59 protein-coding genes (2 of these 59 cut by a window edge) are annotated in these 54,685 nt (G+C 72.5%); 28 read left to right on the top strand and 31 right to left on the bottom strand.

All coding sequences use genetic code 11. The features are described from left to right. From IG05_RS0113135 to IG05_RS0113125, 3 genes are all read right to left on the bottom strand, one after another. A protein-coding gene (locus tag IG05_RS0113135) for a hypothetical protein (protein WP_030342182.1) crosses the window boundary here: on the bottom strand, window positions 1-495 show its 5' portion. 333 nt of this gene lie to the left of the window's left edge; only the first 495 of its 828 coding nucleotides appear in the window; it begins with the start codon at window positions 493-495; its stop codon lies beyond the left edge, outside the window. A gap of 141 nt (window positions 496-636) precedes the next feature. Continuing rightward, window positions 637-945, bottom strand: a complete 309-nt coding sequence (locus IG05_RS0113130; RefSeq protein WP_014673544.1) for a hypothetical protein — start codon at window positions 943-945, stop codon at window positions 637-639. A 306-nt stretch (window positions 946-1,251) separates the two neighbouring features. Continuing rightward, entirely contained in the window at window positions 1,252-1,857 is a 606-nt protein-coding gene (locus IG05_RS0113125; protein ID WP_030342181.1) for a TetR/AcrR family transcriptional regulator, read from the bottom strand. A gap of 53 nt (window positions 1,858-1,910) precedes the next feature. On the opposite strand from IG05_RS0113125, the gene IG05_RS0113120 reads away from it, so the two are divergent. From IG05_RS0113120 to IG05_RS43645, 6 genes are all read left to right on the top strand, one after another. Continuing rightward, entirely contained in the window at window positions 1,911-2,837 is a 927-nt protein-coding gene (locus IG05_RS0113120; protein WP_030342180.1) for an oxidoreductase, read from the top strand. A 177-nt stretch (window positions 2,838-3,014) separates the two neighbouring features. Continuing rightward, window positions 3,015-3,296, top strand: a complete 282-nt coding sequence (locus IG05_RS0113110) for a hypothetical protein (protein ID WP_324605007.1) — start codon at window positions 3,015-3,017, stop codon at window positions 3,294-3,296. A gap of 178 nt (window positions 3,297-3,474) precedes the next feature. Then, entirely contained in the window at window positions 3,475-4,233 is a 759-nt protein-coding gene (locus IG05_RS0113105) for a trypsin-like peptidase domain-containing protein (RefSeq protein ID WP_030342178.1), read from the top strand. Between the two features lie 104 nt (window positions 4,234-4,337). Then, complete coding sequence (locus tag IG05_RS0113100) at window positions 4,338-5,339, top strand: NlpC/P60 family protein (protein WP_037813584.1); 1,002 nt, start codon at window positions 4,338-4,340, stop codon at window positions 5,337-5,339. 230 nt (window positions 5,340-5,569) lie between these two features. Next, window positions 5,570-6,274, top strand: coding sequence for a phosphatase PAP2 family protein (locus IG05_RS0113095; RefSeq protein WP_030342176.1), 705 nt, complete (start codon window positions 5,570-5,572; stop codon window positions 6,272-6,274). Window positions 6,275-6,387: 113 nt separating this feature from the next. Continuing rightward, window positions 6,388-7,119, top strand: a complete 732-nt coding sequence (locus IG05_RS43645) for a hypothetical protein (RefSeq protein ID WP_158838855.1) — start codon at window positions 6,388-6,390, stop codon at window positions 7,117-7,119. A 19-nt stretch (window positions 7,120-7,138) separates the two neighbouring features. Here IG05_RS43645 and IG05_RS0113085 read toward each other — a convergent pair whose 3' ends face one another. Further along, window positions 7,139-8,707 (bottom strand): FAD-binding oxidoreductase, encoded by a 1,569-nt coding sequence (locus IG05_RS0113085; protein ID WP_030342174.1) that lies wholly within the window; start codon window positions 8,705-8,707, stop codon window positions 7,139-7,141. 323 nt (window positions 8,708-9,030) lie between these two features. On the opposite strand from IG05_RS0113085, the gene pstS reads away from it, so the two are divergent. The 4 genes from pstS to pstB all read left to right on the top strand — a co-directional run bounded on the left by pstS (window position 9,031) and on the right by pstB (window position 13,156). Next, window positions 9,031-10,155 carry a phosphate ABC transporter substrate-binding protein PstS gene (gene pstS, locus IG05_RS0113080; protein WP_030342172.1) on the top strand — a complete coding sequence of 375 codons (1,125 nt, stop codon included), beginning with the start codon at window positions 9,031-9,033 and terminating at the stop codon, window positions 10,153-10,155. 113 nt (window positions 10,156-10,268) lie between these two features. Further along, the gene (gene pstC / locus IG05_RS0113075; protein ID WP_030342170.1) at window positions 10,269-11,273 is read left to right on the top strand and encodes a phosphate ABC transporter permease subunit PstC; all 1,005 of its coding nucleotides are present in this window, start codon (window positions 10,269-10,271) and stop codon (window positions 11,271-11,273) included. Continuing rightward, complete coding sequence (gene pstA, locus IG05_RS0113070; protein WP_030342168.1) at window positions 11,270-12,331, top strand: phosphate ABC transporter permease PstA; 1,062 nt, start codon at window positions 11,270-11,272, stop codon at window positions 12,329-12,331. The genes pstC and pstA overlap by 4 nt, the downstream gene beginning before the upstream one ends. Before the next feature lie 48 nt (window positions 12,332-12,379). Next, complete coding sequence (gene pstB / locus IG05_RS0113065; RefSeq protein ID WP_030342166.1) at window positions 12,380-13,156, top strand: phosphate ABC transporter ATP-binding protein PstB; 777 nt, start codon at window positions 12,380-12,382, stop codon at window positions 13,154-13,156. Window positions 13,157-13,274: 118 nt separating this feature from the next. Here the strand turns inward: pstB and IG05_RS0113060 are convergent, their stop codons facing one another. Both IG05_RS0113060 and IG05_RS0113055 read right to left on the bottom strand, forming a co-directional pair. Then, window positions 13,275-14,273, bottom strand: a complete 999-nt coding sequence (locus IG05_RS0113060; protein ID WP_030342164.1) for an inorganic phosphate transporter — start codon at window positions 14,271-14,273, stop codon at window positions 13,275-13,277. Between the two features lie 7 nt (window positions 14,274-14,280). Then, entirely contained in the window at window positions 14,281-14,901 is a 621-nt protein-coding gene (locus IG05_RS0113055) for a DUF47 domain-containing protein (RefSeq protein WP_015493282.1), read from the bottom strand. 218 nt (window positions 14,902-15,119) lie between these two features. On the opposite strand from IG05_RS0113055, the gene IG05_RS0113050 reads away from it, so the two are divergent. Continuing rightward, window positions 15,120-15,428, top strand: a complete 309-nt coding sequence (locus IG05_RS0113050) for a metal-sensitive transcriptional regulator (RefSeq protein WP_030342159.1) — start codon at window positions 15,120-15,122, stop codon at window positions 15,426-15,428. Window positions 15,429-15,467: 39 nt separating this feature from the next. On the opposite strand, the gene IG05_RS48330 is transcribed toward IG05_RS0113050, so the two are convergent. After that, entirely contained in the window at window positions 15,468-15,629 is a 162-nt protein-coding gene (locus IG05_RS48330) for a hypothetical protein (protein ID WP_199808307.1), read from the bottom strand. Between the two features lie 117 nt (window positions 15,630-15,746). Continuing rightward, window positions 15,747-16,607, bottom strand: coding sequence for a hypothetical protein (locus IG05_RS0113040; protein WP_030342157.1), 861 nt, complete (start codon window positions 16,605-16,607; stop codon window positions 15,747-15,749). A gap of 142 nt (window positions 16,608-16,749) precedes the next feature. On the opposite strand from IG05_RS0113040, the gene IG05_RS44980 reads away from it, so the two are divergent. Beyond that, the gene (locus tag IG05_RS44980) at window positions 16,750-16,935 is read left to right on the top strand and encodes a hypothetical protein (RefSeq protein ID WP_078894106.1); all 186 of its coding nucleotides are present in this window, start codon (window positions 16,750-16,752) and stop codon (window positions 16,933-16,935) included. Here the strand turns inward: IG05_RS44980 and IG05_RS0113035 are convergent. The 8 genes from IG05_RS0113035 to mshD form a co-directional block, all read right to left on the bottom strand. Continuing rightward, a complete protein-coding gene (locus IG05_RS0113035) occupies window positions 16,932-17,372 on the bottom strand; it encodes an NUDIX hydrolase (protein ID WP_030342155.1) in 441 nt (146 codons plus the stop codon). The two genes, IG05_RS44980 and IG05_RS0113035, sit on opposite strands and share 4 nt — an antisense overlap. A 17-nt stretch (window positions 17,373-17,389) precedes the next feature. After that, entirely contained in the window at window positions 17,390-18,478 is a 1,089-nt protein-coding gene (locus tag IG05_RS0113030; protein ID WP_030342153.1) for a CHAD domain-containing protein, read from the bottom strand. Next, window positions 18,459-20,873: an RNA degradosome polyphosphate kinase gene (locus IG05_RS0113025; protein WP_078894088.1), complete on the bottom strand. Its 2,415-nt coding sequence runs from the start codon at window positions 20,871-20,873 to the stop codon at window positions 18,459-18,461. Before IG05_RS0113025 ends, IG05_RS0113030 begins: the two co-directional genes overlap by 20 nt. 138 nt (window positions 20,874-21,011) lie before the next feature. Beyond that, on the bottom strand, window positions 21,012-21,875 hold the full coding sequence (locus IG05_RS0113020) for a hypothetical protein (RefSeq protein ID WP_030342149.1): 864 nt from the start codon (window positions 21,873-21,875) through the stop codon (window positions 21,012-21,014). Next, window positions 21,872-22,897, bottom strand: coding sequence for a hypothetical protein (locus IG05_RS0113015; protein WP_037813579.1), 1,026 nt, complete (start codon window positions 22,895-22,897; stop codon window positions 21,872-21,874). The genes IG05_RS0113020 and IG05_RS0113015 overlap by 4 nt, the downstream gene beginning before the upstream one ends. Continuing rightward, window positions 22,894-23,796 (bottom strand): ABC transporter ATP-binding protein, encoded by a 903-nt coding sequence (locus IG05_RS0113010; protein ID WP_030342142.1) that lies wholly within the window; start codon window positions 23,794-23,796, stop codon window positions 22,894-22,896. Before IG05_RS0113010 ends, IG05_RS0113015 begins: the two co-directional genes overlap by 4 nt. Continuing rightward, window positions 23,793-24,179: a GntR family transcriptional regulator gene (locus tag IG05_RS0113005; protein ID WP_030342141.1), complete on the bottom strand. Its 387-nt coding sequence runs from the start codon at window positions 24,177-24,179 to the stop codon at window positions 23,793-23,795. The genes IG05_RS0113010 and IG05_RS0113005 overlap by 4 nt, the downstream gene beginning before the upstream one ends. Window positions 24,180-24,280: 101 nt before the next feature. Beyond that, window positions 24,281-25,207 (bottom strand): mycothiol synthase, encoded by a 927-nt coding sequence (mshD, locus tag IG05_RS0113000; protein WP_030342139.1) that lies wholly within the window; start codon window positions 25,205-25,207, stop codon window positions 24,281-24,283. Between the two features lie 182 nt (window positions 25,208-25,389). On the opposite strand from mshD, the gene IG05_RS0112995 reads away from it, so the two are divergent. Beyond that, a complete protein-coding gene (locus tag IG05_RS0112995) occupies window positions 25,390-27,174 on the top strand; it encodes a bifunctional metallophosphatase/5'-nucleotidase (RefSeq protein ID WP_030342138.1) in 1,785 nt (594 codons plus the stop codon). Window positions 27,175-27,268: 94 nt separating this feature from the next. On the opposite strand, the gene IG05_RS0112990 is transcribed toward IG05_RS0112995, so the two are convergent. Together IG05_RS0112990 and IG05_RS0112985 are read right to left on the bottom strand one after the other, a co-directional pair. Further along, window positions 27,269-29,335, bottom strand: coding sequence for a pectinesterase family protein (locus IG05_RS0112990; RefSeq protein WP_030342136.1), 2,067 nt, complete (start codon window positions 29,333-29,335; stop codon window positions 27,269-27,271). A gap of 81 nt (window positions 29,336-29,416) precedes the next feature. Continuing rightward, window positions 29,417-30,283, bottom strand: a complete 867-nt coding sequence (locus IG05_RS0112985; RefSeq protein WP_037813578.1) for an NmrA family NAD(P)-binding protein — start codon at window positions 30,281-30,283, stop codon at window positions 29,417-29,419. 110 nt (window positions 30,284-30,393) lie between these two features. Here IG05_RS0112985 and IG05_RS0112980 point away from each other — a divergent pair, with 110 nt between their 5' ends. Beyond that, on the top strand, window positions 30,394-30,903 hold the full coding sequence (locus IG05_RS0112980) for a MarR family winged helix-turn-helix transcriptional regulator (protein WP_030342133.1): 510 nt from the start codon (window positions 30,394-30,396) through the stop codon (window positions 30,901-30,903). A gap of 7 nt (window positions 30,904-30,910) precedes the next feature. On the opposite strand, the gene IG05_RS0112975 is transcribed toward IG05_RS0112980, so the two are convergent. From IG05_RS0112975 to IG05_RS0112950, 6 genes are all read right to left on the bottom strand, one after another. Continuing rightward, window positions 30,911-32,395 (bottom strand): sensor histidine kinase, encoded by a 1,485-nt coding sequence (locus IG05_RS0112975; RefSeq protein WP_030342131.1) that lies wholly within the window; start codon window positions 32,393-32,395, stop codon window positions 30,911-30,913. Further along, window positions 32,392-33,126, bottom strand: a complete 735-nt coding sequence (locus IG05_RS0112970) for a response regulator transcription factor (RefSeq protein ID WP_030342130.1) — start codon at window positions 33,124-33,126, stop codon at window positions 32,392-32,394. Before IG05_RS0112970 ends, IG05_RS0112975 begins: the two co-directional genes overlap by 4 nt. Window positions 33,127-33,246: 120 nt before the next feature. After that, entirely contained in the window at window positions 33,247-33,468 is a 222-nt protein-coding gene (locus tag IG05_RS0112965) for a hypothetical protein (RefSeq protein ID WP_030342128.1), read from the bottom strand. 24 nt (window positions 33,469-33,492) lie between these two features. Beyond that, on the bottom strand, window positions 33,493-34,479 hold the full coding sequence (locus IG05_RS0112960) for a S1C family serine protease (protein WP_030342126.1): 987 nt from the start codon (window positions 34,477-34,479) through the stop codon (window positions 33,493-33,495). 110 nt (window positions 34,480-34,589) lie between these two features. Next, the gene (locus IG05_RS0112955) at window positions 34,590-35,612 is read right to left on the bottom strand and encodes a LacI family DNA-binding transcriptional regulator (protein ID WP_078894086.1); all 1,023 of its coding nucleotides are present in this window, start codon (window positions 35,610-35,612) and stop codon (window positions 34,590-34,592) included. A gap of 104 nt (window positions 35,613-35,716) precedes the next feature. Then, entirely contained in the window at window positions 35,717-36,496 is a 780-nt protein-coding gene (locus tag IG05_RS0112950) for a winged helix-turn-helix transcriptional regulator (RefSeq protein ID WP_030342123.1), read from the bottom strand. A gap of 180 nt (window positions 36,497-36,676) precedes the next feature. Here IG05_RS0112950 and IG05_RS0112945 point away from each other — a divergent pair, with 180 nt between their 5' ends. Genes IG05_RS0112945 through IG05_RS0112935 form a run of 3 tightly spaced genes read left to right on the top strand, consistent with a single transcriptional unit; the run spans window position 36,677 to window position 39,063 of the window. After that, window positions 36,677-37,546, top strand: a complete 870-nt coding sequence (locus IG05_RS0112945) for an alpha/beta hydrolase (protein ID WP_199808299.1) — start codon at window positions 36,677-36,679, stop codon at window positions 37,544-37,546. A gap of 56 nt (window positions 37,547-37,602) precedes the next feature. Then, window positions 37,603-37,857 (top strand): MoaD/ThiS family protein, encoded by a 255-nt coding sequence (locus IG05_RS0112940; RefSeq protein ID WP_030342120.1) that lies wholly within the window; start codon window positions 37,603-37,605, stop codon window positions 37,855-37,857. Between the two features lie 3 nt (window positions 37,858-37,860). Continuing rightward, on the top strand, window positions 37,861-39,063 hold the full coding sequence (locus tag IG05_RS0112935; protein WP_030342118.1) for a hypothetical protein: 1,203 nt from the start codon (window positions 37,861-37,863) through the stop codon (window positions 39,061-39,063). A 107-nt stretch (window positions 39,064-39,170) separates the two neighbouring features. Here IG05_RS0112935 and IG05_RS0112930 read toward each other — a convergent pair whose 3' ends face one another. The 4 genes from IG05_RS0112930 to IG05_RS0112920 all read right to left on the bottom strand — a co-directional run bounded on the left by IG05_RS0112930 (window position 39,171) and on the right by IG05_RS0112920 (window position 41,479). Continuing rightward, on the bottom strand, window positions 39,171-39,458 hold the full coding sequence (locus IG05_RS0112930) for a DUF1416 domain-containing protein (RefSeq protein ID WP_030342116.1): 288 nt from the start codon (window positions 39,456-39,458) through the stop codon (window positions 39,171-39,173). Between the two features lie 32 nt (window positions 39,459-39,490). Next, complete coding sequence (locus tag IG05_RS0112925; RefSeq protein ID WP_030342114.1) at window positions 39,491-40,336, bottom strand: sulfurtransferase; 846 nt, start codon at window positions 40,334-40,336, stop codon at window positions 39,491-39,493. 127 nt (window positions 40,337-40,463) lie between these two features. Beyond that, a complete protein-coding gene (locus IG05_RS50555; protein ID WP_350751515.1) occupies window positions 40,464-40,544 on the bottom strand; it encodes an Ms5788A family Cys-rich leader peptide in 81 nt (26 codons plus the stop codon). 197 nt (window positions 40,545-40,741) lie between these two features. Further along, window positions 40,742-41,479, bottom strand: a complete 738-nt coding sequence (locus IG05_RS0112920) for a DUF2993 domain-containing protein (protein WP_030342113.1) — start codon at window positions 41,477-41,479, stop codon at window positions 40,742-40,744. A 133-nt stretch (window positions 41,480-41,612) separates the two neighbouring features. Between IG05_RS0112920 and IG05_RS0112915 the strand changes: the two genes are divergently transcribed. Beyond that, a complete protein-coding gene (locus IG05_RS0112915; RefSeq protein WP_030342111.1) occupies window positions 41,613-41,876 on the top strand; it encodes a DUF3099 domain-containing protein in 264 nt (87 codons plus the stop codon). 1 nt (window position 41,877) lies between these two features. Here IG05_RS0112915 and IG05_RS0112910 read toward each other — a convergent pair whose 3' ends face one another. Then, window positions 41,878-42,240 carry a DsrE family protein gene (locus tag IG05_RS0112910; RefSeq protein WP_030342109.1) on the bottom strand — a complete coding sequence of 121 codons (363 nt, stop codon included), beginning with the start codon at window positions 42,238-42,240 and terminating at the stop codon, window positions 41,878-41,880. 258 nt (window positions 42,241-42,498) lie between these two features. Here IG05_RS0112910 and IG05_RS0112900 point away from each other — a divergent pair, with 258 nt between their 5' ends. The 3 genes from IG05_RS0112900 to IG05_RS0112890 are packed head-to-tail and all read left to right on the top strand — an operon-like array spanning window position 42,499 to window position 44,539. Continuing rightward, window positions 42,499-43,074, top strand: a complete 576-nt coding sequence (locus tag IG05_RS0112900; protein WP_030342107.1) for an FABP family protein — start codon at window positions 42,499-42,501, stop codon at window positions 43,072-43,074. Window positions 43,075-43,126: 52 nt separating this feature from the next. After that, entirely contained in the window at window positions 43,127-43,564 is a 438-nt protein-coding gene (locus tag IG05_RS0112895) for a Fur family transcriptional regulator (RefSeq protein WP_030342106.1), read from the top strand. A 9-nt stretch (window positions 43,565-43,573) separates the two neighbouring features. Next, a complete protein-coding gene (locus IG05_RS0112890; RefSeq protein ID WP_030342104.1) occupies window positions 43,574-44,539 on the top strand; it encodes a YgfZ/GcvT domain-containing protein in 966 nt (321 codons plus the stop codon). A gap of 34 nt (window positions 44,540-44,573) precedes the next feature. Here the strand turns inward: IG05_RS0112890 and dtd are convergent, their stop codons facing one another. Next, on the bottom strand, window positions 44,574-44,999 hold the full coding sequence (dtd, locus tag IG05_RS0112885) for a D-aminoacyl-tRNA deacylase (RefSeq protein ID WP_030342103.1): 426 nt from the start codon (window positions 44,997-44,999) through the stop codon (window positions 44,574-44,576). Window positions 45,000-45,158: 159 nt separating this feature from the next. On the opposite strand from dtd, the gene IG05_RS0112880 reads away from it, so the two are divergent. From IG05_RS0112880 to IG05_RS0112850, 7 genes are all read left to right on the top strand, one after another. Then, window positions 45,159-45,761, top strand: coding sequence for a hypothetical protein (locus IG05_RS0112880; protein ID WP_030342101.1), 603 nt, complete (start codon window positions 45,159-45,161; stop codon window positions 45,759-45,761). Between the two features lie 341 nt (window positions 45,762-46,102). Further along, window positions 46,103-47,011 (top strand): winged helix-turn-helix domain-containing protein, encoded by a 909-nt coding sequence (locus IG05_RS0112875; RefSeq protein WP_030342099.1) that lies wholly within the window; start codon window positions 46,103-46,105, stop codon window positions 47,009-47,011. A gap of 137 nt (window positions 47,012-47,148) precedes the next feature. Further along, the gene (locus tag IG05_RS0112870) at window positions 47,149-48,018 is read left to right on the top strand and encodes a GntR family transcriptional regulator (protein ID WP_420707593.1); all 870 of its coding nucleotides are present in this window, start codon (window positions 47,149-47,151) and stop codon (window positions 48,016-48,018) included. 83 nt (window positions 48,019-48,101) lie between these two features. Next, window positions 48,102-48,767, top strand: a complete 666-nt coding sequence (locus IG05_RS0112865; protein ID WP_030342096.1) for an HAD family hydrolase — start codon at window positions 48,102-48,104, stop codon at window positions 48,765-48,767. Window positions 48,768-48,958: 191 nt separating this feature from the next. Continuing rightward, entirely contained in the window at window positions 48,959-51,193 is a 2,235-nt protein-coding gene (locus IG05_RS0112860) for an aminoglycoside phosphotransferase family protein (RefSeq protein ID WP_063760081.1), read from the top strand. 9 nt (window positions 51,194-51,202) lie between these two features. Continuing rightward, on the top strand, window positions 51,203-51,814 hold the full coding sequence (locus IG05_RS0112855) for a TetR family transcriptional regulator (protein WP_030342093.1): 612 nt from the start codon (window positions 51,203-51,205) through the stop codon (window positions 51,812-51,814). Between the two features lie 66 nt (window positions 51,815-51,880). Continuing rightward, window positions 51,881-53,911 (top strand): HelD family protein, encoded by a 2,031-nt coding sequence (locus IG05_RS0112850; protein ID WP_030342091.1) that lies wholly within the window; start codon window positions 51,881-51,883, stop codon window positions 53,909-53,911. Between the two features lie 31 nt (window positions 53,912-53,942). On the opposite strand, the gene IG05_RS0112845 is transcribed toward IG05_RS0112850, so the two are convergent. Continuing rightward, window positions 53,943-54,685, bottom strand: partial view of an ATP-binding cassette domain-containing protein gene (locus IG05_RS0112845; RefSeq protein WP_030342089.1) — the end only. It continues 1,624 nt past the right edge of the window; the window shows 743 of its 2,367 coding nt (coding positions 1,625-2,367); its start codon lies beyond the right edge, outside the window; it ends in the stop codon at window positions 53,943-53,945.

Here is a 54,685-nt window from a genome sequence, read left to right as displayed (position 1 = left end):
CAGGCCGAGGCTCTTGCTGAGGGCGGGGGTGTACGCCTTGTCGAACGCCGCCTCGGAACTCATCACCCCGGAAGGAGTCATGACGGCCTGCAGGATGGCATCGCGACCGGCCTTGGTGAACATGTCGGCCGATCCCAACGCCACCGCGTAGTTCGCCGCTGCGCTCTGGGCTCCCTGGTCCGTGTGCGGGAAGCCGTTGGGGATGCTGCCGGTTTTCGTGTCGACCGGCTTGGCCCCGCTGGCCGCGGTCGAGGCCGCTCGCGGCTGGGCGCCCTTGGCGGTCGTGTCGTCCCCGGCCGAATCGTCCCCTCTGTTGGCGAAGGCGATGGCGGCGATGAGGAGGACTACTACGCCTACCACCGTGACCAGGCTGCGGGAGGAGGTGCGGTGGGGGCGGCGGGGGGCGCCGCCGTAGGGGTCGGGGTCGGGGAGGCGGGTGCGGGTGTGGCCCGTCTCGGGGTAGTCGGTGTAGGCCTGTTCGTCTCCGGGACTCATGCCGTCTGCGCTCCCTCACCCTCGTAGGCGTACGACGGTAGCCGTGCTGGTTCCCGCGGGGGCGCGGTGTGGTGACTCGACATCAGGGAAACGCAACCTCAGCCGGTGGGCACGACGGGTGGGTGGGGTGGAGGGGACGGGCTAGACCGCCATGCCGTACACGATGGTGAACAGCGTGCCGAGGGACCCGATGATGAACACCCCGGTGAGGCCGGCGATGATGAGGCCCTTGCCCTGTTCCGCGCTGAAGGTGTCCCGGAGGGCCGTGGCGCCGATGCGCTGCTTCGCCGCGCCCCACACCGCGATGCCGAGGCAGAGGAGGATGGCCACGGCCATGACCACCTCGATCATCACCTTGGCCTCGTTGCCCAGGCTGCCGAAGGGGCCCCAGTCCGGAGCGATCCCGCCGATGATGGTGTTGATGTCTCCCTTGTCGGCCGCAAAGAGCATGTAAGTCACCGCCCCTGGTGGGTAGTTCCGTGTGTGCCCCTGCGGTGTGCAGAGGTCAGGCCTCATTGTCGCCGACAACGCCGCCAACGTATGTCGACTTGACGTCATTGACTGGCGGGTTTCGTACGAATAGCCCGTGCGGTCACTCTGTGTATCACGGCAGGTCACGCCGGGCAACGATGACCTTCTTTTCGGCCCGGCACGGTTTCTGACGGCTGGTCGGGTGAGGCGTCGCGTCGATGTTCTCACGCAACGACGGGAAGGCGGGTCGTGGCCCGTCTTCCCGTGTGCCCGCTGGCGTGCGGGTCAGCGTGGGCGCAGGCCGTGCAGCAGCAGGTGGACGTGTTCCTCCAGGCCGGCCAGGGCCTCCGCCGCGTCGAGGGCGCAGCCGGCGATCAGGGCGGCCAGGCCGTGCATGCTCGCGGCGGCGACGGTGGTGATGCGCTCGGGGTCGCCCTGGACTATCTCGCCCCGCTCCTGGGCGTCCGCGATCAGCCGGGTGAAGGTGCCCAGGGAGCGGTCCACGGCCGCCGCGAGCTGGGCGGTCCGGTCGGGCTCGTGCTTGCGCGCGAACATCAGCTCCAGCAGTACGGGGTTCTCGACGGCGAAGCCCAGGTAGGCGCGGGCGAGGGCGGTCAGCCGCTGTTCGAGGGACGCGTCCGCGCGGTCGGCGGCGGTGGTCAGGGCCTGGTTGAGGCGTTCGTACCCGTCCAGGGCCAGGGCGTCGAGCAGGGTCTGCTTGTCCTTGAAGTGCCGGCCGGGGGCGGCGTGGCTGACGCCGAGGTCCCGGGCGAGTTCGCGCAGCGAGAGCGCGCCGGTCCCCTTCTCGCGCAGCGTGCGCTCGGCGCTCCTGAGCAGGGCGGCGCGCAGGTCTCCGTGGTGGTAGGGGCGGCTCGCGGGCATGTACGTCATCGTATCCCGATGTTGTCGTTGACAGCATTGTTGTCACTGCCTACATTGAGGCCATGACGGATACGACCGGCTCGCGCGGCAAGCGCGGCAAGTGGAACGCGACCCTCCTCCCCGACCTGACCGGCCGCACGGCCCTGGTCACCGGTGCCAACAGCGGCATCGGCCTCGTCACCGCCCGGGCGCTGGCCGGGGCCGGGGCGCACGTGGTGTTCGCGGTACGGGACCTCGCCCGGGGCGGCGCCGCCGCGGCGCGGGTGCACGGCAGCACCGAGGTGCGCCGGCTGGACCTGGCGGACCTCGACTCTGTGCGCGAGTTCGCCGCCGGCTGGGACCGCCCGCTGGATGTGCTGATCAACAACGCCGGCGTGATGATGCTGCCCGAGCGGCGCACCGAGCAGGGCTTCGAGATGCAGTTCGGCACCAACCACCTGGGGCACTTCGCGCTGACCGGCCTGCTGCTGCCGCACGTGACCGACCGGGTGGTGACCGTGTCCTCCGGCGCGCACCGCTGGGGCGACAACGTGATCCACTTCGAGGACGTCAACCTGCGCGGGAACTACAGCCCCACCCGCGCCTACGCCCAGTCCAAGCTGGCGAACCTGCTGTTCACCCTGGAACTCCAGCGGCGCCTGACCGAGGCCGGGTCCGCCGTACGGGCCCTGGCGGCCCACCCCGGCTGGGCGGCCACCAACCTCCAGAGCCACGCCGCGAACCCCGTGACGAGGGCGGTCATGGTGGTCGGCAACAAGTTCCTCGCCCAGGACGACACGGCCGGCGCCCTCCCCACCCTCTACGCCGCCACCCAGGACCTGCCCGGCGCGGCCTACGTCGGTCCCGACGGCCCCGCCGAGATGCGCGGCGCCCCGGCCCTGGTCGGCCGCAGCGCCGCGGCGAGCGACCCGGCGGCGGCCAGGCGGCTGTGGACGCTGTCCGAGGAGCTGACGGGCGTGCGGTGGCCGCTGACGGCGACGGCACGGTGACGGCGGGGCCGCTGCCGGCGGTCCCACGTCAGGAGACGGCGGACCCGGACCGCCCACCGCGCCGTCCCGCCGACCGCACCGGCCCGCGGGAGGGCGAGGGCTGACCGGCACCGGCCCCTTGAGCTTCCGCTGACCGGCACCGGCCCTTTGGGCTTCCGGCTGACCGGCCGTACCGCCGTGGTGACCGGCTCGGTGCGGGGACCCGGGCCGGAGATGGCACGCGGGCCAGACGCGGCCGGGGCGCACGTCGTGCTGGACGGCCGTCACCCGGTCACGCTCGCGCGGGCCGCGGCGCGGCTGTGGGTCGAGGGCGGCCACGACGGCACGGCCGCCGCCTTCGACGTCACCGACCGGGACGCGGCCGAGCAGGCGCCGGCGGGACCGGACGGTGTCGGCATCCTCGTCGGCGACGTCGGCGACCGCGACCGGCGGGCCCGGCCGAGCCCGCGCCCGAGCTGACCGCGCTGCTCGGCACCCATCCGGCGACGACGACGTTCCGAGGGCCGCGGACCGGGGGCGGCCGGTCCGGTTTCGTACTGGTTTTCGGCACTCCGGCGGCGGTGTGCCGGAGGTTCACAGGAAAATCTCAGCGAAGTCGGGGCAGGTTTCTCACCTTCCTGGGCAAGAGTGTGAACTGATGAAGCGCATCTCACGCATCTCGGTCACCTCTGTGGTGGTACTCGCGCTGACCTCGGCCTCCGTGGCTGCCGCGGACGACGGGCCGGGCCCGTTCGGGGTCACCGCGGACACCGTCGTGAACCGGCGCAGCGCGCGCGTGGGCGCGCTGTTCGGCGCGGACCGGGCGGGCCGGCCGGCCGGTGGCCACTTCTGCACCGCGTCGGTGGCGCACAGCCCGCACGGCGACCTGATCGTCACCGCCGCGCACTGTGTGGACGGAGCCGACGGCGACCTGGTGTTCGTGCCGGGCTACCGGAACGGGCGGGCGCCGTTCGGCGTGTGGCGGGTGACGCGGCGGTTCCTGCCGGACGGTTGGGCCAAGGGCCAGGACGAGGACAGCGATCTCGCCTTCGCCACCGTCGCCGGACCCGGCGGCAGGCGACTGGAGGACGTGGTCGGGGCCAACCGGTTCGCGACCGGGGTGGCCACCGGTGCCACCGCGGTGACCGTCACCGGCTACCCCTCCTCCCGCGAGACGCCCATCAGCTGCACCAACAAGCCGACCGCGCACAGCCGTACCCAACAGCGCATCGACTGCCCCGCCTTCACCGGAGGCACCAGCGGCAGCCCCTGGGTCAACGGCGACGCGCAGATCGTCGGCGTCCTCGGCGGCCACGAACAGGGCGGCGCCACGGCCGACACCTCCTACAGCGTGGTGCTGAGCCGCGAGGCGGCGGAGCTGTACCGGGACGCGACGGCGGGCGCCGGAGCGGGCTGAGGAGTCGTCACCCCGGCCCGTCCAGCGGCCCGTTCAACAGTGAAATGACGCCACTTCGCGCTCAAATGGCCTTGAACGGCGCCCGCATGGGGGAAAGTTGAACCGTGCGGAAGGTATGGGTGATCGGTGGCGCGGCCGTCGCGCTCGGCATGGGCTTCGTCATGCTGCTCGTCGTCGGTGTCTACCTCGTGGCCGGGAACCTGCTGGGCGGGGTGGCGTCGGGGAGCCGCGGGCTGGCCAAGGGGGCCGTGCCGGCCGCCTACACCTCGCTGGTGCAGAAGTGGGGGAACCTGTGCCCCGCGCTCAGTCCGGCGCTGCTCGCCGCCCAGCTGTACCAGGAGAGCGGGTGGAACCCGACCGTCGTCAGCCCGGCCGACGCGCGCGGCATCGCCCAGTTCATCCCGAGCACGTGGGCGACGCACGGCATCGACGGCAACGGCGACGGCAAGCGGGACATCTGGGATCCGGACGACGCGATCCCGTCGGCGGCCTCGTACGACTGCGAACTCGCCAAGTACGTGAAGGACGTGCCGGGCAACGTCTCGGACAACATGCTCGCCGCCTACAACGCGGGCGCCTACCGGGTGATCCGGTCCGGCGGGGTGCCGGCGATCAGCGAGACGCGCAACTACGTGCAGCGGATCCGCAGCCTGGAGAAGAGCTTCGCCGCGCCGGTCACCCGGATCGACCCCACCCGGCAGGCCGCCGGTGCCATCGCCTTCGCGCAGAGCCGGCTCGGCACGCCGTACCTGTGGGGCGGCGAGGGCACCGCCGAGCAGGGCGGGCGGTTCGACTGCTCGGGCCTGACCAAGGCGGCGTACGAGAAGGTCGGGATCGGACTGCCGCGGGTGGCCAACGACCAGTACAACGCGGGGCCGCATCCCTCGCGGGACCAGCTGCTCCCCGGTGACCTGGTGTTCTTCTCCGACGACCTGACCGACTCCCGGGCCATCCGGCACGTCGGGATCTACGTCGGCGGGGGCTACATGATCGACGCCCCGCGTACGGGCGCCGTGATCCGCTTCGACCCGATCGACACCCCCGACTACTTCGGCGCGACCCGGGTGACCGAAGATGGCGCAAAAGCGCTCCCCACGAGCGTGTGACGTGGTGTTAACCAACCCCCTGAGCTGCGGTGATGAGTCTCTCTTCGATAACGTCTGCGTGATCATTCAGTGGAGAGTGGAACGTATGGAGGGTGGCTGTGCGTTCCTGTTGACGTAGCCGAGCGGACGTCAGTGCGGCAGTGCAGCGGAAGCGGATCTACGTACCACCGGGGGGCAGGCGCGACGCACACGAGGTGCGTCCGGGAAGACGACGAAGGGGCCGCAGCACCATGGCTGTACTCGCCGAATCCGGATCGAACCCCGACGTCGACCTGCTCTACGACATCAACGGCCTGGCCAAGGACGCACCGCACTGGTTCGACCGGGTCATGGAGTTCGTCGGTGAGTACGGACTGCTGCTCGCCATGGTCCTGCTGGTCCTGTGGTGCTGGTGGTCGGTGCGGCGCCGGGGCGGGGAGGACGCGGCACCCTCGGTGGCCGCGCTCGTGTGGGCGCCGCTCGCGGCCGGCCTCGCCGTCCTCGTGAACGTGCCGATACGCGGTTTCGTGGAGCGCCCCCGCCCCTTCGTGGACCACCAGGGCCTGGACGTCCTCGTCGGCGGCAAGACCGACTTCTCCTTCGTCAGCGACCACGCGACGATCACGATGGCGCTCGGCGTGGGGCTCTTCGTCGCCCACCGCCGCTTCGGCCTGGCCGGTATCGGGCTGGCCCTGCTGGAGGGCTTCTGCCGGGTCTACATGGGCGTGCACTACCCGACGGACGTCATCGGCGGTTTCGCGCTGGGCACGGCGGTCGTCCTGCTGCTGTCCCCGCCGGCCACGGCCCTGCTCACCCCGCTGATGCGGGCCGTGGAGCGCTCGCCGCGCGCCGGATGGCTGGTGCGGCGCCGCCCGGCGGCGGAGGCCGGCCGGGACGCCCTGCTGCCCGGCGCCCGGACGTCCCTGGAGACCGAGGAACGCGACCTGGCGGCCTAGGGCCTGCCCTCCGGAGCATGCCCGGCTTCCCCGTCCCGGCCCCGGGCGGGCCGGGACGGGGAGCCGGGAAACCCGGGAGCGTGGCCGGGCCGGCGGCCCGTACCCTGCCGCGCATGAGCAAGTTCTTCGCCACGGTGTGCCTGCCGCCCACCCCGCCCCACCGGGTGCCGGGCGCCATAGCCGTGGCCCTGGCTCCGTACGACATGAACGCCACGGACGACTGGAACCCGGTCGGCGAGTGGGACGGGTGGTTCATCTCGGTGCCCGGCGCGAGCCCGTACCTCGTCCGGCCCGAGCACGACGGCGACCCCCGCCTCCTGACATCCGCCACCGTCCCCGGGGCCGGCCTCGCCCCGCTCGGCCCGCTGGAGTGCTACGGCGGTCCCCGCGGCCTGCTCGACTTCGACGCCATGCGGCAGCGGACGGTGCAGGGGTACGACGACCTGCGTGCCGCCTGGGAGGAGCTGGTCGCGGCGCACCCGCCGGCCCGCCCGCTCGCCGAGTTCGTCGCCCGGCACGAGGTCGACCCGGAGGGCTTTCCGCTGGACCGGGCCGAGGCGGAGCACCTGCTCCAGCCCTTGGTGCAGGAGGCGGCCCGGCGGGCGGTGGCCGGCGATCCGCACTTCGGCGCGTTCCTGACCACCGACCCGGTCGCCTGGTTCGCCCGGGACCACGCGGCGGCCCGCGAGCGTGCGCTGCGCACCGCCCTCGCGCGGTACGCCCTGGTCACGCCGGACGGCCGCTGGCGGGACGACGACGGCGAGGGCTACCGGGAGTGGGCCGACGAGCAGCTGGAGCACCTCGACCCGGAGACCGTCGTGGTCGACGTGCTCTGCCACTGCTGACGGCGGCGGCTCCCGCCCGCTACAGCCCCTGCGCGTAGGAGAAGAACCGCTGCGGGTCGTACTGCTGCTTGACCTTGCCCAGCCGGGCCGCCGCGTCCCCGAAGTACGCCTTCTTCCAGTCCTTCAGCGTCGGGTCGGTGTAGTTCTGGTAGGCGGCGCCCGAGGCGTACGGCTTCATCGCGGCGTGGGCGGAGGTCAGCCAGGACTGGGCCGTGCTGCCGGAGGACCCCGCGCCCCAGGAGGCGATGTACTGGGCCAGCATCCGCGAACGGCGGTGGACGAAGGCCGTGGCCGTCGGCGAGACCCGGTTGACCGCGCCGCCGAGCGCGGTGAACGCGATGCTGCCCCCGCCGCCGCGCACCGAGCCGATCTGCTTCAGCACGGTCTGGATGCCGGCCGCGGACAGCGAGCGGTCGAAGAAGTCGGAGCGGGCCGCGTACGTCTCCCGGCCCAGCTTGCCCTGCGGGGAGCGGCCCGGGGTGGAGCCGGGCAGGTGGCACTGGGCGTCGGTGGAGAAGGAGGAGCAGCCGGCGTAGATCTCCATCGCGTCCTCGTAGCCCCGGCGGCGCAGGGAGACGGAGGCGGCGTCGGCGCCGGCCTGGTGAGCCAGGCGGTCCACGGCGTTCTGCAGTTCGCCGTAGGTGCCCAGGGAGAAGCAGGCCACGGAGATGGTCGGGGTGCGGCCCGGGGAGCACGCCAGGTGCAGGGAGGACCAGATCTCGTCGGGCTGGCCCGGGCCCCACTCCTGCCAGGCCTTGAGCACCTTGGCGGCCTTGGACCAGGGCCAGGTCAGGTAGGCGGTGACGGCCTGCGGTGCGGCATGGGTCCTGAAGTGCAGCTCGGTGACGACGCCGAAGTTGCCGTTGCCGGCGCCGCGCAGCGCCCAGAACAGGTCGGAGTGGTGCGTGGCGTCGGCGGTGACCTGGGTGCCGTCCGCCGTGATCAGGGTGGCCTGGGTGAGGCTGTCGCAGGTCAGGCCGTAGGCGCGGGAGGCGACGCCGTGTCCGCCGCCGAGCACCAGGCCGGAGACGCCGACGGTGGGGCAGGAGCCCGCCGGTATGGTCACGCCCTTCGCGGCCAGCCCGCGGTAGACGTCGATCAGCTTGGCGCCGGCGCCGACGACGGCCTGGCCGCCGCCGGCCCGGACCCGGTTCAGCCTGGACACGTCGACGATCAGCCGGTTGTCGCCGGAGGAGTAGCCGGCGTAGGAGTGGCCGCCGTTGCGGATCGACACCTTGAGGTGGTGGGCGCGGGCGTAGGCGAGGGTCGTACGGATGTCGGCGGGGTGCGCCGCATAGGCCACCGCGGCCGGTTTCAGCCCGTCGAACCGCGTGTTGTACAGCTGGTGGGCGGTCTTCCAGGACGCGTCGCCGGGCCGTACCAGGGTGCCGTCGAGGTCCCGGGCGAGGGCCGCCCAGTTGGCGGCGGCGCTCGCGCTGGTGGTCCTCAGGGAGGCGAGCGAGGACGAGCGCGACGGGGTGCCGCTGTGTGCCGCGGCGGCGGAGGAGTCTCCGCCCGCACCGCACGCGGTCAGTGCGGTCGTCGCCAGGGCGGCCGCCCCGCCCGAGATGAACGTACGCCGTTCCATGTCCGTCGCCTTTCCTCGGCTGTCGTGGAACGAGACGACACACCGCGGCGCGGGGTTCCCCCGGCCGGGCGATGAGCGTCGAACGCAGGTGCGTGCAACCCGATCATCGGAACCTCCACGTGCTCTCCCCGTGAGCATTCCGTGACCTCACCGGGCTGACGGCAGGGGTTCACCCCCCGTTCACTTCCGGCCATTGGTGGCTTCACCTGTTCTGCCTAATTTCGGCCGTACCGGGTGCTGAGTGCGGCCTTGAAGGCGCTCAGGGCACCGCTATTACCTCGCGCGCCGCCGACAGCGGCGGCTCCTGGAAGGAACTCCCGAAAGTGAAGCTTCAGCGCAAGAACCGGCTGCGCGCCCTTTCGCTCGGTGCTGTCGCCGTCACCGGCGCCCTGGCCCTGACGGCGTGCGGCTCCGACGACAACGGCAACGGCTCGGGCAACCCGTCGACCTCGGCCAAGGCCGGCTCCGTCAAGTGCGACGACGCCAAGGGTCAGCTGCTCGCAGACGGCTCCTCCGCGCAGAAGAACGCGATCGACGCCTGGGTGAAGAACTTCTCCCAGGCCTGCGGTGTGCAGATCAACTACAAGGGCGGCGGCTCCGGTGCCGGTGTCACCGCGTTCACGCAGGGCCAGGTCGCCTTCGCCGGTTCCGACTCGGCGCTGAAGCCCGAAGAGGTCACCGCCTCCAAGAGCGTCTGCAAGGGCGGCCAGGGCATCGACCTGCCGATGGTCGGCGGCCCGATCGCCCTCGGCTACAACGTCCCGGGCGTGGACAACCTGGTCCTGGACGCCCAGACCATCGCCAAGATCTTCGACAGCAAGATCACCAAGTGGAACGACCCGGCGATCGCCGCCCTGAACAAGGGCGTGAAGCTGCCCGACCTCAAGATCCAGGCGTTCCACCGCTCGGACGAGTCCGGCACCACGGACAACTTCACCAAGTACCTGATCGCCACCACCCCGGACAACTGGAAGTACTCCGGCGGCAAGGCCTGGCAGGCCAAGGGCGGCCAGTCCGCCCCGCAGTCCGCGGGTGTGGCCCAGCAGGTGAAGCAGACCTCCGGCGCCATCGGCTACTTCGAGCTGTCCTACGTCAAGGACGGCATCAAGGCCGTCTCCATCGACACCGGCGCCAGCAAGCCGGTCGCGCCGAGCTCCGAGAGCGCCACCGCCGACATCGCCGCCGCGCAGGTCGTCGGCACCGGCAAGGACCTCTCCCTGAAGCTCGACTACAAGACCAAGGCCGAGGGCGCCTACCCGATCACCCTGGTCACCTACGAGATCGTCTGTGACAAGGGCAACAAGGCCGACACCCTGTCCGCCACCAAGGCCTTCCTGCGCTACATCGCGAGCGAGGACGGCCAGAAGATCCTCCCGAGCATCGGCTACGCGCCGGTGCCCGCCGAGATCATCGCCAAGGTCCGCACCACCGTCGAGGGCCTGAGCTGACCTGATCCGTGAGTGCGGCCCGGTACCCGACAGGGCCGGGCCGCACCGTCCGGTGCACCGCCGCCACGAGCCGGCGCCCCGTCGGGGCCCGGCTCCGCAGACCGGAGAACCCGATGGACATATCGACGAAAACCGACGCACCTCCGCCCGCCGCCCAGCGCCCGGCCGCCGAGCAGAAGCGCGCGGCCCGTGGCGCCACCCGCCCCGGTGACCGCATCTTCCTCGGCCTGTCCCGCGGCTCCGGCATCCTGCTGCTGGTGATCATGGCCGCGATCGCGGCCTTCCTCACCTACCGCGCCTCCCTCGCGATCAGCAAGGACCACGGCAACTTCCTGACCACCTTCGAGTGGAACACCAACCTCCAGCCGGCGACCTTCGGCATCGCCGTGCTGGCCTTCGGCACGATCGTCTCCTCGGTCATCGCCATGGCGCTCGCGGTCCCGGTCGCGGTCGCCATCGCGCTGTTCATCACGCACTACGCCCCGCGCCGTATGTCCGGCCCGGTCGCCTACGTGATCGACCTGCTCGCCGCCGTACCGTCCATCGTGTACGGCCTGTGGGGCGCCCTCGTGCTCGTCCCGCACATGAACGGCCTGTACGGCTGGCTCGACGACTTCTTCGGCTGGACCGGCGTCTTCTCCTGGGACGAGGGCGCGCCGCGCTCGATGCTCACCGTCGGCATCCTGCTCGCGATCATGATCCTGCCGATCATCACCAACGTCAGCCGCGAGGTCTTCCGCCAGGTCCCGCGGATGCACGAGGAGGCCGCCCTGGCCCTCGGCGCCACCCGCTGGGAGGTCGTGCGGATGGCCGTGCTGCCCTTCGGCCGCTCCGGCGTGATCTCCGCCTCCATGCTCGGCCTCGGCCGCGCGCTCGGCGAGACGATGGCCGTGGCCACGGTGCTCTCCCCGTCCTTCGACATCCAGGCCAGCCTGCTCAACCCGGGCGGCGGCACCTTCGCCCAGAACATCGCCAGCAAGTTCAGTGAGGCGAACGAGTTCGGCCGGGACGCGCTCATCGCCTCCGGCCTCGTCCTGTTCGTCATCACGCTGCTGGTCAACGGCGCGGCCCGGCTGATCATCGCCCGCCGCGCGGAGTACTCGGGGGCCAACGCATGAGCACCGCAGCCGTCAGCGACAAGCGGCCCAGCACGCTGCGCGCCGCCAGCCTGCCCGGGTGGACGCCCTGGGCCATCGCCGCGGGCTCGCTCGCCCTGGGCATCGGCATCAGCGCGGCCGCCGGCCTGGACAGCCAGATCCAGTGGGGTCTGATCGCCGCCGTCCTCTTCGTCCTCGGCACCTACGCCGTCGCCGCGCGCGTCGAGGGCCGCCGCCAGGCCAGGGACCGCGTCGCGACCAGCCTCGTCTGGGTCGCCTTCCTGGTCGCCGTGGTGCCGCTGGTCTCCCTGATCTGGGTGACCGTCGCACGCGGCGCCAAGGTGCTCGACGTCTACTTCCTGACCCACTCGATGGGCGTCGTCGCCGACACCGAGCCCGGCGGCGGCATCTACCACGCCCTCATCGGCAGCCTGGAGCAGGTCGGCCTCGCCACCCTCATCGGCGCCCCGGTCGGCGTGCTCACCGCGATCTACCTGGTGGAGTACGGCCGCGGCCGGCTCGCCAAGGCGGTGACGTTCTTCGTCGACGTCATGACGGGCATCCCGTCGATCGTCGCGGGCCTGTTCATCCTCAGCCTGATGCTCATCTTCGAGATGCAGCCGTTCGGCTTCGCCGGTTCGCTGGCCCTGGCCATCCTGATGATGCCGGTCGTCGTCCGCTCCACCGAGGAGATGCTCAAGCTCGTCCCGAACGAGCTGCGCGAGGCGTCCCTGGCGCTGGGTGTGCCGAAGTGGCGGACCATCCTCAAGGTGGTCCTGCCCACCTCCATCGGCGGCATCACCACCGGCGTCATGCTGGCGGTCGCCCGGATCGCCGGCGAGACCGCCCCGGTGCTGCTGCTGGTGTTCGGCAACCCGTTCATCAACAACAACCCCTTCGAGGGCGCGCAGGCGTCGCTGCCGCTGTACATCTACCAGCAGTTCGCCAACAGCGCGGGCTCCGGTGCGGCGTACGACCGCGCGTGGGCGGCGTCGCTGACGCTGATCGCCTTCGTGATGATCCTCAACCTGGTGGCCCGCGGGATCGCCCGCTGGAAGGCCCCGAAGACCGGTCGCTGAGCGCGGCCATCCAGCGACCGAGCTTGAAACCCTGGAAGTGAAGCAGACATGGCCAAGCGCATCGACGTAAGCGGACTCACCGCCTACTACGGCTCCCACAAGGCGATCGAGGACATCTCGATGACCGTCGAACCGCGGTCGGTGACGGCGTTCATCGGCCCCTCCGGCTGCGGCAAGTCGACGTTCCTGCGCACCCTGAACCGCATGCACGAGGTCACGCCCGGTGGCCGCGTCGAGGGCAAGGTGATGCTGGACGACGAGGACCTGTACGGCACCGGGATCGACCCGGTGTCCGTCCGCCGCGAGGTCGGCATGGTCTTCCAGCGGCCGAACCCGTTCCCCACGATGTCGATCTTCGAGAACGTGGCGGCGGGCCTGCGGCTGAACGGCAACTACAAGAAGTCGGAACTGGGCGACGTCGTCGAGAGGTCGCTCAAGGGCGCGAACCTCTGGAACGAGGTGAAGGACCGCCTGAACAAGCCGGGCTCCGGGCTGTCCGGCGGTCAGCAGCAGCGGCTGTGCATCGCCCGGGCGATCGCCGTCGAGCCCGACGTGCTGCTGATGGACGAGCCCTGCTCCGCCCTCGACCCGATCTCCACCCTCGCCATCGAGGACCTGATCGGTGAGCTGAAGGAGCGGTTCACGATCGTCATCGTGACGCACAACATGCAGCAGGCGGCGCGCGTCTCGGACCGTACCGCGTTCTTCAACCTGGCGGCGGTCGGACAGCCCGGCCGGCTGATCGAGATCGACGACACCGAGCGGATCTTCTCCAACCCGTCCGTCCAGGCCACGGAGGACTACATCTCCGGCCGCTTCGGCTGATCCCACGATCCCCTCGCGGTGCTGCATGGCGGTGCCACCGCGAGGACGCAAAGGGCCCGCCCCCGGCTCCCGGGGGCGGGCCCACTGCGTTCGCCCGAGGGCGGCCGGGCGGCGGCTGCTACAGCGCCACCAGCTTGACCAGGCCGAAGGCCAGGGCGGCCACCAGGGCCGCTGCCGGCATGGTGATGAACCAGCCCAGGACGATGTTCTTGGCCACGCCCCAGCGGACGGCGTTGACACGCTTGGTGGCGCCGACGCCCATGATGGCCGAGGTGATGACGTGCGTCGTGGAGATGGGGGCCTTGAAGAGGAACGCCGTGGTGAACATGATCGAGGCGCCCGTGGTCTCCGCGGCGAAACCCTGCGGCGGGTCCAGCTCGATGATCTTGCGGCCCAGGGTGCGCATGATGCGCCAGCCGCCGGCGTAGGTGCCGAGGGACAGCATCATCGCGCAGACGATCTTCACCCACACCGGGATCGGATCGCCGAACGTCTCGTGGCCGGAGATCACCAGAGCCAGCACCACGACACCCATGGTCTTCTGGGCGTCCTGGAGGCCGTGGCCGAGCGCCATGGCGGCCGCGGAGACGGTCTGCGCGATGCGGAAGCCCCGTTTGGCCTTGTGCGGGTTGGACCGGCGGAACAGCCACATGATCGCCGTCATCATCAGATAGCCGACGATCAGGCCGACGAACGGCGACACGAACATCGGAATGACGACCTTGTCGAGCACGCCGTTCCAGAGGACGTCCGTACCGCCCGCCAGCGCCGCGCCCACCATGCCGCCGAACAGGGCGTGCGAGGAGGAGGACGGCAGGCCGAAGTACCAGGTGACCAGGTTCCAGACGATGGCGCCCACCAGGGCCGCGAAGAGGATCCCCATGCCGGTCGAGCCCCGGGGGGTCTCGATGAGGCCCTCGCTGACCGTCTTGGCGACACCGGAGCCCAGGAAGGCACCGGCCAGGTTCATCACGGCGGCCATGGCGAGCGCCGCCCGCGGGGTCAGCGCCCGCGTCGACACCGACGTCGCGATCGCGTTCGCCGAGTCGTGGAAACCGTTCGTGTACGTGAAGAAGAGCGCGACCGCGACGGTCACGATCAGGGCGATGGTGTCCATCGACGCCTCAGGACTCCTTGACGGCGATGGTCTCCACCGTGTTCGCCACGTGCTCGAAAGCGTCCGCCGCCTCTTCCAGGACGTCCACGATCTGCTTGAGCTTCAGCACCTCGATCGCGTCGTACTTGCCGTTGAAGAGGTGGGCGAGCAGCTTGCGGTGGATCTGGTCGGCCTGGTTCTCCAGCCGGTTGACCTCGATCCAGTACTCGGTGAGGTTGTCCATGGTGCGGAGGTTCGGCATGGCCTCCGCCGTCAGCTCGGCCGCCCGGGCCAGGACCTCGATCTGCTGCTCGACGCCCTTCGGCAGCTCCTCGACGTTGTACAGGACGACGAGGTCGACGGCCTCCTCCATGAAGTCCATGATGTCGTCCAGGGAGCCGGCGAGGGCGTAGATGTCCTCGCGGTCGAAGGGCGTGATGAAGGAGGAGTTCAGCTGGTGGAAGATCGCGTGCGTGGCGTCGTCACCTGCGTGTTCCGCGGCCCGCATACGCTCTGCGATCTCGGCCCGGGCGGAGGAGTCCGCCCCGAGCAGTTCCATCAGGAGTTTCGAGCCGGTGACGATGTTGTCCGCGGATGCGGCGAACATGTCGTAGAAGCTCGTCTCCCTGGGGGTCAGACGAAAGCGCACGTGGGTGTCCTCGGGGTGCTTCGGTTTCGGTCAGGCTGATGCTAGGCGCATCATCCGGCCACGGCTATCGGGCCGCATCCCAGTGTCGCCCATCGGGCAGAGTGGTCGGCACGGGGGCGGACGAAGGGCCCTCTACCCCGGAAAGTTCGTTACGATATACCCAGTAGGGGTATCTATCCCCTTTGTGTCCGGAGCTCGGCCCGAGACGGAGGCCCGCGATGACGACGACGACCGAGGCCGGCGCCACGCACGGCTACCACCACCAGAAGGACGAGCACCTCAAGCGGCTGCGCCGGATCGAGGGGCAGATCCGGGGCCTGCAGCGGATGGTGGAGGAGGACACGTACTGCATCGACATACTCACCCAGGTCTCCGCGTCCACCAAGGCCCTGCAGTCCTTCGCGCTGCAACTGCTGGAGGAGCACCTGCGGCACTGCGTCGCGGACGCGGCCCTCAAGGGCGGTGACGAGATCGACGCGAAGGTGGAGGAGGCCACGAAGGCGATCGGCCGGCTGCTGCGCAGCTGAGCCGCCCCGAGGTCCGGATCCCGGCCGGTCCGATCCCGGTCAGTCCGGATTTCGCTCCTCGGCCACGCGCAGGACCGCGTCGATGCTCTCCAGGCTGAGCCGGTCCTCGGCGGCCGAGGCCGCGATGATCAGCTCTCCGCACAGCTCGATCTCGGCGAGGGCCACGTGGTCCTGAACCGCCGTGCCGCCGACCGGAGCCACCCGCCTCACCTCTCCTCTGCCGTCACCGCTCCCTAGAGTAGGCAGCGGTCTACACACCGCGCATGGCACGGACGGGCTACTTACGGGGTGGCGTCCCGGACTAGTGACTGGCCGGTTTCAGGCCCCGCCGCCGCCGCCCTCCTCGGCGATCCGCCCCGCGAAGATGTCCGCCGCGGGCGGCAGCGTCACATCGGCGGGGGTGCCGAAGCCGTACAGCAGCAGCGTGGAGGCGACCGCCACGGAGGTCTTCGCGCGGCCGTTGACGAAGCTGAAGCGCTGTCGCAGCTTGCGGATGCGGCCCTGGTCGTCCAGATAGGCGTCGAACGGCACCTCGGCCTCGGCGAACCCCTTCGCCGCCGCCGCCAGGGCCGCCCTGTCACCGGCGGTCGCGTACCGGGACGCGCGGCGCAGGTCGGCGGTGCCCCGGTAGTGCCGTACCGGCGTGCCGGCGACCTCGGTGCGGCCGACGAAGGCGGCCTCCCGCGTCCCGCGCAGCACCTCGGCCGCCGCGTACGGGTCGGTCGCGCCGCCGGTGACCAGATTGCCGTCGGACAGCGTCGCCGTGTCCACCCGGACCCACTTGTCGGCGGGCACGCCCGCGCCCCGGTTCTTCATGAACAGGGCGCCAGGGGTGAGCAGTTCGGTGATGGGCCGGTGCTCGGCGGACCCCGTGGGGTCCTCGGGGAGCATCACGGTGAGCCGGCCGAGGCGGCGCCGGTAGTCGTAGACGCCCCTGCCGCGGATGGTGACCCGGGTGCCGCCGGTGGCCATCTCCATCGAGGTGGCGGCCTTCGAGCTGCCCGCCGCGCGCAGCGCGTCGGCGGCCCGGTGCAGGGCCCCGACGGGGTCGCCCCCTCCCTTGACGTCCTCGGCCGCGGCCCCGCTGCCGGAACAGCCCGTGGCGGCCGCCCCGAGGCCGAGGAGGATGCCCACCGCGACGGCCGTCCCGCCCGTGCGTCTGTGCTGCCGCCGATCCATCGCCTGCCTACCCCCAGCCGGTGTGCTCCGTCACGGCCCCCCTGTTGTCCGGTTAACGACGGGTAGGGGGCGCCGTCACGCGCCCGCGGGGCCGGCGGATCCGGGCGAATCCATTCCGCGCGGGCTGGGTACCGTGGTCGGCGTGGCAGTCACCGCGGTACCGCAGGACGGGCCGGAACGTGCCCGGCCGGGACAGGAACACCTCACGACGACGAGTGAACAGGGCCGCTTCTGTGTGGCCCGGTGCAGTTGCGGCTGGCGCGGCCCCGCCCGCCGGGCCCGCAGCCAGGCCCGCACGGACGCGGAGGGGCACCGGGAGGGCTGCTAGCCGTCCCGTGGGTCCCCGGCCCCCTCCAGGTGCTCCAGGGCCCGCAGGAGCGCGTCCACCAGGTCGCCGTCGCGGGGCTGGGTGAGCCGGGAGCGGGCCGCGGCCGGGGAGAGCCACAGGATGCGGTCCACCTCGGAGTTCGGCGTGAACCGGCCGGAAACCGCCTCCGCCGCCCAGTACCGCACCCGCTTCATACGGCCGCCCGTCGAGTAGTGCACGTCCGGCAGCTCGCCGCCGGGCTCGGCCGTGTACCCGGTCTCCTCCGCGACCTCGCGCAGGGCACCGGCGAGCGGGTCCTCACCCCGGCCGAGCTTGCCCTTGGGGTGGGACCAGTCGTCGTACTTCGGCCGGTGCACCAGGCAGATCTCCAGGCCGCCGGAGACCGGCGAGCGGCGCCACAGCACACAGCCGGCCGCTTGGACCACGGTGTCGTCCATACCGCCTCCTCGTGGGGTCAGGGCGCGTCGACGGTCTGCTTCTGCCACGCCTGCTGGAACGCGAACCGGGCCGCCTCCACCTCGTGCCGCTGGTCGGCGTGGAGCACGCCGAGCGCGTAGGCCGTCGCCGGGGTGATCCGGGGGGTGCGGGCCGCCTGGGCCGCCGCCGCGGCCGCCTCGGAGGCGTCCCGGTGCCGGTTCAGCGCCTGGCCCGCCGTCAGCAGCCGTACGTCCGCGGTGGCGTGGGCGCCGAGCAGCACCTCACGGGCGTACCGGTGCAGGCGCAGCAGCAGCCGGACCTGGTGCCAGGGGCTGTCCTGGGGGTGCGGGGACGGATCCGGGGACAGGCCGTGGACCAGGGCCTCGGCGTTGTAGGGGTGGCCGGCGGTGATCAGCGGGAGCGCGGCGACGGCGTCCGTGAGCCGCTCCTCGGCCGCGGCGGCCAGGGGGTGCAGGCCGGTGGCGGGGGCGGCGGGGGTGAGCGGGACCTCGCTGGCGAGTACGGCGACCTTGTCGGCCACGGCGTGGAAGCGGGCGGAGCCGAGGGCCTGGAGCGCCGTGGAGTGGGCCCTCGTCCGGGCCAGGGTGAGCTGGCGCTCCAGCAGGGCGCCGGCCTTCGCCGCGCCCACGGTGAGGCTGCCGCGCTCCGTCGTCGCCGTCGCGCCGGCCGGGCCGCCGCCGGGACCCGTCGCCTTCCTCGGGCCGGGCGTCGCACCGGCGGCACGACGGCCCGCGGCCACGGCGGCCGGCTCCGGGAAGACGACGGCGCCCGACAGCCGGTGCAGCGCCAGCAACAGCCGTTCCAGGCGCGCCTCGTACGCGTGCTCCAGGCCCAGGGTGCCGGACAGCCAGGCCAGTTCCGGGCGGATCTCCTCGGACCAGCCGGGGTCGAGGAGCGGGCGGAAGGTGTGCAGGCTGCCGCTGATGCGGCGGGCCGAGCGGCGCAGTGCGCGGGCCGCGTCGACGGACCCCTCCGCGCCCCCCTCCCGGTGCAGGCGCAGGGCGCGGAGGAACTCCGTGGCCCGGGCGCGCAGGTAGTCCGCGAGGGCGTCGCCGGTCACCGGCTCGGCCGTGGGGTCCGTCGGGTCAAGGTGTTGCTGTGCCACGCCGGCGCCTCCGGGCGTCTATGAGCATCTCCTGGACGTTGCGCAGGGGCTGGCCGTCCGTGTCGGTCGCGTGCCGTGTCCATTCGCCGTCCGGGCCGAGGTGCCAGGAGGCGGTGCCGTCGGACATGCCGGTGTCCAGCAGCCGGTTGAGGGCCGCGCGGTGGCCGGGGTCGACGACCCGGACCAGGGCCTCTATCCGGCGGTCGAGGTTGCGGTGCATCATGTCGGCGCTGCCGAACCACACCTCGGGTTCGCCGCCGTTGCCGAAGGCGAAGACCCGGGAGTGCTCCAGGAAGCGGCCGAGGATGGAGCGGACCCGGATGTTCTCCGACAGGCCCGTGACGCCCGGGCGCACGGCGCAGATGCCCCGCACCCAGACGTCGACCGGCACGCCCGCCTGGGAGGCCCGGTAGAGCGCGTCGATGACCGCCTCGTCCACCATCGAGTTGACCTTGATGCGGACGAAGGCCGGACGGCCCGCGCGGTGGTGCTGGACCTCTTTGTCGATCCGCGCGATCAGGCCGTCGCGCAGCGACTTGGGGGCCACCAGCAGGCGGCGGTAGGTCTCCCGGCGGGAGTAGCCGGACAGCCGGTTGAACAGGTCGGAGAGGTCCGCGCCGACCTGCGGGTCGGCGGTGAGCAGGCCGAGGTCCTCGTACAGGCGGGCCGTCTTCGGGTGGTAGTTGCCGGTGCCGACGTGGCTGTAGCGGCGCAGGGTCTCGCCCTCCTGGCGGACCACCAGGGACAGCTTGCAGTGCGTCTTCAGGCCGACCAGGCCGTAGACGACGTGGCAGCCGGCCTCCTCCAGCTTGCGGGCCCACTTGATGTTGGCGTGCTCGTCGAAGCGGGCCTTGATCTCGACCAGGACGAGGACCTGCTTGCCGGACTCGGCGGCGTCGATGAGCGCGTCGACTATGGGGGAGTCGCCGGAGGTGCGGTACAGGGTCTGCTTGATGGCGAGGACGTCGGGGTCGGCCGCCGCCTGCTCCAGGAAGGCCTGCACGGAGGTGGAGAAGCTGTCGTACGGGTGGTGCAGGAGCACGTCCCGGGCGCGCAGGGCCGCGAAGATGTCGGGCGGGGAGGCCGACTCGACCTCGGCGAGGTCGCGGTGGGTTCCGGCGATGAACTTCGGGTACTTCAGCTCCGGCCGGTCCAGGCCGTGGATGCGGAAGAGGCCGGTGAGGTCGAGCGGGCCGGGCAGCGGGTAGACCTCGGCCTCGGAGATCTTCAGCTCGCGGACCAGCAGGTCCAGCACCTCCCGGTCGATGGACTCCTCGACCTCCAGGCGCACGGGCGGGCCGAAGCGGCGCCGCATGAGTTCCTTCTCCAGGGCCTGCAGGAGGTTCTCGGTGTCGTCCTCCTCGACCTCCAGGTCCTCGTTGCGGGTGATCCGGAAGGCGTGGTGCTCCAGGATCTCCATGCCCGGGAACAGCTCTTCCAGGTGGTTGGGGGCCGCGATGACGTCCTCGATGGGCACGTAGCGGCCCGGGGATGCCTCCAGGAAGCGGGTCAGCAGCGGCGGCACCTTCACGCGCGCGAAGTGCTTGTGGCCGCTGACCGGGTTGCGCACCACGACGGCCAGGTTCAGGGACAGGCCGGAGATGTACGGGAAGGGGTGCGCGGGGTCGACGGCCAGCGGGGTGAGCACCGGGAAGATCTGGTGCCGGAACAGCGTGAAGAGGCGGGCCTGCTCCTTCTCGGTCAGCTCCGACCAGCGGACCAGGTGGATGCCCTCGTCGGCGAGTGCGGGGGCGACGTCCTCGTGGTAGCAGGCGGCGTGCCGGGCCATCAGCTCGCGGGAGCGGGCCCAGATCATCTCCAGCACCTCGCGCGGCTGGAGGCCGGAGGCGGAGCGGGTGGCGACGCCGGTGGCGATGCGCCGCTTCAGGCCGGCCACCCGGACCATGAAGAACTCGTCCAGGTTGCTGGCGAAGATCGCGAGGAAGTTCGCGCGTTCCAGCAGCGGGGTGTTCGGGTCCTCGGCCAGCTCCAGGACGCGCTCGTTGAAGGCGAGCCAGCTGCGCTCCCGGTCGAGGAAGCGGCCCTGGGGCAGGGGGGCGCCTTCGGCCTGGGCCTCCTCGTACGCGTCGAGATCCGCGTCGATGTCGGGTTCCAGGTCGGACACGGCGGCGGCCACGGCGCGCTGGCGGTGCGCGGCGAGGGAGCCCACGGACGGCTGGGGGTTTGGATTGTCGCTGCGGCCCGCAGGGCCTCCGCCGAGGGCGGTGGCGGGTGACGGGTGGGCATCTGCCTGGGTGTCTTGCTGCCTCATGAACCCATTCTTCCGCGCGACGGGCGACACAGGCGCGTCGGATCGTGCGGGCGGGAGCGTCACGGCCCCGTTCCCCGCGGACCCCTCGGGGGGCGGCGAAGGCTCTGGCACGGCGGGCTTCATTCGCCGAGCGTCGCAAGCCAGGCTGAATCAATGGTTACGGCGACATGACGTGCGGGATATGGCGGGGCGGCCCACGGGCGTCCGGCGCGCCGCCACCGTTCGCCCCTCCCCCCGTGGAGGGGCGGACGGCGGCAGGGGTCAGGCCGTGCGCCGGCGCACCAGCGCGAAGGCGGCGGCGGTGGCGAGCGCGGCGGCGGCCAGCACGATGCCGGTCTCCGACAGGTGCAGCGGCCAGAAATGGGACGGCGGGTGGTAGGCGGCCCGGTAACCGCCGTCGGCGGTCCTGCCCTGTGCCACCTGCCAGGCGCTGTCGTCCAGCTCGAACGCGTGCGGTTCGGTCCGGGTGAGCCTCGGCCACAGGTACGGGCGGACGCGGGCCAGCACGAGGTGGAGCAGCCCCGTCGCGCCCAGGGACACCGCCAGCGCGGGCAGCGCGCGGCGCAGCAGGAGCGCGGTGAGCGCGCCGACCGCCAGGGCGCACAGGGCGTACGCCGGTGTGGCCGGGCCGCGGGCCAGGAAGATGCCGCCGAAGGACCAGTCGTCACCGGGGCGCAGGTCGCGGTGGGGCGACCAGGCCCAGCGGAAGGCGGCCACCAGGACGCCGTCGCCGGCCGTGAGCGCCAGCGCGGGCACGGCGAGCTTGGCGGCCAGCCAGCGGGTGGGCGTCACCCCTTGCGTCCAGGCCAGCTGGGCCGTGCCGGTCTCCATCTCGCGGCCGATCAGCGCGCCGCCGGCGTAGGCGGCGACGGCGAGGAAGCCGTAGCCGATCACCGAGGCGACGTTGTCGAGGCGTTCGCCGTAGACCCAGCCGACGTAGGGGATGTTGCACAGGTTGTCCACGGGGGTGCAGGTCGCCTCCAGGTGCCGGATGTGCGGGGCGCTGATCCCGCCCAGCCATCCCAGCCCGCCGAGTACGGCCGTGACGAACAGTGCCCAGCAGGCCAGGGCGGTGCGGTGCAGGCGCAGCACCGTGCGGTGCAGGGCCGGTGCGGCGCCGCTCATACGGCGGCCCCCTCGTGGCCGGTGCCGGTGCCGCCGGTCGTGGTCCGGCGGTGCAGCAGCAGGAGCGCGGCCAGGGCCAGCAGGACCGCGAGGGCGAGGAGCGCGCCGGTCGCGGCCAGCTGGAGGGGCCAGCGGTGGGAGTAGGGGTGGTAGTCGATGTAGAAGCCGGCCGTGCCCCGCCGGTCGTTGAGGGCCCGGCACTCCGGGCTGAGGTCGACGGTGCAGGTGGAGACGGGCCGGTGCGCACCGCCCGGGGTGACGATGCCCTCCGCGACCTTGATGCCCGAGTACGAGGGGAAGCCCCGGCGCCCGCTGACGCTGGTGGCGACCGGCCACAGGTGCGGCAGGGCCGTGTGGACGCCGATCCACAGCACGGCCGTGGAGAGCGCGGAGACGCACAGCGCGACCAGCGAGCGGCCGGTGAGCAGTCCGACGAGGGCGCCGATGAGCAGGCCGGCCAGCGCGAGACCGGCGATCAGCGGGCCGCCCGTGTAGAAGGTGGGCACGTCGTCCCAGGGCTTGGCGGTGTCGATCCGGCCGTGCCCCGCCGCCCAGGCCGTCTGGTGCAGCATCCCGAGCACGGCGGCGCCGGCGGTGATCAGGAGGGCCGGGACGGTGAGCCGGGCGGCGAGCCAGCGGAGCGGGGAGACGCCCTGGGTCCAGCCGAGCCGTGCCGTGCCGGTCTCCACCTCGCGGCCGGTCAGGGCGGCGCCGGCCCAGGCGGCGGCCAGGAACGGGATCAGGAGGAGGGCGGTGGTCGTGTACTGGTACACGTCCTTGTAGCGCAGGATCGCGGCCTGGTCGTACCGGCACGGGAGGTCGCGTGCGCAGGTGGCGTCGTAGTCGTGCCAGGCGGTCGCGGCGGCGTCGGTCAGCGGGCCCCCCAGCCACAGCAGCGCGCCGGCCAGGCCGGCGACGAGGACGGCCCAGGTGGCCAGGGCGGGGCGGTGCAGGCGCAGCAGCCAGCGGACCTGGCGCGGGGCGGGGCGTGCCGGGGCGGGGGCGCTCAGGGCGGCGGTCACGCGGCGTGCTCCTCGTTCTCCGCGGTCCCGGCGGGGGTCAGGGCGGGGGCCGCGGGGTTGCGCAGGTGGGCGAGGACCAGTTCCTCCAGGGAGGGCGTGGCGGTGCGCCAGTCGTCGCCGAGCGCTCCGGCGGGGCGGATCAGCGCGGTGAGCTGGCGGCCGGTGACCCGGGACTCGACCACGGTGTGCGCGTCCAGCCGGGCCGGTTCGCCGGCGCCGGTCACCCTCAGGTGGGCGGCGAGCAGGTCGTCGATCTCGCCGGCCAGCCGGATCCGGCCGCCGCCGACGAGCAGCAGGTGGTCGCAGGAGTCCTCCAGCTCGGCGACGACGTGCGAGGACATCACGATGGTGGTGCCGTACTGGGCGGCCTGCGCCATCAGCGTGCCCATCAGCTCGTGCCGGGCCAGCGGGTCCAGGTCGGCCATCGGCTCGTCCAGGAGCAGCAGTCCGGGCCGCTTGCCGAGGGCGAGGGCGAGCGCGACCCGGGTGCGCTGGCCGCCGGAGAGGGAGCGGACGCGGGCCTTGGGGTCGAGGTCGCCGCCCGCGACGACCCGCTCGGCGCCGGCCGCGTCCCAGCGCCCGGGGTTGAGGTCGGCGCCCATGCGCAGCGTCTCGGCGATGGTGAGCTGCGGGTACAGCGGCTTGTCCTGGGCGATGTAGCCGACCCGGGGGCGGGCGGCGGCCGGGGTGGTGCCGAGGACGGTCACGCTGCCCTCGGTGGGGACGGTGAGCCCGGCGGCCAGGGCCAGCAGGGTGGACTTGCCGGCGCCGTTGGGGCCGACGACCGCGCACACCCGTCCGGTGGGCAGCCGGAACGAGCAGTCCCGCAGGGCCCAGCCGCCCCGCAGGCCGAATCGTTTCCCCAGAGCCTCGGCCCTCAACGCCGTGTCGCTGCTCATGTCGGGTCTCCCTGGAAGTGCTTGTCGAGTACGGCAGTGAAGAGTGCGGCCACGTCCTCGCGCTCCAGGCCGGCGGCGCGGGCGCGCTCCGCCCAGGCCTCCAGCTCCGTGCGCAGCGGCGAGTCGGCGGGGGCGGTGCCCAGGGACCGCCGGACGAAGGTGCCGAGGCCGCGGCGGGCCTCCACCAGGCCCTCGCGTTCCAGTTCGCGGTACGCCTTCAGGACGGTGTTGGGGTTGATGGCGGTGGCCTCCACGACCTCGCGTGCGGTGGGCAGCCGGTCACCCGGCCGCAGCAGGCCCATGCGCAGGGCCTGCTTCGTCTGCTGGACGATCTGCACATAGGTGGCCACGCCGCTGTGCCGGTCGATGCGGTACTCGACCATCGGGTCCACCCTTTCACTAATTGAGTAGTGAAAGGGTGGTGCAAAAGAGGGGCGGTCGTCAAGGCGACCGCCCCTCGCGCCCCCCGCACATGGGGGAGATGTCAGGTTTCGGTGCGGTACATCAGGTCCGTCTCGTGGACCGTGAAGCCCAGGCGCTCGTACACCGACACCGCCGCCTTGTTGTCGGCGTCGACGTAGAGCATCGCGGTCGGCAGCTGCTGGGCGGCCAGGTGGCGCAGGCCGACGGTGGTCAGGGCCTTGCCGAGGCCGCCGCCCTGCTCGCCGGGCCGCACCCCGAGGACGTACACCTCGCCGAGCCCCTCCTCGGCGTGCACCTTGGTCCAGTGGAAGCCGACCAGCTCACCGCGCCGCTCGGCGAGGAAGAAACCGGCCGGGTCGAACCAGGGCTGGGCCTTGCGGTCGTCCAGGTCGCGCTGGGTCAGCGAGCCCTGCTCGGGGTGGTGGGCGAAGGCGGCGGCGTTCACCGCGAGCCAGGCCGTGTCGTCCTTGCCGGGCACGAAGGCCCGTACCGTCACGCCCTCCGGCAGCACCGGATCGGGCAGCTCCAGCCCGGTCAACGGCAGCCGCATCTGGCGCAGTTCGCGGAACAGGGTCAGACCGAGCACCTGGGCGAGGTGCCGGGCGGCCGGGTGCCCGCCGTGCGCCCACACCCGCAGCCGCTTGCCGGAGGCGGCGAGCAGGGCCGCGCCGAGCGCCCGCCCGTGCCCGTGCCCGCGGTGCCCGGGGTGCACGACCAGCTCGGCGGCCGGCGCCTCCACCGGGTCGGTGTCCTCCAGCTGGGCGTAGCCGACGAGTTCGCCGTCGACGGACAGCAGCAGGTGCGAGACGCCCTCGCGGGCCCCGCCGCGCAGCTGCAGCCGGCCCTGCTCGGACACCGGCTGCTGACCGTCGACCCGGGCGGCCTCGCCGATCAGGCTCAGGACGGCCTCGGCCCGGTCCGGGGTGAGCGCCGAAATGGTCTCGATGGAGCGGGCGGGGAAGCCCGGTACGGTGTCGTCGCTGCTCATGCGTACGAGACTACGGGGCGGCCGGGGCGAAGTCCCGGCACACCGGCCGCAAGGAACCGGCAAAGGAAGCCCCGGGGAACAGGCAAAGGGAAACCAGGATGTAACCACGAACCCCCTGTCGTGCTACGCGCGTTGACCTTAGGCTGCGCCGAGCCACCACAGCCGACCCACAGGGGGGTCCCATGTCAGCCGCGCCCCGGCGCACCAGACGCCGCACGTACGCGCTCCTCGCGAGCGCGGCCGGTCTCGCCACGGCGGCCGCGCTGACCGCCGCCCTCCCGGCGGACGCGCACGAGAGCCACCACCGTCCGGGCCGCTACCAGGACGTCCAGCTGCTCTCCTTCAACGACCTGCACGGCAACCTGGAACCCCCGTCCGGCTCCTCCGGCCGGGTCACCGAACTCCAGCCGGACGGCACGGCGAAGACGATCGACGCGGGCGGTGTCGAGTACCTCGCGACCCATCTGCGCCAGGCCCGCCGGGGCCACCCGTACTCGGTCACCGCGGCCGGCGGCGACCTGGTCGGCGCCTCCCCGCTGCTGTCGGGCCTGTTCCACGACGAGCCCACCGTCGAGGCGCTGAACAAGCTGGACCTGGACGTCACCTCGGTCGGCAACCACGAGTTCGACGAGGGCGCGACGGAGCTGGGCCGCCTGCAGAACGGCGGCTGCCACCCGAAGGACGGCTGCTACACGGACCGGAGGTTCGAGGGCGCCGACTTCCCGTACCTGGCCGCGAACGTCCTGGACGAGAAGACCGGCAAGCCGATCCTGAAGCCGTACTGGATCTGGAAGAAGAAGGACGTCCGGATCGGCTTCATCGGGGTCACGCTGGAGGGCACCCCGGACATCGTCTCCGCCGACGGCGTCAAGGGCCTGAGCTTCAAGGACGAGACCGAGACCATCAACAAGTACGCCAGGGTGCTCCAGCGCCAGGGCGTGCAGTCGATCGTGGCCCTGATCCACGAGGGCGGCTACCCGGCCTCCGGCTCCTACAACTACGACTGCGACTCCCCGGGCGCCGGCGACGGCATCTCCGGCCCGATCGTGGACATCGCCAAGCACGTGACCCCGGCGGTGGACGCCCTGGTCACCGGCCACACCCACCAGGCGTACGTCTGCACGGTCCCCGACCCCTCGGGCCGCCCCCGCATGGTCACCTCGGCCTCCTCCTTCGGCCGGCTCTACACCGACACCACGCTGACGTACGACCGCCGCACCGGCGACATCGCGCGCACGGCGGTGAGGTCCGCGAACCACGTGGTCACCCGGGACGTCCCCAAGGCGGCGGACATGACCGACCTGATCTCGCGCTGGAACACCCTGGCCGCGCCGATCGGCAACCGCGCCATCGGTCACATCTCCGCCGACATCGGCAACACCGGCACCGAGTCCCCGATGGGCGACCTCATCGCCGACGCGCAGCTCGCCTACGGCCGTGAACTGGACCCGCGGACGAGCCTGGCCCTGATGAACCCCGGCGGGGTCCGCGCGGGCCTCACCTACGCGGCCAAGGGCGCCGAGGGCGACGGCGTGGTCACCTACGCCGAGGGCTTCACGGTGCAGCCGTTCGCCAACACGGTGAACCTCCAGGACTTCACCGGCGCCCAGCTGGTCCAGGTGCTCAAGGAGCAGGTGAGCGGCCCCAACGCGGCGGCCCCGAAGATCCTCCAGCCGTCCGCCGGGCTCACCTACACCCTGGACCTCACCCGGTCCGGCGCGGACCGCGTGGTCACCGGCTCCATCCGCCTGAACGGGGCCCCGATCGACCCCGCGGCCACCTACCGGGTCGCCACCAACAGCTTCCTCGCGGGCGGCGGCGACGGCTTCCCGACCCTCGGGCAGGGCACGGGCGACCTGGTCGGCGCGGACGACCTGACCGCCCTGGAGAAGTACCTGACGGCGAACTCGTCGGCCGCGTCGCCGATCGCACCGCCCAAGACCGACCGCATCACGGTCGTGCAGTAGCAGTAGCAGTAGCAGCAGTAGTAGGAGCAGGAACGGGGGGTGCGGGTACCGCGGACTCGTGCCCGCACCCCCCGTCCCGGGGTTCCGGCCGCCCTCAGGAGGCGGTGGGCTTCCAGTCGCCCAGCCAGTCGGCGATCTCCTGGTCCGCCGCCTGGGCGTCGCTCAGCTGGGGGCGGTCGCCGCTCGCCGCGCCGGCGCCCGCGCCGGTGTTCCGGTACTCGGCGAAGCGGTCGTCCTTCCAGGAGAAGCCGCTCATGTCGGTCCAGGGCGCGGACTTGACGGCGGCGCTCAGGGCGGTGTTGCGGACGGTGGTCTGCGGGTCGAGGGTGGCGTCGCCGCCCGCGTGCCAGGGCCGGCCCAGGTAGAAGCTGCGGTCGGAGACGCTGCCGGTCACGGACGAGTTGGCGATCAGGATGCCCTTGCGGCCGGCCGCGGTGCTGGGGGCCGTGACATAGCCGGCCGAGCTGCCGTCCCAGCGCTTCTTCAGGGTGATGACCGACTTGTCGAGCACGGCGGTGGCCCGCCCGAAGACGAAGTCGACGTTCCCGATGACGTAGGAGTTGGCCATGTAGACCCGGCCGAGCCGGTCCTTGGCCGCGGTGTCGAGGAGCAGCGTGTCCTGGTCGCCGCTGACGATGACCCCGTCCAGGAACACCTTGTCGGCGGCCGTGCGCAGGGCCACGGCCTGCTGGGCCATGTCCTGGTGGGCGCCCTCGTCGAAGTCGTTGGAGATGCTGAGGTTGCGGGCCTGGAAGTCGTCGGCCTCCACGGCGACGGTGGCGCTGCCGCCGGTGCCGTAGGTCCCGGACCCGTCGGGCTTCTTCGTGCCGGCCGCGTTGTCGTAGACGATTACCGTGTCCTTGCGGCCGGCCCCCGTGCCCTGGATGGTGACGTGCGGCTTGTTCGCCGGGACCTTCACGGTCTCCCGGTACGTGCCCGGCTGCACGGCGATGACGACCCGGGAGGGGTTGTTCGCGGGGACGGCGTTCACGGCGGCCTGCACGGTCGTGTACTGCCCCGAGCCGTCCTTGGCGACGGTGAGGGTGGTGGCGGCGGCCCTCACGGTCGCGGTCGTGCCCAGTGAACCGCGCGGCCCGGCACCGGACTTGACGGCCGACGGCACGTCGGCGGTCTTGTCGAGGGTGTAGCCGTAGTAGCTCCCCGGGTCCCAGGCGGCGCCCGGGCCGCCGCTCTCGTTGCGGCCGGCGGTGCCGGAGAAGACGTTGCCGCGCTGCACGAGGGTGGCGGTGGCGTCCCTGATCACCGGGTTGTTCAGGCCCTGGAAGAAGGAGTTCTCCAGCAGCATGTTCGTCCTGCCGCGTGAGTAGTTGCCGTAGGAGGACGTGATGGTGGTGCCCGGCTCGTCCTCCAGGTAGTTGTTGTACAGGTGGGCGTGGGCCACGTTGTCCGTGGACGGGTTGCGCTGCTCGGTCTCGCGGATCCAGTTGTGGTGGATCGTGATGTCCGCGGTGACGTTGTCGGTCCAGCCGATGCCGAAGGCCTTGTTCTCCTGGCCGAGCCTGTTCCAGGAGACGGTCAGGTAGGTCGTGTCCTTGCGGCTGTCGATGAGGCCGTCGGCCATGTGCCGGATGTCGTTGTGGTCGATCCAGACGTGGTGGGCGCCGTCCATCTGGATGCCGTCGTAGTCGTGCTCCTTGTCGTTCCAGACGCCCTGGTACGCGTCCCGGATGGTGAGGTTCCGGATGATCACGTTGTGGACGCCCTGGCCGAGGAAGAAGCCGCCGCCGACGATCTGCCCCGAGGTGCCGGAGCCGATGATGGTCTTGTCCGAGCGGACCTTGATCTCCTTGCCGACGGGGTCCATCGTGATGGCCGCCGCGACGACGATGACGTACGGCTTCTCGGCGGTCGCGTACTTCTCCAGGTCGGCGAGCGTCTTCACGGTGACGATCTCGCCGCCCCGGCCGCCGTACGTGCCGTTCTGCCCGAGCGCGTTCACCGAGGCGAACCCGTCGGCGGTGGCCGTGGCCCAGGCCGGGACGGCGGCGGTCGCGGCGGAGGCCCGCGACTGGGCGCCGGGGCCGAGGAGGCCGTAGCCGAGGGCACCGCCGGCGGCGAGCGCGAGCGGCAGCCCGGCCGCGAGCGCGGTACGGCTCCTGCGGTGCCGGGCGCGGGGACTGCGGGGGACGTGGGGGGTCATGGCGACTCCAGTCGGTGTCCGGGTGGGGTGCTGGACGGGAGTCGCCGCGGGGCGCGGGAAGGTTGCCGTGGTGTCCGGCGGCTACCGGCCCAGCAGGGCCGGCCAGTCCTGGCCGTGCGCCCAGTCCGCGAAGGTGTGCCAGCCGACCTCGGGGTGGGCGCGGCGCAGGCCGGCCACGTCGACGTCGAGACCGTGGTCGGTGAAGTAGGCGAACATCGCCGCGAGGTCGGTTGAGTGGGTGCGGACCTGGGCCAGGGGCACCTGCCGGTGGGCGACCGGGCGGCCCAGGGCGGTGGTGAGGGTGGCCGCGATCTGCGCGGGGGTCAGCGCGTCGGAGGCGATGTCGATGCGGTGGCCCGCGAAGTCGTCCCGGCGCCCGAGGACCAGCGCGGCGAACGCGCCGATGTCGGCGGCGGGGATGAGGGTGAGCGGCCGGCCGGCCGGCATGGGCCAGGCGAAGACGCCGGTGCGCAGTCCGTCGAGGGTCCAGCCGCTCGCGTAGTTGTCCATGAACGCGGCCGGGGCGATCACCGTCCAGGGCAGGCCGGAGGCGCGCAGGTGCTGTTCGACCGCCCGCTTGCTCTCGTAGTGCGGGACGCCGGTGCCGCGGTCGGCGTGGGCGGCGGAGGTCAGCACGACATGGCCGAGCCGGGCCCCGGCCGCGGCGTCCACGAGGGCCGTGCCCTGCCGGACCTCCGTGCCGGTGCCGGTGCCGAACGGGGTGGTCACCGCGAACAGCGCGTCGGCGCCGGCCAGCGCGGCGTCCAGGGAGGCGGGGTCGTCGAAGTCGGCGGGGTGGATCTCGGCGCCGAGGCCGCGCAGGGCCGTGGCGGCGGCCGCGCCGGGCCGGCGGGTCAGGGCGCGGACGCGGTGGCCGGCGGCCAGGGCGGCGCGGGCGGCGGCCCCGCCCTGGGCGCCGGTGGCGCCGGTGACGGCGATGGTGAGCATGGGGGTCCCCCGGGTCGATAGCATTGCTGTGTGACGCATTTGCTGCGCCGCGCAGTAGATTAGGGCAGTTCGCTGCACCGCGCAGTGATTTTTTGGGAAGGAGTCCTGCCGTGACCGACCCCGACCGGACCCGCCTCTACGAGGAACTGGCCCTGGAGTCCCGGCGCTACCTGGCCGCGTACGTCCTGTTCAACCAGGCTGTCGCCGACCACCTCGGGCTGCACCCAACCGACGTGCAGTGCCTGAGCCTGCTGACCGCCGAGCCGGAACCGCTCACCGTCCGGCAGATCGCCGACCGGACCGGCCTCACGACCGGCTCGGCCACCCGCCTCGTGGACCGCCTCGAACGCGGCGGCTACGTCACCCGCACCCCCGACCGGCACGACCGCCGCCGCGTCCTGGTCACCCCGGTCCCCGAGCGCCTCGCCCGGGTCACCGCGCTGTGGGACGACCTCGGCCGGACCTGGCAGACCCTGCTGGACGACCACAGCGAGGACGAGCTGAGGGCGATCACCCGGCACATGCGCCGGGCGCACGACCTCAGCCAGACTCAGATCGAGCGCCTGCGCACCCTGCCCAAGCAGGACCAGGCCCGGCCCGGCCCACACGAAGGGCCCTGACCCCGCCTCAGCCGGCCGGCGCCTCCACCGGCCCGGGCGGCTCCGGTGCCTCGGGCGGCGGGACCGGTGCGCCCGGCAGCCGTACCGTCGCCACCGTGCCGCCGCCCTCCGCGCGGGCCAGCGCCACCGCGCCGCCCGCCTGCCGGACCGTACGGGCCACGATGGACAGGCCGAGGCCGGAGCCCGGCAGGGCGCGGGCGCTGGGGGAGCGCCAGAAGCGGTCGAATACGTGCGGGAGTTCGTCCTCGGCGATGCCGGGACCGTGGTCGCGGACCATCAGCACACCGCCGCTCAGCCGTACCTCGACCGTGGCGCCCTCCGGGCTGAACTTGACCGCGTTGTCCAGGATGTTGACGACCGCCCGCTCCAGCGCGGACGGCTCCGCCCGGACGAACCAGGGCTCCAGGTCCGCGATGATCGACAGCTCCGGGCCGCGCAGCCGGGCCCGGCGCAGGGCCGCCTCGACGGTGTCCTGCAAGGAGACCACCTGGACCCGCTCACCGCGCTGCCCCTCCGAGCGGGACAGCTCCTGCAGGTCGCCGATCAGCGCGGCCAGCTCGGTCACCTGCGCCTTCACCGAGGCGAGCAGCGCCTTGCGGTCCTCCGGCGGGATCGGCCGGCCCGTCTCCTCGCTGCGGGTGAGCAGTTCGATGTTCGTCCTGAGCGAGGTCAGGGGCGTACGGAGTTCATGGCCGGCGTCCGCGATCAGCTGCTGCTGGAGGTCACGTGAGCTGGCCAGCGAGGCGGTCATCGAGTTGAACGACCGGGACAGCCGGGCCACCTCGTCCTCGCTGACGTCCTCGACGGGGATGCGGACGGTCAGGTCCTCGGTGCGGGCCACGCGCTCCACGGCCTCGGTGAGCCTGTCCACGGGCCGCAGCCCGGCCCGGGCGACCGCGAGGCCCGCGGCCCCGGCGCCGACGACACCGACGGCGGACACCAGGAGCAGGATCAGCGCGAGGTCGTTGAGGGTCTTCTGCGTGGTCTTCAGCGGTGCGGCGACGAGCACGCCCACGTTGGGCCCGCGCCCGCCGGTCACGGTCGCGGTGGCGCCGATGGGCTTGGTGAGCACCCGCAGTTCGTTGCCCTCGTCGTCCGTGCCGTTGCGGAAGTACAAGACGTTGTTGTCGGGGTCGAGGTCCTTGATCTCCGTCTTGTCGGTCTGGAGGACCTTGATCTTCCCGGAGGCGCCCCCGAAGAGGCAGACCTTGCCGTCCTCCATGACCAGCTGCGAGTACCGGTCCCGGAAGAAGCCGTTGGCCTGCGGGGTGTCCGTGCAGTGGTCGAGGGTGAACTGCAACTGGTCCATCTGGGTGCTGTTGCGCAGGGACTTCTGCAGATCCAGGTCGAGCTGGTTGTACAGCTTGCGCTCCACGATGAACCAGCACGTCACCGAGACCGCCGCCACCGCGAACGCCACCGCCGCCGCGACCAGCATGGCCAGCCGTGCCCGCAGCGGCAGGGCCCGGTACCGGCGGGCCAGCCGGTTCACTCGGCGCCGCCCTGCCGCAGGACGTAGCCCACCCCGCGGACGGTGTGCACCAGCCGGGGCTCGCCGCCGGCCTCGGTCTTGCGGCGCAGGTACATCACGTAGACGTCGAGCGAGTTGGAGGAGGGTTCGAAGTCGAAGCCCCACACCGCCTTCAGGATCTGCTCACGGGTGAGCACCTGGCGCGGGTGAGCCATGAACATCTCCAGCAGGGTGAACTCGGTGCGGGTCAGCTCGACCGGCCGGCCGCCGCGCGTCACCTCCCGGGTCGCGAGGTCCATGCGCAGGTCGCCGTAGGTGAGCGCCTCGTCCTCCTGGGCCTGGGCGGACACCGCCACCGCGTACGAACTGCGGCGCAGCAGGGCCCGGATACGGGCGAACAGCTCGTCCAGTTCGAAGGGCTTGACCAGGTAGTCGTCGGCGCCCGCGTCCAGGCCGGTGACCCGGTCGCCGACCGTGTCGCGGGCGGTGAGCATCAGGATCGGGGTAGTGTCGCCCGCCCCCCGGATGCGGCGGGCCGCCGTCAGGCCGTCCATGCGGGGCATCTGGATGTCCAGCACGACCAGGTCCGGCCGGTAGGCCGTGGCCTTCTCCAGGGCGTCCGCGCCGTCCACGGCGACCTCGGTGCCGTACCCCTCGAAGGCGAGGCTGCGCTGGAGGGCCTCGCGCACGGCCGGCTCGTCGTCGACGATCAGGATGCGCTGGGGGTCGCGGTCGCCTTCGGCGGGACTCATCGCTCGGGGATCCTCGGGGTGCGGTGGACGAAACGGTCAGTGTCCCTCAGCCTCCCATGTACGGGGGCCGGGGACACGTCCGCCGGTCAGGCGGTGACCGTGGTCAGGCGGTGACCGTGGTCAGGCGGCGACCATGGTCAGGCGGTGCAGCGGGACCTTGCGGCGGTGCGGGCGGGCGGCGGAGGTGCGCAGGCCCATCAGCTGGGGCACCGGCGTCACGGCCGCCACCTCGGGGGCGCGGGGGGCCGGAACGGGCACGTGCAGTTCGGACACGATGGACAGGGCCAGGGTGAGGCCCGCGGGACCGCGTTCGGCGAACCGGTGGGGAATGTGCTTGATCATGACCTGCTCCTTGCACTCGTGTTGCTAACTGCCGGAGCCCGCACGCAGCTTGGCGAGGTCGGACCTGACAGTGTCGATGGGGATCGCGAAGCCGAGGCCGATGCTGCCCGCGTCCGAGGACGAGGAGGCCTGCGCGCTGGAGTACATCGCGGAGTTGATGCCGATGACGTGACCGCTCGCGTCGATCAGGGCGCCGCCGGAGTTGCCGGGGTTGAGGGACGCGTCGGTCTGGATGGCCTTGTAGGTGGTGGTCGACGAGCCGGTGTCGCCGTTGAACTGACGGCCGCCGAACTGGAACGGCCACTGTCCGTCGCCGCCCTGTCCCTGGCCCTGGTTCTCGTCGGTGGAGACGGTGACGTCCCGGTCGAGGGCGGAGACGATGCCGCTGGTGACGGTGCCGGTCAGGCCCTCGGGGGAGCCGATCGCGACGACCGTGTCGCCCACCTGGACACCGCTGGAGTCGCCGAGCGCGGCCGGCTTCAGACCGGAGGCGCCCCGCAGCTTGATCAGCGCCAGGTCCTTGGAGCTGTCGGTGCCGACCACCTCGGCGGTGTAGCTCTTGCCCTCGCTGGTGCGCACCTTGATCGAGGAGGCGCCGGAGACGACGTGGTTGTTGGTGACGATCTCGCCGCCCGATGTGATGATCACGCCGGAGCCGGTGGAGGAGCCGTCCGCGAGGGACGCGTTGATCTCGACCACGCTGGGGCTGACCGCGGCGGCTATGGCGGCGACGTCACCGCGCTTGCCGGCCGGCACCACGGTGGTGCTGCTCCCGGCGGTGGCGACCGTGTCCTTGCCGGTCAGCTCCTGGAAGGCGTAGGCGGTGCCGCCGCCGACCGCCGCCGCGACGATCGCGACCGCCGCGAGCAGGCCCACCGGGCCCCGCGTCCGCTTCTTCCGGTGCGGAGCGGGTTCCGTTCCCGGCTGGTACGGCGGCGGGGGCGGCCACTCGGGGTGCACGGGGGCGGAGAAGGAGTGCGGCTGCTCGTGGGTGCCCTGGCTCTCGGTCATGAGTAGAGAGTCCCCCGCGACCATGAGAGCTGCCTGAGTGCTCCCTGAGAAGCCCGGCAGAACCTCGTTTGCCCGATATAAAGGCGCGCCCTCGGGGGCGCGCCCCCAGGTCAGGTACAGCCGCAGCTGGTGCGCAGCACCAGCCGGGACGGGAACGTCTTCAGCCGCTCGCGCCGGGACCCGGCGACCCGCAGCCCGTCGTCCAGCACCAGGTCGACCGCCGCCCGGGCCATCGCCGAGCGGTCGGAGGCGACCGTGGTCAGCGGCGGGTCGGCGAGCGCGGCCTCCTTGATGTCGTCGAACCCGGCCACCCCCAGCTGCCCGGGCACGTCGATGCGCAGTTCGCGCGCGGCCCGCAGCAGGCCGATGGCCTGGTCGTCGGTGGAGCAGAAGATCGCGGGCGGCCGGTGGGGCCCGGACAGGACCTCCAGGGCCACGCGGTAGGCGTCGTACCGGTTGTACGGCGCCTCGAACAGCCGGCCCTCGGTGGGCAGGCCCGCCTCGGCCATGGCCCGCTTCCAGCCCTCCACGTGGTCGGAGACCGGGTCGCCGACGGCCGGCGTCTGCGCGGTGCCGCCCATGCAGGCGACGTAGTCGTACCCGTGCTCCAGCAGGTGGCGCACGGCCAGCTGGGCGCCGCCGAGGTCGTCGGTCACCACGGCGACGTCGTCGATGGCCTCCGGACGCTCGTGCAGCAGCACCACCCGGGCGTCCCAGGCGTCGATCTCGGCGGCGGCGAGGTCGTTCAGGGCGTGGGAGACGAGGATCAGGCCCGAGACGCGCATGCCGAGGAAGGCGCGCAGATAGTGCACCTCGCGCTCGCCGATGTAGTCGGTGTTGCCGACCAGGACCATCTTCCCGCGCTCGGAGGCGGCCTGTTCGACCGCGTGCGCCATCTCGCCGAAGAAGGGCTGGCGGGCGTCGGGGATGATGAGGCCTATGAGGTCGGTGCGCCGGGAGGCCATCGCCTGGGCGACCCGGTCGGGCCGGTACCCCAGTTCCTTGATCGCCGCGAGGACACGCTCGCGCGTGGCCGGGGCGACCGGCCGGGGTCCGTTGTTGATGACATAACTGACGACGGCGGTGGAGGTACCAGCCAGCCGTGCCACGTCATCCCGAGTCACCTTCGCCACGCGCGGAGTCTACGCGGATTGACCCGCCCCGGGCAGGGCGTATCACATGGCGGCTGTGCGGGACGATGCCCGTCCGGACACCGCCCGTGCGTCGGCGTGTCCGCTCAGGCCTCGACGTGCAGCTCGGTGCCGTCCAGGACGGCGGTTGTGTCCGCATCCTCCGGCTTTGCCCGGCCGGCCTTGGCCTTGGCGTCCTCGGCGGAGCGGTCGGGCTTCTCGGGCGTCACGAATCGATAACCGACGTTCCGGACGGTTCCGATCAGCGACTCGTGCTCGGGGCCGAGCTTGGCGCGCAGCCGTCGTACGTGCACGTCGACCGTGCGGGTGCCGCCGAAGTAGTCGTAGCCCCACACCTCCTGGAGCAGCTGGGCGCGGGTGAAGACCCGGCCCGGGTGCTGGGCGAGGTATTTGAGCAGCTCGAACTCCTTGAAGGTCAGGTCCAGGACCCGGCCCTTCAGCTTCGCGCTGTACGTCGCCTCGTCCACCGAGAGGTCACCGTTGCGGATCTCCATGGGCGAGTCGTCGTTGACGATCTGCTGGCGGCCCATGGCGAGCCGCAGCCGCGCCTCCACCTCGGCGGGGCCGGCGGTGTCCAGCAGCACGTCGTCGATGCCCCAGTCGGCGGTGACGGCGGCGAGGCCGCCCTCGGTGACGACGAGGAGCAGCGGACAGCCGGGGCCGGTGGAGCGCAGCAGCTGGCACAGGCTGCGGACCTGCGGAAGGTCGCGGCGGCCGTCGACGAGGATGACGTCGGCGCCGGGGGTGTCGACCAGGGCGGGCCCCTCCGCGGGGGCCACCCGCACGTTGTGCAGGAGCAGGCCGAGGGCCGGGAGCACCTCCGTCGACGGCTGGAGGGCGTTGGTCAGGAGCAGCAGAGAACTCATACGTCTGGTTCCTCCTCGGTCCCTGCGAGGACTGTGCGGACGGGTACTGCCCTGCGATCCCGAAGGCCCCGTACACCGGCGGTCACCTGAGGTTTCCCGCTTCGTATACAACGCTTCCGAAAGCACAAAAGGACCCGGGGGCTACGCTGCCCGAGTCCTCTGCCCAGCAGAATAGCCCACATGAGCAACCGTTCGGCAGGTCGTGAGGCACGTTCCACCGTCCGTCCGGATGACGAGACAGGCAGACGGGGCCTTATCCGGACGTTCCTGCGCACGGCCGACGGAATTGCGATCGATTCCGTATACGATCCCGGGTCCGCCGTATACGATCCCGGGTCCGCGGCACACGGAGCACGGTCCGACGCCTCCCGGCCGCCCTCCCGTGACCTGGTGTTCGTGATCGCCCACGGCTTCACCGGGGACGTGGACCGCCCGCACGTGCGCCGGGTGGCGGCCGTGCTGCGCGACCTCGGCGCGGTCGTCACCTTCTCCTTCCGCGGCCACGGCCGCTCCGGCGGCCGCTCCACGGTCGGTGACAAGGAGGTGCTGGACCTGGCCGCCGCCGTCGACTGGGCCCGCGGCCTCGGGCACCGGCGCGTGGTGACCGTCGGCTTCTCCATGGGCGGCTCGGTGGTCCTGCGGCACGCTGCCCTGTACGGCGGCACGGACGCCGTCGTCTCCGTCAGCGCACCCGCCCGCTGGTACTACCGGGGCACGGCCCCCATGCGCCGCCTGCACTGGCTGGTCACCCGCCCCGAAGGCCGCCTGGTCGGCCGCTACGGCCTGCGCACCCGCATCCACCACCGCGACTGGGACCCCGTCCCGCTCTCCCCGGTGCAGGCCGTCCCGCGGATCGCCCCGACGCCCCTGCTCATCGTGCACGGCGACCGGGACGGCTACTTCCCGCTGGACCATCCCCGGATGCTCGCCGAGGCGGCCGGCGGCCGCGCCGCTCTCTGGGTCGAACCGGGCATGGGCCACGCCGAGAACGCGGCCGACGACGCCCTGATGGCCCGGATCGGGGGCTGGGCGGTGTCGGCGGCGGGCTAGCCTGCCTCACACTGTCTTTAGTCGTTTTTCTTGTTTGCCGTCGATTGAGGATTCAGATGCCCAAGGTCACGGTGCGCTACTGGGCCGCAGCCAAGGCCGCGGCCGGGGTCGCCGAGGAGCCGCACGAGGCGGACACACTGGCCGGCGCGCTGGCCGACGTGCGCGCGCTCCACCCCGGTGAGCTGACGCGCGTGCTCCAGCGATGCTCCTTCCTCGTCGACGGCGACCCCGTCGGGACCCGCGCGCATGAGACGGTACGGCTGGCCGAGGGCGGCACGGTCGAGGTGCTCCCGCCGTTCGCAGGAGGGTGAGCGATGACCGACCAGCCTTACCAGGGCGGCCCCTACGAGGGCCACGACCCCTACCGGCAGCAGTGGCCCGCGCAGGACGCGCACCACGGCGGGCCCGGCCACGACCCGGAACAGACCCAGCAGTGGCAGGGCCAGACCTGGGAGACGCAGACGCACGCGCCGGTGCAGGCGGAGACGGCGTACCTGCCGGGACAGCAACAGCAGCAGGGGTACCAGCAGCAGTACGCCCAGCAGTACGACCAGTCGTACGAGCAGCCGTACCAGCAGCAGTACGAGCCGCCGTACCAGCAGCCCCAGTCCCAGCAGTCTCAGCAGTACCCGGACCCGTACCCCGGAACGTACGCACCGGCGCCCGCCCCCGCCCCTGCCCCGGCACCCGTCGCGGCGGCGGCTGAACCGGAGGAGGGCGAGCCCTCCTATGGTCCCGCCACGCTCGCCGGCAACGCGCGGGTCACCGACGCCCAGCGGGCCCGCCTGGAGGGCCGCTCCCCGATCATCGAGCCCGGCATGCAGCCGGCGCTGCTCACCGCCGTCCTGGGCCTGCTGCTGGCCGCGACGGCCCCCATCGCCTCGTACGCCCTCGTCGTACCGCTCGTGCTGCTCCAGGCGGTGACGGCCGCGGGCTGGTTCCGGCTGAACGGCATGTGGCCCGCCCGGCAGGGCATCGCCCTCGCCTTCGCGGGCGCGCTGACGGCCGACGTGGCGGTCCTCGCCGCCGGCCGGGACCACGCCCTGGTGGCCATCCTCGGCCCGCTCGGCCTCTGGGTCCTGCTCTCCCTCGTCCTCCAGCTGCGCTCCCACGCCTCGCCGGACGAGCGGATGTACGGCCTGATGGCCACGGTCACCTCGGCGGCGCTCTCGGTGCTGGCCACGGGCTACCTGGCCGCCGGCCCGCACGAGGTCTCCGTCGGCGCTGCGGCGGTGGCGGTCGCCGTCCTGGCCCGCGCCCTGCCCCTGCCCACCCCGGCCTCGGTCGTCGTCGCCCTGCTGGCGGCGGCGGGCGCGGGCATCGCGGCGGGCGACATGACCGGCTTCGGCACGAAGGGCGCGCTGCTGGGCGCCGCCGCCGGGGCGTGCGCCCTGATCGGACACCGGGTCGCCGCCTACGACTACCCGTCCCGCTTCGTCCACTTCACGGCGGGCGTGGCCCTGCCGCTGTCGGCGGCGGCACCGGTGGTCTGGGCCCTGGGCCGCACCCTGGGCTAGCGATCCCGGCGGCAGAAGACGCCGAAGCGCTTGTACCGAGCCGAAGGGCCGCACCCCCGCCGGTGTCCAACCCAGGGGGTGCGGCCCTCAGCCGTCACAGAGTCCGCTCAGACCGCGATGGCGACCTCCGCCAGACCGCCCTCCTGGGCGACGACCGTGCGGTCGGCCGTCGCGCCGGGCACCAGCGCGCGGACCGTCCACGTGCCCTCGGCCGCGTAGAAGCGGAACTGACCGGTCGCGGAGGTGGGGACCTCCGCGGTGAACTCGCCGGTCGAGTCCAGCAGCCGGACGTAGCCGACCACCGGTTCTCCGTCGCGGGTCACCTGGCCCTGGATCGTGGTCTCACCGGGCTTGATCGTCGATGCGTCGGGGCCACCGGCCTTCGCTCCGCACATGTGCAACTCCTAGGGAAAAGGTCGGTCGGGACTTACTTGCCGGCGCCGAGCTCGATCGGCACGCCGACGAGGGAGCCGTACTCGGTCCAGGAGCCGTCGTAGTTCTTGACGTTCTCCACGCCGAGCAGCTCGTGCAGCACGAACCAGGTCAGGGCCGAGCGCTCACCGATGCGGCAGTAGGCGATCGTGTCCTTGGCGAGGTCGACGTCCTCCGCGGCGTAGAGCTCCTTCAGCTCCTCGTCCGACTTGAAGGTGCCGTCGTCGTTGGCGTTCTTCGACCACGGGATGTTCTTCGCGGACGGCACGTGGCCCGGACGCTGCGACTGCTCCTGCGGCAGGTGGGCCGGGGCGAGCAGCTTGCCGGAGAACTCGTCGGGCGAGCGGACGTCGACCAGGTTCTGCGAGCCGATGGCCTCGACCACGTCGTCGCGGAAGGCGCGGATCGTCGTGTCCTGCGGCTTGGCCCGGTACTCGGTCTTCGCGCGCTCGGGCACCTCGTCGCCGGCGACCAGCTCGCGGGCGTCCAGCTCCCACTTCTTGCGGCCGCCGTCGAGCAGCTTGACGCTGTCGTGGCCGTACAGCTTGAAGTACCAGTAGGCGTACGACGCGAACCAGTTGTTGTTGCCGCCGTAGAGGACGACGGTGTGGTCGTTGGCGATGCCCTTCTCCGACAGGAGCTTCTCGAAGCCCTCCTGGTCGATGAAGTCACGGCGGACCGGGTCCTGGAGGTCCTTGGTCCAGTCGATGCGGATCGCGTTCTTGATGTGGTTCTTCTCGTAGGCGGACGTGTCCTCGTCCACCTCGACGATGGCGATGGTCGGGTCGTCCAGGTGCTCCTGGAGCCAGTCGGCGTCGACCAGGACGTCGCTGCGGCTCATGCTCTTTCTCCTCCGGGGCAGTCGCGGCGGGGCGTGCGAGTAGAGAGGGGTGCGCGCTCGGGGCTCGGGCGGCGCACGGATGCCCTGGCAGCAGGGCGGGGTGAGACGCGGGAGCCGGGGCTTCCGCTCAGAAGGGGCGACAGAGCATGGCGGCAACGCGGCACAGGTCCACTGCCCGCCGCTTCGTGAGATCCGCCTGTCGCTTCATGCGGTCGATCGTAGGGACGTCCGGGCGGGCATGTCACCGGCGTGTCACATGTCGAGATGCGATCGTCCGAATGGCGGAACGAGCGAGCGCCCGCGAAGCCGGGTGACGGCCTCCGGGCGCTCGCTCGGGTCCTCGTATCTGCGGTACGGACGTGATCGTCTCGCCAGTCGGACGATCGTCGTCCGCCGGCCGTGCTCCTACCCCGCCAGCCTGACGTCCGAACCCTTCACGCTGATGTCCACGCCGTCCTTCGCGGCCTGCACCTTGTCCAGCTTGATGCCGCCGGGCAGCTGGTCGATGGCCTGCCGGAAGTCGGTGATCTCGCGGATCCGGTCCTCCGCGATCGCGGCCGCGCCCAGCCGGGGCAGCGAGTCCGCATGCACCTCGACCCTGTTGTTCACCACGCTCACCGAGCTGAGCACGGACACGGTCTGCTTGAGCCCGAGGGACGAGACGGTCCCCTCCACCGCGACCTTGATCTTCCCGTTGCCGCCGTCGGAGAGGCCGACGATCCGGGCGGTGACGCCGGGCGCCACCTCGGTCGGCTCGGACTTGGCGGTCTTCAGCAGTTCGGCGTAGGAGACCGTCGCGGTGCCGGTCGCGGTGGACGCGGTGGCCGAGCTGTAGTCGCCGGAGAACTCCACGCCCTTCATGTCGGCCTTCAGATCGTCGATCCGGATCGTCCGGCCGGCCTTGCCGGTGGCCGCCCGGTAGTCCTTGATGCTCACCTCGACGTCGTCCAGGGAGCCGCCCGCGACCTGGGTGAGGAACGGGAAGCCCTTGATGTTCACGTCCGGGGTCGAGGCCAGGTTCTCGTTGGCCTTCAGCTTGTCCGCGGCCTCGCCCTCGGCGAAGTGCACGGCGACCCGGTCCACGATCACGAAGAGTCCGCCCAGGATCACGACGATGATCAGCAGTATTCGCAGGGCGCGCATGTGGTTGGTTCCCCCGGGTCGGCGTCGGTGTTCGTAAATCCGGTACGGATACGCCACGGTAACCCCGCCGGGGCCGGCCGGTACGGATTTGTGGATCAGTTGTGACAGGGCCCGCCGGTCCTACCCTGGACTCATGTACGCCCGGCGCCGGCACATCTACTTCGCCATGATGGGGACCTGCATCGGACTCTTCGTCCTGGCGTGGGGAGTCGTGCGCCTGTGGTCCGTGCCGGCGGCCGTCGGCATGTGCGTCGTGGCCATGGTCATCCCGCCGGTCGCCGCGATGATCGCCAACCGCCGGGGCCCGGAGGACCGCTGGTGGGACGCCCCCTCCGGCGACCCGAAGTCCGACGAGTGGTGGGACGAACTGGACGGCAGGAAGCGCCCCGGGCCGTAGGTCAGTAGACGAGGGCCTGGGTGTCGTCCGCCAGGGACTCCTGCACGAACACCTGGGCGCCCGCGATCCGCACGCCCTCGATGACGTCCTTCTCGGTGATCTCCCGGCGGGCGGCGCACTGCGTGCACAGCGTGATGCGCCCGGCGGCGAGGACGGAGTCGATCAGGTCGGGCAGCGGCGCGGCGTGCGGCAGCTCGAACCCGGCGGCCCGGCCCGGCAGCGCGAACCAGGACGACTCCCCGGTCAGCCACAGCGAGACCTCGACCCCGCTGGCCACGGCCACCGCGGCCACCGTGAACGCCTGCGAACACCGCTCAGGGGCATCCGCCCCGGCCGTCACCTTGATCACGAGCTTCTTCGCCATGCGGGAAGCGTAGTCCCCGGCGGCGCCGCCGCCCGTGAGGAGAGCCGCCGCCCCTCGCACGGAGTGCCCGGTCGGGGCCGCGTAAGCTGGGCTGCGGCTCTGTCGTTCGCTCACCCTCGCTCAAGGAGCACCCGTGGAGATCTTCTTCGAAACCCTGCTGGTCCTGGTCTGCGTCGGCGTGCTCGCCTTCGCGTACCTGACCGTGAAGAAGCTGTACCAGGGCCAGCGCTGACCCACCCCTCAGGAAAGCTGTCGCTCATGATCGAGATCCCGTCCGACCTCCACAAGGACCTCGTCCCGCTCGCCTTTCTGCTCGGCAACTGGGCCGGCGCGGGCGTGCACGACTTCCCTGGCTCGGAGAAGTGCAACTTCGGGCAGGAGGTCAGCTTCACCCACGACGGCCGGGACTTCCTGGAGTACCACTCCCACACCTGGGTGCTCGACAAGGACGGCAACAAGGTCCGCCCGCTGGAGTCGGAGTCCGGCTTCTGGCGGATCCACGCCGACCGCAAGGTCGAGGTGACGCTGACCCGCGACGACGGCGTCATCGAGATCTGGTACGGCGAGATGGCCGACAAGAAGCCGCAGATCGACCTGGTGACGGACGCCGTCGCCCGCATCCCCGGCTCGCGGCCGTACAGCGGCGGCAAGCGGCTGTACGGCTACGTGAAGAGCGACCTGATGTGGGTCGGCGAGAAGCAGACCCCCGAGGTCGCGCTGCGCCCGTACATGTCGGCCCAGCTGAAGAAGGTCGTCACCCCCGAGGACGTCGAGCGCTGGGCGAAGGCCCTCCCCGACGACCTCCCGGACGACGGCATCGCCTTCTTCAAGTAGGCCCCACCCGTCTCCCATGGGTTCGCCGCCCGGGGGCTCTAGACTTTCCGGTGTGGTGAGCACCGACTGGAAGAGCGACCTCAGGCAGCGCGGCTACCGGCTGACGCCGCAGCGGCAGCTTGTCCTCGAAGCCGTGGACACCCTTGAGCACGCGACCCCCGACGACATCCTCGTGGAAGTGAGGAAGACGGCGTCGGGGGTCAACATTTCCACCGTCTACCGGACGCTGGAGCTGCTGGAGGAGCTGGGCCTGGTCAGCCACGCCCACCTCGGGCACGGTGCCCCGACCTACCACCTCGCCGACCGCCACCACCACCTGCACCTGGTGTGCCGGGACTGCCAGAACGTGATCGAGGCGGACGTCGAGGTGGCCGCGGAGTTCACGGCCAAGCTGCGGCAGCAGTTCGGGTTCGACACCGACATGAAGCATTTCGCGATCTTCGGCCGGTGCCAGGACTGCTCCCTGAAGAGTTCAACTACCACGACGTAGGCTTGCGGTATGAAGAGCCCCTTGCTGTCCCTGCCCGGCGCCGTCCCCGCCGAGGGTGTGGACGAAGGCGTCGCCGCCCACTACGGCGACCTGTTCCGCGAGCAGCGCGCCCTCGCCGACGGCACCGGATTCGTCGACCTGTCCCACCGCGGTGTCCTCACCGTCACCGGGGACGACCGGCTGAGCTGGCTGCACCTCCTGCTCACCCAGCACGTCAGCGAACTGCCCCCGGGCGAGGCCACCGAGGCCCTGATCCTCTCCGCGCACGGACACATCGAGCACGCGCTGTACCTGGTGGACGACGGTACGACCGTCTGGGCGCACGTGGAGCCCGGCACCCAGGAAGCGCTGCTCGCCTACCTGGAGTCGATGAAGTTCTTCTACCGGGTCGAGGTCGCCGACCGCACCGCTGACGTCGCCCTGGTCCACCTGCCCGCCGGCTCCATCGCCGACGTCCCGGACGGGGTCGTCGTACGCGAGACGGCGTACGGCCGTGACCTGTTCCTGCCGCGCGAGCGGCTGGAGGAGTTCGCCGCCGGGCACGGGCCCGCCGCGGGGCTCCTCGCCTACGAGGCGCTGCGCGTCGAGCAGCACCGGCCCCGGCTCGGCTTCGAGACCGACCACCGCACCATCCCGCACGAGCTGGGCTGGATCGGCTCGGCCGTGCACCTCCAGAAGGGCTGCTACCGGGGGCAGGAGACCGTGGCCCGGGTGCAGAACCTGGGCAAGCCGCCGCGCCGGCTGGTCTTCCTGCACCTGGACGGCAGCGAGGTCCACCTGCCGGTGCCGGGTACCGGGATCCGCCTCGCCGACGAGGGCCCCGAGGGCCGCAGGATCGGCTTCGTGACGACGTCGGTACGGCACCACGAGCTGGGCCCGGTGGCCCTGGCCCTGGTGAAGCGGAACGTCCCGGTCGACGCGCGGCTGCTGGCCGGGGAGACGGCGGCGGCCCAGGAGACGGTGGTCGAGCCGTAGCCGTGGGCGAGCGGCCGGGGCCGTGCGGCCGCGCCTAGATCTCCAGCAGTACCGTGAACGGCCCGTCGTTCGTCAGTGACACCCTCATCCGCGCGCCGAAGCGGCCCGTCGCCACCGTCGCCCCCAAGGCGCGCAGCTGGGCCACGACCTCGTCGACCAGGGGTTCGGCGACGTCACCGGGGGCCGCCGCGTTCCAGGTGGGGCGACGGCCCTTGCGGGCGTCGCCGTAGAGGGTGAACTGGCTGATCACCAGGAGCGGGGCGGCGGTGTCGCTGCACGACTTCTCGTCGTGCAGCATGCGGACCGTCCACAGCTTGCGGGCCAGCTGGGCCGCCTTCTCCTTGGTGTCCGCGTGGGTGACCCCGACCAGGACGCACAGGCCCTCGCCCTCGATCGCGCCCACCGTCTCGCCGTCCACGACGACGCTCGCGCCGTCCACTCTCTGCACCACCGCACGCATGCGGACCATCATGCCCGGTGCCCCGCACGCACCCGCACGGGGTCCAATATGGATCCGTTACTTCCCATCTAGGGCCGTTCGGGGGCACTCGGTCACATTGCGGCCGGTTGGGGTGGCACGATGCTTGCACACGCCGGTCGAGGGGACGGTCAGAAGCAGATGAGCACACCGAGTACCAGCGGGCGGCTGGGGACGCAGGGGACGTACCGGCCGCCCGCACAGCGCGCCGACGGCTCCGCGGACCCGGCGCCGCCCGCCGAGCCTCCCGAGCCCGACCTGGCCCGGCTCAGCCTGCCCGAGCTGCGCGTGCTGCGCCGCGACGCGCAGCGGGACGAGGCGGACCTCAGCTATGTGCGGCGGTTGCTCCAGGGGCGGATCGACATCCTGCGCGCGGAACTGGGCCGGCGCGGCCGGGCGTCGGTGCCTGCGCCGGCGGACGGCTCCGTGGTCGACCGGCTCCCGGAGATCCTGCAGGACGCCCCGGCCCGGCAGCGTTCCTCGGCCCGCCATGTCACGCTCGGCACCCCGCACAACGAGGAGTACCGGCGGCTGGCCGCCGAGATGCTCGGCGAGGTGGAGCTGTCCGACCTGACGGCCCGTACGGACCTGGAACTGAACACCGCCATGGGGCGGTTGGTGCGCTACGAGCAGCAGGTCTCGCGGTGCCGCCAGCGGCTGCAGCGGACGGCGGACGACTGCAGCGGGGAGATCGCGCGCCGGTACCGCGAGGGCGAGGCGCAGGTGGACGACCTGCTGATGTGACAGGGGCCGTAAGACGTGAAAAGGCGCCGCCTCTTCGGAGGCGGCGCCCGGTCGTTCCCTTGAGCGTGCTGTTCATCCGTAGCGTGCTGTTCAGTTGTGGCTGTGCGATGTCGGTATTCAGATGTCGCTGTTCAGTTGTGACTGTGCGCTCCGGTGGCCGCCCCCTGTCCGGGCTCCCGGCTCCCCTCCGGAAGGGAACCCGTTCGGCCAACCACTGGGAAGCTCGACCATGTCGGCCAAGTTGGCTGCCAACTTCACTGTACTTATCTCCGCCGGGATGCGGCTTATAACCGGCTGCCGCGGAACTGCCTTAAGTTGGCGGGAAGTTGTAGGGTTTCTTCGTGGACCCGGAGCACGCCTCCGCCAGTGGGCGGGCGAAGCCCCAGCGGCACCGTTCGTCCCACCGCGAGATCGCCGACGCACTGCGCAGCCGGATCAGGTCCGGTGAGCTGCGCCCGGGCGAGCGCATGCCCACCCAGGCGAAGCTGGCCCGCGAGTTCGGGGTCGAACGCGGCGCGGTGCGGCAGGCCTTGCGCATCCTGCAGTCGGAGCATCTGCTCACCGACGTTTCCAAGGGCAGCCCCGCCACCGTGGCCGCCCTGCCGGGGCCCGGGCGTCCCCCGGCGGGACCGCCGGCGCCGCCGCAGCCCACGATGGTGGGCCTCGCCCCGCGCATCGCCGCCGCCTTCTCCGTGCCGCACGTGCGCATCGACGCGCTCTGCCTGACCTCCGTCTCGCTCACCCTGGCCGTCGGCGAGCCGCTGCGGCAGATCTACGCGGGGCGGCTGGAACCGGCCAAGATCGACGTCCGGCTGCTGCTGCCCAGCCGGGACATCGACCTCGCCTTCCCGACCCCGGTGGGCGCCGGCGACGGCGGTCTGCTGCACCGGCGCTGGCTCTCCCAGCGCAACGCCCAGGGCCTGGTGCTGCGGCAGAACCTGCTGGCGCTGCGCACCACGCACGGCGTCGACGTGCAGGTCTCCTTCCGTGCGCTGCCCTTCACCCCGCCGGTGAAGCTGTACCTGCTCAACGGATCCGAGGCGCTGTTCGCGTACTACACGCTGGGCCGCCGGGAGCGGGAGATCGGGCACGAGCACGTGGAGCTGTACGACGCCGACGGCACCCGGTCGATGCTGTTCGCCTTCGACGGGCGGGCCGGGCGGCGGGACGCGGCGTTCGTGGAGCAGTCGCAGATGTGGTTCGACGCCCTCTGGGAGACCATCACCACGGACCTGGTGCTGACACCGTAGCGAGGGCCGGCCAAGGCGGGAAGTTGGCAGCCAACTCCGCTCAACTTGCACCCACTTGGCCGACACCACAAACAACTTTTCAACAACTCCCCCTAGATGGATCAGGGTTGTAGCGTTTGGTCGTGACCCAGGAGAACATGGCAGGGCCCGCGGCGGTGAACGGCAGCAGAAGGCTCACGCCCCGGCAGATCGCCGACACCCTGCGCCGGCGCATCCGGACCGGTGTCCTCCGCGCCGGCGACCGGCTGCCCACCCAGGCCGAGCTGGCCGAGGAGTTCGGCGTGGAGCGGGGCACCGTACGCCAGGCCCTGCGGGCGTTGCAGGAGGACGGTCTGCTCAGCGACGTCAGCAAGGGCAGCCCGCCCCGGGTCGCCGAGCCGGTCCCCGCGCGCGAGGAGCCGCAGCCGACCATGGTGGCCCTCGCCCCCCGGCTGATCCAGGCCTTCTCCGTGCCGCACGTGCGCATCGACGCCGTCTGCCTGACCGCGCAGAGCCTGATCCCGGCCCTCGGCGAGCCGCTGCGCCTGATCCACGACGGCCGGCTGCGGCCCGGGCGGATCGACGTCCGCGTCCTGCTGCCGTCCCGGGACATCAACCTCGCCTTCCCGGTCTCGGTCGACGCCGGCAGCGACGACGACGCCGTCCACCAGCGCTGGCTGGCGATGCGCAACGCCCAGGGGCAGGTGCTCCAGTACAACCTCCAGGCGCTGCGCGGCACCCACGGCATCGACGTCCACGTCACCTTCCGGGCCCTGCCGTTCACCCCGCCGGCCAAGCTGTACCTGCTCAACGGCACGGAGGCGCTGTACGCCTACTACATGATCACGCGCCGCGCCGAGCCCACCGAGAGCGGAACGCTGGAGATGTACGACACCCTCGGCTCCGAATCCCTGCTCTTCTCGTTCGAGAAGCGGGCCGGTCAGCGGGACACGGCCTTCGTGGAGCAGTCGCAGATGTGGTTCGACGCCCTCTGGGAAACCATCACCACGGACCTGACACTCTCCTAGTGACCTCTGATGCGACTTCTGCTGCGACCTCTGATGCAGGCGAGAACGAAAAGCTTCGGGAACTGATCACAACCGCCCGGTTCGTGCTGTGGGACTTCGACGGGCCGATCTGCCGGCTGTTCGCCCGGCACCGGGCCGAGCGGGTGGCCGCCGACCTGGTGGACTGGCTGGAGCGGCAGGGCCTGCGCGGGCTGCTCACCGAGTCCGAACGCGAGACCCTGGACCCCCAGGTCGTCCTGCGCGCCGTGGGCCGCCGGCGGCCGGGCAGCGACCTCGTCACCGGTCTGGAGGAACGGCTCACCCAGGAGGAGCTGCGGGCCGCCGCCTCCGCGCTGCCCACCGCCTACGCCGACCCGCTCATCCGCACCTGGACCGCCGTCGGCGCCCGCCTGGCCGTCACCACCAACAACTCGCCCCGCGCCGCCCGCAGCTACCTCGAATCCCGCGGCACCGCCGGCTGCTTCGCCCCTCACCTGTACGGCCGTACCGAGCACCTGCACCACCTCAAGCCGCACCCGCACTGCCTCAACCGTGCCCTCAACGCCATGGGCGCCGCCCCCGCCGCCGCTCTGATGATCGGCGACTCCCTCGCGGACCTGACGGCCGCCCGTGAGGCCGGGGTGCCGTTCCTGGGCTACGCGCGCAGCGAGGGCAAGGAGAAACACCTGCGCGCGGCCGGCGCCGGCCACGTCGTACGGTCCCTGGAACCGCTGCTGCGGCTGCTCCGGCGGGGGCGTCCGGTCGGCTAGCATTCCGCTCGTCCGAGTCATCACCCGGAGCACGCGTTCCTCTACGGCGCGTGCGCATCCCCGTGCGCAGGGAGCGGCGACGAGCCGTCCTCGGGCGCCCGCCCGGCACAGACGAGTGGCGGGCCACCCGCACGGCTGCTCGACTGGCCTCCCGACCCGTCCCTTTCGCGCGATCGACCCCGGAGCGGCCAGTGGGCGCACCGCCTGTTCCCCGTGCCGGCCGGACGGACGCCGTCCTCCGGGAGTTCGTGGCCCGTGCCGCCGTCGCGGGCCGGGCGCACGGGGGTTTCCACCACCGCAACCACGTCGTGCCGCTCACCGAACCGCTGGCCGGGCTGCTGGGCCGGGAGCCGGGCACCCTGGTGACCGTGCGGGTGCCGCGCCCGGACGCGGTGCCGGTGGTGATCCGGACCTGGGCCGGCGAGCCGGAGATCCTGCGGGCGGTGCGCAGGGTGCTGCCGCAGGTCCCGGAGTGCCTGGCCGAGGGCCCCGGGTACGCCGTCCACAGCTATGTGGACGGCGCCGTCCTGGCGGACGTCTGCGGTCCCGGCGAACCGGTCGACGGGCCCCTGCTGAAGGACCTGGCGGAGCTGCTCGCCGCCATCGCGCAGGTGCGCGGCGGCGCCCTGCCGCCGCTGCCCGCCCGCCGGCCCCGCGACCACACCGACTCCCAGGGCTTCCTGCGCACCCTGGCCCACCTCGCCGACGAGCAGATCCGGCGCCCCAACCGGCACCGCTACGGCGGCCTGTTCACCGCCCTCGGCGTGCCCGAGGACGCCCTCGCGCGGTTCGCCGACCGGGTCCCGGCGATGACCCGGCGGCCGTACGGGCTGCTCCACGGCGACCTGCACCGCGGCAACCTGGTCCTGCCCGCCGCGGCAACCGCGCCGCTGCACTGCGTGGACTGGGAACTGGCCGGGTACGGCGACCCGTTGCACGACCTCGCCGTCCACCTGGTGCGCATGCGCTACCCCGAGCACCAGCGGCGCGAGGTGATCGACGCCTGGGCCGCGGCCGTCCAGCGGGTGCGGCCGGCCGCCACCGCCGGCCTGCACCGGGACCTCCGGCACTACCTGGCCTTCGAACACGCCCGGTCCCTGTACGCGGACGTGGTCCGGGCCGCGCGGTCGCTGGAGGAGTCCTTCGGCCGGGAACGCCTGGAGCGCGCCACCGCCACGGTCCGCGACGCCCTGCGGGCCGCCGCCGCGCCGCTGCGGCTGGGCCGGGTGCCCGAGCCGGACGAGATCGAGCGGATCCTGTTCCGGCGCGGGGCGTCGGGCAGCCCGCGCAGGCGGCTCATCGGCTGGAGACCGGACCCGCGGGTCCCCGAGCACCCCGACTTCCCCCGTTCCGCCGTCGCCGACGCGCTGTTCCTGGAGGGCGCCGCCCCGGCCGGCCGGGTGTTCAAGGGGGCCGCGCACCTGAACACGGTGCTCCGGGTGCCCGGCACCCCGTACCCGGTCGTCGTCCGCCGGGAGGCGGCCCTCGTGCTGCGGCGCGAGACCGGCTTCCTGAGCGAGCACGCCGTCCTGCGGGCGATCGAGCGGTCGGGGGTGCCGGTGGCCGCGCCCCGGGTGCTGGCGCTGGGGGAGAGCCACGCGACCGACCCCGGCCTGCGCCGCCGCGGGGACCGCTTCGCCGTCCACACCTACGAGGGCGCCGCCGACCTCGGCCGCCGCCCCGAGCACCCGGTCGACGGGCTCCGGCCGCACGAGGCCGACTGCCTGGTCGACCAGCTGGCCGCGCTGACCCTGGTGGACCACGCCCCGCTCGCCCCGCCCGGCCCGCCCGGCGGCCCGACCGGCTTCTACCACCGGCTGAGCGACCAGCTGGTGGCCCTGGTCGCCGGCCTGCCCGCGGAGTCCCAGCGGCTGGCCCGCTTCCTCGGGCTGCCCGACGCGCCCCGGCTGCGCGAGATCCTGGCCCGGCACCGGGTCACCTCCCGCGACCCCGCCCTGCTGCACGGCGACCTCAACCCGTGGAACCTGGTGCGCCGCGACGACGGCCCGCCGCTCACCCTGATCGACTGGGAGATGGCGCTGGTCGGCGACCCGCTGTACGACCTGGTCCGGCACATGCACCTCACCCCGACCCGCCCGGAGATCCGCGACCGCATGTTCCGCCGCTGGGAGGCCCGGCTGGCCCCGCGCTTCACCCAGGGCTGGCAGCGGGACTGGCGGGTGTACCGCTGGACCGAGCTGGTCCGCTCGGCCTACGTCGACCTCGACCGCCTGGTCACCGGGGCCGCCCTGGACGCGCCCAACGTGCGGCGCGCGGTGGAGTCGTACGCCATGACCCTGGCCGCCGCCACCGCCTCGCTGGGCCTGTCCTCCCGGTGGTACGGCGGCCCGCACCCGGGCCGCGTCCCGGCCTGGCCGCCCGTGCCGGGCACCCGCTCCGGGCCGGGGGAGGGCGGGGCTGCGTAGGCTCGCCCCATGGGTGAGATGGGTCTGCGCGAGCGCAAGAAGCAGCGGATGTACCAGGACGTGTCGGACATCGCCGTACGGCTGTTCCTGGAGCGGGGCTTCGACGCGGTGCCCGTGGCGGAGGTCGCCGCCGCGGCCGGCATCTCCAAGCCGACCCTCTTCCGGTACTTCCCGGCCAAGGAGGACCTGGTCCTGCACCGGATCGCGGACCACGAGACGGAGGCCGCGCGGGTGGCGGCCGGGGCGGCCGACCCGGTGGACGCGCTGCGCCGCGCCTTCCTCGCCGGCCTGGAGCGGCGCGACCCGGTCACCGGCCTGAACGACCACCCGGACGTGCTCTCCTTCCACCGGCTGCTCTACGGCACCCCGGCCCTGGTGGCCCGGGCGTACGCCCATGTCGAGCGGTCGGAGGAGGCCCTCGCCGAGGCGCTCGGGGGCGGTCTCGACGCCCGGCTGGCGGCCGGGCAGATCATCGCCGTGCAGCGGATCCTCGCGCAGGAGAACTGGCGGCGGATCGCGGCGGGCGAGTCCGTGGCGGCCGTGGCGCCGGAGGCGGTACGGGCGGCCGACCGGGCGTTCCGGCGGCTGGCGGAGGGACTGCCGGAGCTCGGGAGGGCGTGAAAACCCCACTTCGTGAGACTTGGTTAAAAACTTAACTCGGTTACATGTCTGCCGTACGCTGGCGGCATGACGTCACCCGATTCCGCCCTCACGGACGCCCTGCACACCGAGCGCGCCTACCACGACACCTGCCGTACGGCCCTCGCCGCCATGGTCGAGGACGCCGCCGGGCAGGTCGTCACCGGCGAGGACGTCTCCGCCTCCGGGGCCGACGCCGAAGTCCTCGGCTTCCGGCTGCGCAGCCAGGCCAAGGCCCTGCGTGAACTCCCGCCCGGCCCGCTGTTCTTCGGCCGGCTCGACTTCGCCGACGGCGACCCCGGGCACGGCGGCCAGAGCTACCACGTCGGCCGCGTGCGGATCACCGAGGACCCGGCCGCCCCGCCGCTCGTCGTCGACTGGCGGGCCCCCGTCTCCCGCGCCTTCTACCAGGCGAGCGCGCGCGAGCCGCAGGGCGTGGCGGTCCGGCGCCGGTTCGGCTGGGCGCCCGGCAGCCGGGGCGACTCCGCCGGCCTCACCGGCCTGGAGGACGAGCACCTGGCCCGGGGCGAGTCCCGGACCAGCGACATCGTGGCCCGCGAGATCGAGCGGCCCCGCGTCGGGCCCATGCGGGACATCGCCGCCACCATCCAGCCCGAGCAGGACGACCTCGTACGGGCCGCCCTCGCCGACTCCGTGTGCGTGCAGGGCGCCCCCGGCACCGGCAAGACCGCCGTCGGGCTGCACCGGGCCGCCTACCTGCTGTACACCCACCCCAAGCGGCTCCAGCGCTCCGGCCTGCTGATCCTCGGCCCGAACCGCACCTTCCTCTCCTACATCGCCGAGGTGCTGCCCTCCCTCGGGGAGACGGGCGTCCGGCAGTCGACGCTGCTGGACGAGATCGCCCGCCACCCGGCCACCGGCACCGACCCGGTGCGGACCGCGGTGGTCAAGCACGATGCGCGCATGGCCGAGGTGCTGCGCCGGGCGCTGTACGCGCGCGTGAGCACCGCGGGCGCCGGCGACCTCGCCGTACCCGACGGGTCGTACCGCTGGCGGGTGCCCGCCGGCGAACTCGCCGGGATCGTCGCGGAGGTACGCGCCGAGGAGCCGCCGTACGCCGTCGGGAGGGAGCGGGTGCGCACCCGGGTGGTGCGGCGGCTGCGGGACCGCGCCGAGCGGCGCTCCGGGGTGCTGCCGGCCTCCTGGGTGCGCCGCGTCGAGCGCTGCCGGCCGCTGACCGCACAGCTCGACGCGGTGTGGCCGAAGGCGCGCCCGGAGGAGATCCTCGCCGGGCTCCTCACCGACGCCGGGACGCTGGCCCGCGCGGCCGACGGCCTGCTGGACCCCGACGAGCAGGCGGCGCTGCTGTGGCCGCGCCCGCCGCGCTCGTACAAGTCGGCCCGCTGGTCGGCCGCCGACCTGGTCCTGCTGGACGAACTCGCCGGGCTCGTCGAACATCCCGAGGGCTACGGCCACCTCGTCGTGGACGAGGCGCAGGACCTCTCGCCGATGGAGTGCCGGGCCATCGCCCGCCGGGCCGAGTTCGGCTCGCTGACCGTCCTCGGCGACCTCGCCCAGGGCACCACCCCGTGGGCCGCCCGCGACTGGCCCGGGCAGCTGCGCCACCTCGGCCGGCCGGACGCGGCCGTGGTGGCGCTGACCACCGGGTTCCGGGTGCCGGCGGCCGTACTGGAGTTCGCGGGCCGGCTGCTCGCCCGCCTCGACGTCGCCGTACCCGCCGCCACCTCCCTGCGCACCGACGGCGAGCTGACCCTCCGGCCCACCGACGACCTGCTCGCCGCCACCGTGACCGCCGCCCGCGACGCCCTCGCCCGGGAGGGCTCCGTCGGCGTGGTCACGGCCGACGCGGACACCGGCCGGGTCCGGGCGGCGCTCACCGGGGCCGGCCTCGAACCGGCCGGCCCCGACGCGCCCGGCGCCCGGCTGGCCCTCGTCCCGGCGAGCGTGGTCAAGGGCCTGGAGTACGACCACGTCATCGCCGTGGAACCGGCCGCCGTGGCCGAGGCGGAGCCCCGCGGCCCGCACCGCCTGTACGTGGTGCTGACCCGCGCGGTGTCCCGCCTGGACGTGGTGCACACCCGGCCGCTGCCGTTCTGACGGACCCCGCGCGCTCCCGGGAGGGCGCGGCTCAGCCCCCGACGTACTCCGCGAGGTGCTCGCCCGTCACGGTGGACCGGCCCGCGACCAGCTCGGCCGGTGTGCCCTCGAAGACCACGCGGCCGCCGTCGTGGCCGGCGCCGGGGCCGAGGTCGATGATCCAGTCGGCGTGCGCCATGACGGCCTGGTGGTGCTCGATGACGATCACCGACTTGCCGGCGTCGACCAGCCGGTCGAGCAGGCCCAGCAACTGCTCGACGTCGGCGAGGTGGAGACCGGTGGTCGGCTCGTCCAGGACGTAGACCCCGCCCTTGTCGGCCATGTGCGTGGCCAGCTTCAGCCGCTGCCGCTCACCGCCGGACAGCGTGGTGAGCGGCTGGCCCAGGGTGAGGTAGCCGAGCCCCACGTCGGCCATGTTGCGCAGGATCCGGTGGGCGGCCGGCGTACGGGCCTCGCCGTCGCCGAAGAACTCCTCGGCCTGCGACACCGGCATCGCCAGTACCTCGCTGATGTCCCGGCCGCCGAGCCGGTACTCCAGCACCGAGGAGTCGAACCGCCGGCCCTCGCAGTCCTCGCAGGTCGTGGCGACCCCGGCCATCATCGCCAGGTCGGTGTAGACGACCCCGGCGCCGTTGCAGGTGGGACAGGCGCCCTCGGAGTTGGCGCTGAACAGCGCCGGCTTCACGCCGTTGGCCTTGGCGAACGCCTTGCGTATCGGGTCGAGCAGTCCGGTGTACGTCGCCGGGTTGCTGCGCCGCGAGCCGCGGATCGGCG

It is taken from the genome of Streptomyces sp. NRRL S-1022, from assembly GCF_000720135.1.
Classification (GTDB): domain Bacteria; phylum Actinomycetota; class Actinomycetes; order Streptomycetales; family Streptomycetaceae; genus Streptomyces.
This window is presented reverse-complemented; position numbering and strand designations above follow the sequence as displayed.

Coding starts and splice junctions, on each gene's coding strand:
- IG05_RS0113095 (WP_030342176.1), top strand. CDS start 5,570: ATGGCTGTACTCGCCGAATCCGGATCGAACCCCGACGTCGACCTGCTC.
- IG05_RS0112925 (WP_030342114.1), bottom strand. CDS start 40,336: ATGAGCCGCAGCGACGTCCTGGTCGACGCCGACTGGCTCCAGGAGCAC.
- IG05_RS0113125 (WP_030342181.1), bottom strand. CDS start 1,857: ATGACGTACATGCCCGCGAGCCGCCCCTACCACCACGGAGACCTGCGC.
- IG05_RS0112880 (WP_030342101.1), top strand. CDS start 45,159: ATGAGCACACCGAGTACCAGCGGGCGGCTGGGGACGCAGGGGACGTAC.
- IG05_RS0112940 (WP_030342120.1), top strand. CDS start 37,603: ATGCCCAAGGTCACGGTGCGCTACTGGGCCGCAGCCAAGGCCGCGGCC.
- IG05_RS0113120 (WP_030342180.1), top strand. CDS start 1,911: ATGACGGATACGACCGGCTCGCGCGGCAAGCGCGGCAAGTGGAACGCG.
- IG05_RS0112965 (WP_030342128.1), bottom strand. CDS start 33,468: ATGATCAAGCACATTCCCCACCGGTTCGCCGAACGCGGTCCCGCGGGC.
- IG05_RS50555 (WP_350751515.1), bottom strand. CDS start 40,544: ATGAAGCGACAGGCGGATCTCACGAAGCGGCGGGCAGTGGACCTGTGC.
- mshD (WP_030342139.1), bottom strand. CDS start 25,207: ATGAGCAGCGACGACACCGTACCGGGCTTCCCCGCCCGCTCCATCGAG.
- IG05_RS0112900 (WP_030342107.1), top strand. CDS start 42,499: ATGATCGAGATCCCGTCCGACCTCCACAAGGACCTCGTCCCGCTCGCC.
- dtd (WP_030342103.1), bottom strand. CDS start 44,999: ATGCGTGCGGTGGTGCAGAGAGTGGACGGCGCGAGCGTCGTCGTGGAC.
- IG05_RS0113060 (WP_030342164.1), bottom strand. CDS start 14,273: ATGGACACCATCGCCCTGATCGTGACCGTCGCGGTCGCGCTCTTCTTC.
- IG05_RS0113085 (WP_030342174.1), bottom strand. CDS start 8,707: ATGGAACGGCGTACGTTCATCTCGGGCGGGGCGGCCGCCCTGGCGACG.
- IG05_RS0112960 (WP_030342126.1), bottom strand. CDS start 34,479: ATGACCGAGAGCCAGGGCACCCACGAGCAGCCGCACTCCTTCTCCGCC.
- pstC (WP_030342170.1), top strand. CDS start 10,269: ATGGACATATCGACGAAAACCGACGCACCTCCGCCCGCCGCCCAGCGC.
- IG05_RS0113130 (WP_014673544.1), bottom strand. CDS start 945: ATGCTCTTTGCGGCCGACAAGGGAGACATCAACACCATCATCGGCGGG.
- IG05_RS0112930 (WP_030342116.1), bottom strand. CDS start 39,458: ATGTGCGGAGCGAAGGCCGGTGGCCCCGACGCATCGACGATCAAGCCC.
- IG05_RS0112990 (WP_030342136.1), bottom strand. CDS start 29,335: ATGACCCCCCACGTCCCCCGCAGTCCCCGCGCCCGGCACCGCAGGAGC.
- IG05_RS0113010 (WP_030342142.1), bottom strand. CDS start 23,796: ATGAGCAGCGACACGGCGTTGAGGGCCGAGGCTCTGGGGAAACGATTC.
- IG05_RS0112945 (WP_199808299.1), top strand. CDS start 36,677: ATGAGCAACCGTTCGGCAGGTCGTGAGGCACGTTCCACCGTCCGTCCG.
- IG05_RS0113005 (WP_030342141.1), bottom strand. CDS start 24,179: ATGGTCGAGTACCGCATCGACCGGCACAGCGGCGTGGCCACCTATGTG.
- IG05_RS0113035 (WP_030342155.1), bottom strand. CDS start 17,372: ATGGACGACACCGTGGTCCAAGCGGCCGGCTGTGTGCTGTGGCGCCGC.
- IG05_RS0113050 (WP_030342159.1), top strand. CDS start 15,120: ATGACGACGACGACCGAGGCCGGCGCCACGCACGGCTACCACCACCAG.
- IG05_RS0112950 (WP_030342123.1), bottom strand. CDS start 36,496: ATGAGTTCTCTGCTGCTCCTGACCAACGCCCTCCAGCCGTCGACGGAG.
- IG05_RS43645 (WP_158838855.1), top strand. CDS start 6,388: ATGAGCAAGTTCTTCGCCACGGTGTGCCTGCCGCCCACCCCGCCCCAC.
- IG05_RS0112850 (WP_030342091.1), top strand. CDS start 51,881: ATGACGTCACCCGATTCCGCCCTCACGGACGCCCTGCACACCGAGCGC.
- IG05_RS0113025 (WP_078894088.1), bottom strand. CDS start 20,873: ATGAAGCCCGCCGTGCCAGAGCCTTCGCCGCCCCCCGAGGGGTCCGCG.
- IG05_RS0112985 (WP_037813578.1), bottom strand. CDS start 30,283: ATGCTCACCATCGCCGTCACCGGCGCCACCGGCGCCCAGGGCGGGGCC.
- IG05_RS0112995 (WP_030342138.1), top strand. CDS start 25,390: ATGTCAGCCGCGCCCCGGCGCACCAGACGCCGCACGTACGCGCTCCTC.
- pstA (WP_030342168.1), top strand. CDS start 11,270: ATGAGCACCGCAGCCGTCAGCGACAAGCGGCCCAGCACGCTGCGCGCC.
- IG05_RS0112935 (WP_030342118.1), top strand. CDS start 37,861: ATGACCGACCAGCCTTACCAGGGCGGCCCCTACGAGGGCCACGACCCC.
- IG05_RS0113020 (WP_030342149.1), bottom strand. CDS start 21,875: ATGAGCGGCGCCGCACCGGCCCTGCACCGCACGGTGCTGCGCCTGCAC.
- IG05_RS0113105 (WP_030342178.1), top strand. CDS start 3,475: ATGAAGCGCATCTCACGCATCTCGGTCACCTCTGTGGTGGTACTCGCG.
- IG05_RS0112920 (WP_030342113.1), bottom strand. CDS start 41,479: ATGCGCGCCCTGCGAATACTGCTGATCATCGTCGTGATCCTGGGCGGA.
- IG05_RS0112970 (WP_030342130.1), bottom strand. CDS start 33,126: ATGAGTCCCGCCGAAGGCGACCGCGACCCCCAGCGCATCCTGATCGTC.
- pstB (WP_030342166.1), top strand. CDS start 12,380: ATGGCCAAGCGCATCGACGTAAGCGGACTCACCGCCTACTACGGCTCC.
- IG05_RS0112870 (WP_420707593.1), top strand. CDS start 47,149: ATGGCAGGGCCCGCGGCGGTGAACGGCAGCAGAAGGCTCACGCCCCGG.
- IG05_RS0112915 (WP_030342111.1), top strand. CDS start 41,613: ATGTACGCCCGGCGCCGGCACATCTACTTCGCCATGATGGGGACCTGC.
- IG05_RS0112855 (WP_030342093.1), top strand. CDS start 51,203: ATGGGTGAGATGGGTCTGCGCGAGCGCAAGAAGCAGCGGATGTACCAG.
- IG05_RS0112910 (WP_030342109.1), bottom strand. CDS start 42,240: ATGGCGAAGAAGCTCGTGATCAAGGTGACGGCCGGGGCGGATGCCCCT.
- IG05_RS0112890 (WP_030342104.1), top strand. CDS start 43,574: ATGAAGAGCCCCTTGCTGTCCCTGCCCGGCGCCGTCCCCGCCGAGGGT.
- IG05_RS0113040 (WP_030342157.1), bottom strand. CDS start 16,607: ATGGATCGGCGGCAGCACAGACGCACGGGCGGGACGGCCGTCGCGGTG.